Raw genomic sequence first — 57671 nt, forward strand, 5'->3', positions numbered from 1 at the left:
GGCTCTGGCTCTGGCTCTGGCTCTGGCTCTGGCTCTGCAAGAATATTGTCGACAACAATGTCATCGATTACAAGGCTTTCACCTTGAATTTCTTCAACATTCTCTGCGATTTTTTCTTCAGAAACATCAGATGTTTCTACTGATGTTTCAACGACATCTGTAACTTCTTCAACAGCTTCTTCTTGCTGACGTCCCAAACCTAACCAGGAAAATAGACCTTTTTTCTTTGACATAACAATAAATTCTTCTCTGCACCATCATTTTGATGGCAATAGTTCACTAAACAAGGATAAAATCCTCGCTATAGTAGCACCTAAAAACAATACAAAAAACAAAAGCTGAGTAAGATATGAACAAACAACGTAAACAATCAGCAAAACCTAACAATAAAGGCAGTATTCGTATTATTGGCGGATCACACCGTGGCCGAAAGCTGCCTGTTTTAATGGCAGAAGGTTTAAGACCCACCACAGATAGGGTAAAAGAAACCGTCTTTAATTGGTTAATGCCTTTTATTCAAGACAGTCTCTGTTTAGATTGCTTTGCTGGCTCTGGTGGTTTGGGTTTTGAGGCATTATCACGAGGGGCAAGCCATGTTAGTTTCGTAGAATTAAACAAAGCGGCAGCTCAGCAATTACTTGAAAACCAACGTTTACTGAAATCAGCTAATATCTCGATAGTAAATAGTGATGCGCTGAGTTTCATTGAAAAAAATATCAGCAAATTTGATATTGTCTTTATTGATCCGCCTTTTCGCAAAAATTTAGTGGAGCAAACGGCCAAACGATTAGACCAACATAGTTTGGCTGACAACGCATTGATTTATATAGAAATGGAAAGTGAACAGAATAACCAACAGCTGCCCATGAACTGGACACTATTAAAAGAAAAAATAGCCGGACAAGTCGCTTATCGTTTATATCAAAAAATGTAACCTTCGTTTATCGCTGGGAGTTAACCTTAAACGCCCCCAGCTTAACATTATCAATAAAACGCTTACTGCTTAGGTTTAAGCTTTAAGTCATGAAAATCAAAGCTAAAATCGGTTGCGCGCGACACAGCTTGCATTGTTACCTCGTTAATTGAACCATCCGGATTCAGATTAAAATTAACAAAAGCATCGGCTTCCAAGGTTCTATCATCCCAGCGCACAATAAAAGTATTATGTTGATAATGCTCTAATACACCGCGCAATGCGGGTGTATGACCAAACTGCATGCTTAAAGCATTATTTGCATAGTTAATCGCAATATCACCGTACCAATTATCTTGATAGGTTTGTGCATAAGCTTTTAAAGGTAAAGAATGACGTGAATTTTTATCAACATTACTGGCGGCTTCTGCTAAACGATTTTTTTCTGCACTTTTTCGTTGCTCACTCATCGTCACATAGAAATCCACCCAGTCTTTTTCAGGCAAGTCTAAATATTCATTTAATATTTGATGATAAATCGCATTAAAAGCATATCCCGATTGCTGATTGGTTAAAATAACCATCGCTAAGTTTTCTTCTGGAACTAAAACAACTTTAGAGACCATACCTAGAATGCCACCACTGTGATGAACTAACTTTACACCGTGATAATCATTTAAAAACCAACCTAGACCATAACCAGAAAAATGGGTTTTATCATTTTTTGTCGCGGTAGCTGATACCGGTAATATTGTTCGCATTTGCCACATGTTGTGGCTTTGACGTTCACTAAAAAGTTTTTTGTTATCACCGTAAACGCCTTCGTTTAACTGCGCTTTGAGCCATAAAGACATATCATTAACACTTGAGGCAACAGATCCCGCTGAAGAAAACTGCTCTAAGAAGTTACCACCAACCACATTTAGCTTGCCATCTAACGGAACATGAGCACGAGCAACATTTTTGTTGTCTGTTGAAATCAGTGAAAACTTTGCTTTAGTATTCTTCATCCCTAACGGCTTAAAAATAGTTTCTTTAATATTTTCTTGCCAAGTTTTACCGGTAACTTTTGCGATGATCTCACCGGCAATAACATACATTAAATTGTCGTAAGCGAACACACTGCGAAAACTTGAAACCTCGGGTAAATGCTTTAAGCCTTTAATAATATCTTTATTGGTTAACGTTGTACCTGGCCAAATCATCAGGTCGCCTGCACCTAGGCCTAAACCACTGTTGTGTGATAATAAATCGAGTAGGGTAAACTCGCGAGTCACGTAAGCGTTTGGCATTTGAAATTCAGGGAGTATATCAATAACCTTTGTTTGCCATGTCAATTTCCCTTGATCCACCAAATTGGCTAATAACGCTGTGGTCATCGCCTTAGTGTTAGAGGCAATACCAAAAAGAGTATCGCCATTAACCTTATTATTTTTACCATATTCAGTTAAACCGAAACCTTTACTCATCACCACTTTATTATCTTTAATAATAGCAACAGCAACACCAGGCACTTGAAAAGTATTCATTGCCTTATTAATCGATTTTTCGATATTTTGATTTTTTTGTTCAAGCGTATTTGCAGGATTACCAAAAGCTAAAGAGGCAAATAGATAGGCTACCGTCATCAAAATAGTGTGGAATAATTTCATCTTTTATCCTAATTGTTTAGTTATTCTAATTGTTTAGTTATTCTAATAAGTAGATTGTGCATCCTAAGTAATTTCAATGCCTAAATTGGATAATCCTTCTTCAAGAACCATCGCTTTAATTTTAATACAGGTTTCTTTATTTTCAGGAGAATCTTTTAGTGCGTAATAGAGCTCATTTTGCGTATCAAACTCCCACTCCATTAATGGGTGTTGTTCTATTTCTTTAGTCGTAATGTCACTGTCGTCATTAGCGTCTCTTTGATCAGCGATCATCAGTTCAACATAATAAGTTACGCTATTCTCTGATAATCGTGAGACAATTTCAGCGCCTTCTACCTCTTTATCTTGCATCGCCTGTAAAAGTGACATTGTTGCCATAGTTGCATCAATGGCTGGAAATACCCCAAAAAAATCAAAACCTTCTGGATCGGGTATTTGTGGCTCCAGTTTATTTATTTGTGCTTCATAATTTATTTTACAACGATTATTTTTATCAAGCCACTGCCAGATAAGCTCTAATTGATTACGTAATACTGAAAATTCACCAAAATCTGCATGTTCAGAAAAAACTTTATAATTGGGGATCATTCGCTCTAATAATGCAGCAGAAAAAGCGATCTGTTGCCATTGACTTAAATGGGAAAAAGGAAGTTGAATAGCCACTGTACTCTCCATGGAAAAGTTTAAAAAATGAGTATATCCCAAAATATAACATTACGTTTATTTAGATATAAAAAAAGAGCCATAAGGCTCTTCTCTTTAAAACCGTTAAGCGATTACGCTTCAGCAGTTTCTTTAGCAAATTGTATTTGAATAGCCGTTACTTTTTGCTCACTATCAGATAGATTGCGTAATTGAGCTAAACGATTAATCTGACCAATCGATCCTAACATCGCATGAATAGGAATAAATAGACCTCGTTTATGGAAATCTAAAACTTTAGCTTCGCTAAGTTCCTGAAGTTTTTTCTCATTAATGCCAAATAAACCAACCAGTTTTTTATTTTCGCCGGTACTGAAATTAATATGCAATTCTAATTCTCGCAATAAATCATTTTCAGCTAATTCAACCATGAATCGTTCAGTCATCGTTTCATTTTCATATAAACGGCCTAATGATTCTTGAACGTTTTTATAAAAATCGGTAACCAAACCTTCAGCGTCAAACAAGGCATTATCTTTATCATCGCCTACATAAGCACTGTCTAAATCGATATAAGTCGTTAACGTTTTTTCTTTATCTGGGTCTATACCTAAACCAAACGGCATCATAGATGCACCGTGTGGTAAGTAAGTACCAGTCCAACGTTCATCTTTATAGTATAAGTTTTCGCCAGCTTCTAGTCCTAGCATAACGATACTGCGGAAGCTTGAGCCCTCAGGCTGTTTAACTAAGAAGATAGGAAAGCTGTTAGCGGCTTTGGTATATTCTGCTGCGGTAATTGGAGCAATGTGTTGCTTCTCAATATGTTCTAAGCCACGTTTAGTAGTAACTTTTAAATTCTGGTGTTGATCTTTTCTTACTGGAACGACGTTAGCCATAATAATATTCTTCTCTTTAATGCATGCGCTTTTCATTTAAAAATTTTAGCGCTTATATAATGTTATAAATAGTTATGGTGCCAATAGGGAGAGCTTTCAATGGTATATAAAAAAAAATGTTCTTTTTATTTAAATATTAAATCACTTTTCACTCTACACAATAAGTCAGCTATACTTTTGTAAAGAATATCAAATAGCTAATACTTCCTTATTATCTAAAGAAAATAATGTAAATTTAATGAAAAACTTACTCATCACCCTATTTTTTGCTGTATTAATATTGTTATTAACAAATATCGTCCATGCGAAGCCAAAAACAAAAACTATTTATGGCCGTAATTTAGACGGATTTGCACAGGTTAAAATAAAAAACAACACGACTGAAAACCTTGCCTGTTATGTTGCAATCGACGGGTACAAAATTAAATTTCGATTACAGGCACTTCGTGAATCGAAATGGTACACCGCCACAGATAAACGTTTTCAATACCGTAGCTTTAGTTCTTGGTGCGACTACTTAACTTTATATCCCGAATATTTAAAATATCAAACTTTTTAATTTTTGATAGATGCAGATAATAAAATATATAGATCCCACTTAAATATAGCAAAAATTAGCGCTAAAAAACTAGCGCTAATAGTCAACTATTGGCTAAGCTTGAGCATTTAACGAGCTCTGTAAAGCTTAATAAGGGCATTCGTTGAGCCATCCATATCTAGCGTTTCACTGGGGTCAGTTATTTTTGTTAGTACTTTATTACCCAGCGACTTGCCTAATTCAACCCCCCATTGATCAAAAGAGTTCACTTTCCAAATAACCCCCTGCACAAACACTTTATGCTCATACATAGCAATTAAACTGCCAAGCACCTTAGGTGTTAACTTTTCAAATAAAAGCGTGTTACTGGGTTTATTACCCTCCATAACTTTATGTGTAGACAGCTTTTGAATCTCTGATACATCACAGTTCGCTTTTTTCATTGCCGCTTTCACTTCTTCGAGACTTTGCCCCGCCATTAAGGCCTGACTTTGACCAAAACAGTTAGACGCCAGCATGTCATGATGATTCCCCATCTCGTGAAAGGGGAATAACGGCATCAAAAAATCAACAGGAATAGGGGTTTTGCTTTGATGAATAAGTTGATGAAACGAGTGCTGACCGTTGGTCCCTTCGCTTCCCCAAATGATCGGCCCAGTATCATAAGACATCGATTTATTATCAAGTGAAATAGATTTTCCGTTACTCTCCATATCCAACTGTTGGATATAAGCCGGTAAACCCCGTAAATAATGGTAATAAGGTAATAAAACCTGTGATTGCGCGCCATGAAAATTTCGGTACCAAATACCTAATAACGCCAAAATAACCGGGAGGTTTTTTTCAAGTGGCGCCTGGGTGAAATGTTCATCCATTTCAAACGCACCTTGTAAAAAGTCACGGTAATGCTCAAAACCTATCGCTAAAGCTAAGGGTAAACCAATCGCAGACCAGACCGAATAACGTCCTCCCACCCAATCCCACATCGGAAAAATATTATCTTTATCTATACCTAATTCTTGCGCGGCCTCAACATTAGACGACACACAGGCAAAGTGATGTTTAACGTTTTCGGTGGTGGCAGTAGCAACAAACCAATCACGTGCTGTTAGGGTATTACGCAGTGTTTCTTGGGTAGTTAATGTTTTAGATGACGTAATAAAGAGCGTCGTTTCAGGATTGACTTTAGCAAGCACATCATGAATGTGACAACCGTCAACGTTCGCAATAAAATGGACGTTTAACTGGCTTTGTTGATAAGGTTTTAGTGCCTCTGACATTATTTTAGGTCCAAGAAAAGACCCGCCAATGCCAATACTAATCACATCCGTAAATGCTTTGCCGGTATAGCCTACTTTTTTACCTGATGAAATATCATTAACAAAAATTTCGAGCTTAGCCAGCGTTGTCTGTATTTGTGGCATCACATCGACACCATCAACATAGACAGCGTTCCCTGAAAAGTTACGTAACGCGGTATGTAATACCGGACGATTTTCAGTGGTATTAATCGCTGAGCCATTAAACATCTGAGCACGCTTATCGACTAAACCGGATGATTGTGCCAGATTCATGAGTAAGTGCATGGTTTCATCAGTAACGCGGTTTTTCGAATAATCGAGCATTATTCCCGCGCCAGAAAGTGAAAAATTATTAAAACGTTCCGTATCTTGCGTAAATAAATCGCGCATTTGTACCGGTACGTTTTTATTATAATGATTAACGAGTGACTTCCACTCTGGGGTGCTTGGTAACATACCCGTTATATCCTAATTTAAAAGAGGAGACTGACTACAAAGTCACATGATAGCGTAACCTTTAGCTATCGGTCATATTTATACGAAAAAATCATTATAACTGATTAGGGCGTTGGCTTTAAATACCCTAAACATGCATCAACTTCTTCCGTTGAGCCCATAATCACCGCAACACGTTGATGAATATGCGATGGTATGATTGTTAAGATACGCTCGTGTTCAGTAAAAGCTTTACCCTGAGCATTTTCAACAAGCATGGCTAAGGGATTGGCTTCATACAACAAACGTAATTTAGCCGGTTGCTGAGCATTTTTAGTATCGCTGGGGTAGCAAAAAATACCACCACGAGACAAAACACGATGAACATCACCCACCATAGCGCCATTCCAACGCATGTTATATTTTTTAGCGCGCGGGCCTTCATTGCCTAACAGTAAAGCATTAATGTAATCGGTAAAGCCCGATGACCACTGAGTAAAGTTTGACATATTGACCGCAAACTCTGCTGTCTGTGTCGGTATTTCCAGTTGTGTGGTGGTCAGTAAGTAGCAGCCTTGTGTTCTATCTAAGGTATATAAACGCGACGGACCGCCCGTGGTCAACGCCAGCATGGTCGAGGGACCATATAACACATAGCCCGCACATACTTGCTCGGTTCCTTGTTGAGCAAATTGTAATTCGCTGGTTGCCGGAACGTCGTCTTTGGCGCGATAGATGGTAAATATTGTGCCTATTTGACCATTAATATCAATATTAGAAGAGCCATCAAGTGGGTCAAAGGCGACAATGTAAGGGGCACCTTCGGTTGCCGCAACCACCGAGTCTTCCTCTTCAGACGCAATGGTTCTAACGCGACCACTCTCTAACAACATATCTTTAAGTAACTGATTACTGATGATGTCTAATTTTTTTTGCGTTTCACCCTGAATATTCTCATCTAAGGTAGAGCCCAGCACATTTGACAATGCGCCTTGTCCCACTCTAAAAGAAATTTCTTTGCAGGCTGTTACAATGGTATCAATTAACAGAATAAGTTCAATATCAACCTTATCGTTTTCTAAACAGTGAACTAAGCGTTTCATAAGTCTCCCTTATACCGATTAAGGCAATTAAGTTCTTTAAATGAAAGGATTAAACGCTCAGCCATCGACAATTCGACTTTACGTAACCAGACACGTGGGTCGTAATATTTTTTGTTAGGACTATCGTCACCCGTAGGGTTACCTATTTGGCTTTGCAGATAAGCTTTATTGTCTTGATAATAGTCAGCAACCCCTTTCCAGCTTGCCCACTGTGTGTCGGTATCTATATTCATTTTGATGACACCATAACCAATAGCTTCAGTGATTTCTGCTGGTGCAGACCCTGATCCACCGTGAAAAACAAAGTTCAGCGCGTTATGTCCCAAACCATATTTTTCGGCGACAAAGGCTTGAGAGTTTTTCAATATCTTAGGCGTTAATTGCACGTTACCAGGCTTATAAACACCATGCACATTACCAAAAGAAGCCGCAATGGTGAATGAATCACTGACACGACTTAAGTGCTCATAAGCATAAGCAACATCTTCGGGTTGGGTATAAAGTAATGAAGCATCAAGGCCAGTATTATCGACACCGTCTTCTTCGCCGCCTGTACAGCCGAGCTCAATTTCTAAGGTCATACCGATTGCTGTCATGCGTTTAAGATAACGAGCACAAATATCAATATTTTCGACTAATGTTTGCTCAGATAAATCAATCATATGCGAGCTAAATAATGGTTCACCCATTGTTTTAAAATGTGCCTCGCTGTGCGCTAATAAGCCATCAATCCAAGGTAAGAGCTTTTTAGAAGCATGGTCGGTGTTAATGATGACAGGAATATCATAAAACTTAGCCACGGCTTTAATATATTTTGCCGCGATAACACCGCCTTCAATGGCGGCATCCATAGGTGAAAGTTTATGCCCTTTACCAATAAAAAAAGCCGCACCCGAATATGATAATTGAATAATAATAGGTGAGTTTATTTCACTGGCCGCTTCGAGTGCTGCATTAATAGAGTTAGTACCAATGACATTAACCGCAGGGTAAGCAAACTTATTTTTTTTAGCATAATCAAAAAGCACGCTAACATCTTCACCGAAGACAAAACCACTCTTGACGAGATCTGATAAACTCTTCATATTAATTAATTCCTTGGGCAGTTAAACAAGCAGCTGTGATCTTAGACCATTGCCCCGATTCTACCCAGTTAGCATCAGCAATCCAAGTGCCACCGACAGCAAATACATTGGTTAATGCTAAATATTCATCTTGATTACTCTGCTTAATTCCGCCAGTTGGGCAAAAAGATATATCTTTAAAAACTGACCCCATAGCTTTTAAAAACGGAGCACCTCCAGATAATGAAGCAGGAAATAATTTGAGCTCGTTATAGCCAAATTCCTTTGCTAAAAGTATATCTGCCGTATTAGATACTCCAGGAAGTACAGGAACCGTACATTTAGCTAAAACAGTCAGTAATTGACTTGATACTGCTGGCGTAATAATAAAATCACTACCCGCATCGAGTGCTTGCTTTAAAACATTAGCGTCAAGCACCGTACCAGCACCTACTTTTAATTCGGGTAGTTCTTGCTTAATGGCTTTTATAATATCAAGTGATGCTGGCGTTCTCAGTACCACTTCAACTAAACCAATACCTGCGGCGGCCATAGCTTTAGCAATATTAAGTCCTTGTTCAACATTGTCTGCTTGAATTATAGGTAGCAGAGTCTGCTTTCCCATCAGTGTGGAAAATGATTTCATGAATGATCCTTATTAAATTTTTAGACTAATTCGAGTTGAGTTTTAATAAACCGATTAAACTCATCTGCTGGTGCAATAGCACCTCTATGTTGTATTACAAAGCCAGCGGCTTTTGATGCTAAGGAAATTGAGTCATTTACTGAGTACCCCTCAATACGAGCACCAAGGTAAACGCCATTAAATGAATCGCCCGCAGACGTTGTATCAACCACATTTTCTACTGGGGTGATGGCAAATTGAGACGTTTCGCCGTCAACGACAACTAAAATGCCTTGCTCGCCATTTTTTATGATTAATTCAGTTAAGCCAAATTGCTGACAGTATTGATTAACTTCTTCAACGGTAGTCATACCAAATAATTGCTGAAAATCATCAACACCAGGCAAAGATAAATCTGATTTTTGTAAGGCTAATTCAAACTGATCTTGAGCTTCTTTGGCGCCACTCCACATACGAGGACGGTAATTAGGGTCAAATACAATTTGTACTCCTGCGGCTTTTAATTGATCAATTAAAAGCCAGAATGCTGCTCTAGCACTTGGCTCAATAACAGCCAAAGAAATACCGGAGAAAAAAAACATATCTCCTTTTGCTAATTGACTTATCACTTCATCATCAATGTGTTGCATTACTTGGCGAGCAGCAGAGTTTTCACGCCAATAGGTGAAACTACGTTCACCTTGCTCATCAAGTTGAATAGAGTATAAACCTGGGATTTTTGTTGTCGATTTAAACACAAAATCACAGCCAATATTTTCATTCTCAAAGTATTGGAGCATATCAAGGCTAAATGGGTCTTGACCAACAGCGGTAACTAAATGCACGTTCATGTCAGTAAAAGTGCGTTTTAGGTAAACAGCTGTGTTAAAAACATCTCCGGCAAACGATTGTTTCATTAGAGTAGATGACTGATCTTGTGCAGCAGGCATCAATTCAATCATACATTCGCCGAATAAATAAATGTTCTTCATTTACATAGCCTTATTAATTTAATTAAAATTTATCCGGTAACTAATTACCGGATGATTACATGCTTAAGCTTTAGGTTTTAATGGTTCTATTTTGGGAATAAGAATCCAAACAGCGGCCATTGCAATAATAGCTAAAGACGCACCGATAACAAAAGCAGGGGTGTAGTTACCATCAGCAGTTAAAATAGGCACTAACGCTGTTAAGCCTAATGCGCCAAATTTTGCCGCCATGCCTGAAAATCCAGCGAGTGTACCTACAGATTTTTTACCAAAAAGGTCACTAGGTAATGTTTGAAGATTACTGATAACGGTTTGGAAGCCAAATAAGATAACAGCCATAATCATTACCGCTGTAGTGGGTCCACCAGGGCTTGCCATCGCTAATAGTGCTGGCAACATAATCAAACAACCCAAAGTAATGGTTAACTTACGAGTTCTATCAATATTCCAGCCTGCCTTTATACGATTCTGTGCAAGAAGACCACCAAACCAAGCACCAAACATAGCACCCACATAAGGTACCCATCCGTAGATACCAATAGCTTTAACATCCATGCCATACACTTCGTTAAGGTAAATAGGGATCCAAAAAACAAATAGCCACCAAATAGGGTCAATAGCCGCTGAAGCAATAATTACGCCCCAACTTTCTTTACGTGACAGTAATTCACCCGTACTTGGGTTATATTCGTCTTCCGTTGAAGAATCATCAACATTAGTATTTCGTTGACCCGTTAAAATATATGCGCGTTCTTCATCGGTGATCCAAGGATGTGATTTAGGTGGCGCCTTTACCAATATAATCCAAGGAATAAGCCACAATAAACCAACCAAACCAATAACAACAAAGACCATTTGCCAACTGAAATAAACGGTCAAATAGGCCACTAACGGAATAGCAATGATACCGCCAATAGCAGCACCAGAGTTGAAGATACCTTGTGCTAAGGCACGTTCTTTTGTCGGGAACCAATCGGCATTACTCTTAGCTGCACCGGGCCAGTTTCCAGCTTCCGCAACACCTAATATAGCGCGAAAAATACTGAAACTCAGTACACCCTGTGCAAATGCGTGAGCGGCAGTGGCAAGAGACCAAACACCAATAGATAACACAAAGCCTAAACGAGTACCGATCCAATCAAATATCTTGCCAAAAATTGCTTGACCAAAAGCATAAGATAAAATGAAAACCATGGAAATATTTGCATAGATTTGTTTTCGTTCAAAAGCTGATTCATCAGGAAATAAATCTTCAACGATGTCTGGCCACAATACAGCAAGTGCAGATCGATCAATGTAGTTAATTACGGTTGCGATTGCGATTAACGTAATAACCCACCAACGGAGATTTTTAAGTTTCATTAGCTGCTTTCCTTATTGTGAATATGATCAAAAGCACCTTCTTCGACAAAATCTTCCCGAGCAGGGCTAAAAGTATCAATTAAAATTCCACCGGTATGGCAAGTCGCACCATGGTCAGCATGGGGTGGTATCATACAGCTATCACCTGGCTTTAATATTTTAGTTACACCATTAATGTTAAAGTGAAATTCTCCTTCAACAACATAGGTTACTTGAGAGTGCCGGTGAGCATGATTGTAACCAATGGCACCTTTTTCAAACCAGATCTTAACTGCCATCAACTCATGGTTGTAACCCAACATTTGACGCTTTAAACCGCCGCCTATATCTTCTATTTCTGTTTCATTACCAAATGAAAAATTTTCACTTTGACTCATGGTTGACCTCTATTTTTTAATTTCGAACAATTTAAAACGGCCATCAAATTTATATTTTGAGCCATTAAATGAAAATGCATTGCGTTGATTTTTTTCAGTTGCATTAAACGCTAATAGATAATGTTTATCGCCACTAAGCATGATTTCTACCACATCAATATCATCAATCTTTTGATGTGATAATGTTTCAACACTGCTTACGGCTGCGATGGTAAATTCTTTTGATGGGTTATATTCGCCATGCGGCTCTAATACGCTAACAAAGGTATGATTCTTAGATTTTGTTTTACGGTTGATAAAGGCATTTTCGTTACGTAAGTTAAAGAGCGGATCGTTGGCTCCAATCTGAGTAAAGATTAAGGAAGCATCACCGTCCATAACGATCGAGTTTGTGTAAAACCGACCATTATCATTTAACCAAGTAATTTGAGATAAGCCAGCCTTGGGTTGAGCTTGTGCTTTTAACCATAAGTGTTGATAGCCATTTTCTTTGCCAAAGACTGGCAAGCTAGTTAAATGGGTGTTTAAGTCAAAGCTTGTGCTAATTAAATGACCTTTGTAATGGACAGGTAAATCATACTGATGTGCTTGCTTTGACATAACATCAAAAACATCAACAACCAATGATTGTTCCTGCTCTGGCAGTTTTATTAACGCTATGGTGCGAGTTAATGAAACACCGTCATAAGCACTATTGATACGTGCAGAACTGATCGTCACATTAGTATCTTTTTCAAAAAACACCAGTTTAGGGTAATTGGCATTACCCACGGCAACATTGGCATTAAAATGTGATTTTTCGTCAACAACAACGGTGTTATGCGCAACAGTTTGTTTAGCCCATGTTTGGTTTTCTGGCAAATATCGCCCACCAAATTTAGCTTCAACATTTAAAAATCGAGCAGCGCCGTAATCTGAGACTATCTCTTCACCTTTATCATAAAATTGCCAAGTCAGTTTATCAAAATGTCCATGACCTAAACCTTGCGCGGCGGGTTTAAACAGTACCGCTTGTTCTCCACCAACATTTTGGCGCATGATCACTAAGGCACCTTGCTCGCCATCGTTACCATCACCAAAGGCAACCGACTTAAATTTATAAGGCGTAGCTAGATGATTATCTAAAGCATTTGCCACTTTTAAACCGTCGCCAGTTAATAAAATCTGTTTCTGCAGGTTAGCAATATCAAGTAAACCTGTGTCTTTTGTAAAACCATAGGCTATGGCAACACCATTAACTAACTCAATAGTATCGATACCCTTACTTTTAATCGCATCATTAATTGGAAAGAATAAATTGTTGTAGCTTAATTGTATCGTCGTATCAATCGCTTTTAATACGATTCCATCACGGTATTCAAAAATTTTACGTTCAGGTTGATTGGTTTGAATAGCCTTAGCAAAGGTAATAAACGGCAGTAACGCAAAACGTTGGTAATAAGGACCTTCATTGTAATAACCTGCGGGAGAGAAAAGCTCATCTAACTGTCTTAAAAATCCGCCCTTGCCAGATTTATCTAAACCATAAAGCGCTTGTTCTACCCAGTCCAACTCACCTAATACATAACCTGTCATACCAACAGCAGCCGTTGTCCAGGTACCATGGTTATGAACTTTATTGAATGTTTCAGGAGAATCGACAGATAAAAATTTTACAATAGGATGAAATAGCCCTTTTTCAATGGTCGATTTTTCAGCAGATGTTAAAGAAGGTATAATTAAATCGTAAGCTTGACTGGTATATACCAACCACATCGCTTCGTTTAAGCTTTGCCAAAAGAGTTTACCTGGGTTTTGTTTACCCATTTTTCTTTTTGGATGCAAAGGTAAAGTAGGGTAGAGCTTTGCATACTCAAGCAACATGTCACGTACGTAATTTGCATATTTTTCATCTTGCGTTAATTGATAAATAATCCCTGCATCGTACATCAATTTATAATTTTTCTTATGGCGCTCATGGGTATAACCGCCGCCGCCATCTTTTGGTAGAGGTACAGTTATCACTTGTATTATTTGCTTATTAACTAATAATTTATTAGCAACAAAAGCTTCGGTAAACTGTCCATTTTGTTCAATAGCACCACGCATATCAGCGACATCCGCAGTGGTAATAACAAGATTAGGGCTCGTATATGCCATCACCTTATTACTTGCCAGTACCGCGGTAATCAGCATGGAAATAAGAAATAGCCCCTTTTTTGCTGAACACCATATTGGTGAATAAAATGACATTGGATTAGAAATTTTCATAGAGAAGCTCTTAGTTAGATTGCTTGTTGTTTAATAGCACAGCGGTATGCGGGCCTGCGGCATGTAGCTCTTTCACATTAGGCGCTGCTGTACCCTTAAAGTTATTATCATTTATAGCTGTTTTGGGTTCGCCTACGGTATGTTCAATAATGATCTCAGCAGTATCAGTAAAAGTATTATTGTCGATATTGGTAACCTGTACACCGTGCAAGTAAAGACTCGATCCAGTTTTATTACGCTTACCATTACCACTATTGTTAATAGCGTTTTTATACATCGCTAAATGAGGACCAAAAGTACTTTCGTCAGTGCCACCTCGATATAAGTTAACTAAAGCACCTTGTACATTATCAAAAGTGTTATTTTTTAAAATGACATATTCCGCGTTATAAATACCTAAGTCTTCAATTTCTTTGTTTAAGCGAAGAAAATCACCGGTGATATCGGTAAATTGGTTATTAGTTAACTCAATATAATCAGCAAACGAACCATTACCCGCGTCAAAAAAATGAAACGAATGATTAATATCAAGTCCACTCACCTTGCTATTACGCATAACAAAACGGTAGTTATAAACCATTCCCCATTTCTGTGAACGAACTAAGGTATTACCTGAAGCATCGGGACTGTTGCTACCATTTATATTCAAGCCATCAAGAGTTAAGCTACCTCCATCAGAAATTTGAAATAAGGTAGAACGCTGAAAAGTTACCTTAACCATGCCTTGATTTTGCGCTTTAATCGATACCGTTTTATTAATATCAATCATCTTTCTAACATCGTAATTTCCATCAGCCAATATAAGGACATCGCCATTACTTGCTGAAACCACAGCATTAAATAAAGCATCGTCTTCTGCTTTAACATTAATAGTATGACCCGATTCAAAGGCAACTAAGCCATCAGTTTTCTTGTACCAACTTGGACCTGTTGCTGATTTTAAAACGGGTGATAAACTCTTTTTAGCTCCCTTAGCCAAAAGTTTTTTGTCGGTAGGGTAAAGCAAGCCATTAGCTGCACGCTTAAGCTCAATATTCTGTTGGCTAATACCTGATGCTAGCTTTTCTAGCGCGACAGTATTTGCAATATTGCCTTTAAATTTAATGCCACTTACATCGTCAAATAGCGTAAAAGGTTGTTGACCATTATCATTAAAAATTAAGTTGTTTTGTACTTTAGAGTTAATTGGTACCGCACTTCTTTCTTGGTCGCTTCCTGCTGCTAGCTGAATATGATCAACATTAATTAAAGAATTATTTTCAATTAAAGCGTTATCAACTTGGTGATATCGATTAATAGATGAATTAGGAACGCCATTCATGACAGTAAAGCCACTGCCAAAACGATAACCGGTTAGTCCTTCAAGATAATTGTTACGAATAATTTGTTCTTTATTTATTACTCGAATACCACCGGTATGGTCAACGCCATTACCAAAGAAGACATTTTCTTCTATGATATTGCCATTACCGTGGCGTAAGGTCAGCGTACCTCTCGACTCAAAAAAGACATTATTACGAATTTTATTTTGTCCTGATTTAACTGATATTATTTCTACTTCACCATCACAGCGATCAAAATAATTATTTTCAACTAAGGTGTATGAATTTGATAATGAATAATGGCTGGTGCCAATACGAAGAGTTTCGCCACCATTAGAGCCAAGAATAGGGCGAGGGCCAAAATAGTTATGATCTATTTTATGATGATTCTCTTGACTATCTACTGTATCTAAACGAACAGCAAGAGTTACCCCTTTATTACGTTTACCGGTGAGGTAATTATGATCAAAACGATTATATTGACCATAAATAGCCACCCAATAGTCAGACTCACGCTTATCAGGATTACTGAAGTTATCAATAACAACTTCTGTTACCCGTGAATGATAAGCTAAATTTTCTTTATTACTTCTAAAAGCGACAACAGCACTACTAGGCGTATAACCATTTTTAAAAACTAATCCTGAAACGACTAAATGCTTACCAGACAACCTCAAATTTGATTGCCCAGTCAGGAAAACCTTACCTTTTGTTTGTGCCTTTAGTGTTATTGGCTTTTGTATTGTACCTTCGCCTTTAAACAAAATTTCAAAGTTATTCCATATGCCGTCAGACAAGATAATATTGTCACCCGGCTTTACTTTTTCCAATGCATTTTTATACGCCGTTTGATCGCCAACTAACCATTCTTTTGCCGCTAATTGGTTTGTTGTTAACATTAAGCAAAATGTTATGGTGAGACAACACAGTAGATAGGGTGATAGTTTAGTTTGCTGCATAAAATAACCTATGAAATTAAAGTGTAAAATTTAACGTTTTTACTAATAACTATTAAATAACGTCAACATATTGGTATTAATTGGATTTAGCTAAAATAAAAGTATCACTTCCCTTTACATTTCGGGCTTATCCAACGCCATTACTAATGTAATAAAACAGCTCACATCGTACTTCTAACTAACAATCGATTTAATTTAACTGATATCAACAGCCATTGTCAACCAAATCACATTACCAAATACCGTCCAATTGGTAATAATTAAAGTTGAATTTAGCGCTAGACCTTTATACAGAAGTTATCTTTACACCTAGACCAAAACATTAATAAACAGAAAATTCCTCACCTAATAGTTTTGCCATAAGCGCCAGAAGGCTATATGATTAGTTATATAGGGCATCACTTTATTATATTTAGCTAAGGAAAATAATATGAGCAGCAACCGCAGGCTATTTTGGGGTATTGTAGATAAAATAGAGGCTTTAATTGATTCTGAAATTTACACCGCAGGCAGTCGCTTACCACCAGAAAGAGAATTAGCTGAAACATTTAAAGTGAGCAGACCAACGATTCGAGAGGCAATAATTGCCCTAGAAGTTCGTGAGAAAATTGAAGTTAAAACAGGTTCCGGCGTTTATGTTTTAAAACCGGTTAACCAATTATCGGGCTTACACAAGCAAATTAATGCTTTTGAGGTTACTCAAGCTAGAGCATTAATTGAAGGTGAAGTAGCAGCGATTGCGGCAACAACCATCACCGAAGATGAATTGGTTCGCTTACATCAAACCTTAGTTGATATGGAAAACAGTCAGTTTATTGCTGCCGCTGATAAAGAATTCCATCAAATTATAGCCAATGCTACCCGTAATAGTGCGATGATTTTAACCGTACAAAATCTTTGGAAGCTTCGCTCATCAACACCAGAAATTATTAAAGATTATGACAGTGTTTGCAGTAAAGATAATTCAAAAACACTTGCAGAGCATAAAGCGATCTATCAGGCATTAAAATTAAGAGACGCTCCTCAAGCAAGGCTTGCTATGCACAGTCATTTTAACCGACTAATAAACGCCTTATTTGATGCCGTCGAGTCGAGAGCGTTAGAAGAAATAAAACAAAAAAACAGTGAAAAGCGTGGACTTTATTCAATTCCTCACTCTAACGATATTTAATTAATTATAACTTTATATCAGGTAAAACATAAAAGGCCTCTTTAATAGAGGCCTTTTATTTAACTATATCGTCAATCAACTCATCACTTAAAATCTAACAACAGTGCGGTCGCCTTACTAATAGCGTCATTATGCTAAAACAATATTCGTCACTTTAGCATGATATACATTGAAATTACTTCGCCAATTTAAGGAAGTAGTCAAATATTTCTGGCACGTTACCATTACCCATGTCGGCAGCAACTGCTGCATTTAGATTGGCAGAAGTACCTTCAGCAATTTGTGACACAGTACCAAGGTCTTTGACCATTTCTAAAAAGTAACCTAAATCTTTATTCGCATTAGCGATAGAGAAACCTAAATCACTTACACCATCTACGGCGTAGTTTTTACAAAAGCCCATAAACGGTGAGTTAGATGGACCTGTCGACATAATATCAAAAAGCTGTTGGCGGTCAACGCCAGCTTTATCAGCAACAGCAAAAGCTTGTGACATCGCTGTAACCGTAGTCATACCGATGAAGTTATTTATGAGCTTAGTCGTGTGACCTGCACCAAGAGCGCCAAGATGGAATACATTTTCACCTTGCTGTTCTAAAATAGGCTTCACTTTATTAAAAGTATCTAAGTCACCAGCAGCCATAATATTAAGTAAGCCATCTTTAGCATGAGCGGGTGTTCGACCTAATGGGGCATCAATCATCCCTGCGCCTTTCTTGGCAAGATCTGCACCAATCTTACGAGTAGATGCTGGTATAGAAGTACCAAAATCAATCAGAACAGCACCTTCTTTAATACCCGCTAAAATACCGTCTTCAGCATAAACTAGCTTTTCAACAACAACAGAAGTTGTTAACGCAAGCATTACTATATCACTACGTTCTGCGAGTTCTTTCGCTGAGGTGACTTCAGTAGCATTACCGCGAGCAATTACCTTAGCAACCGCCTCTTTATTTAAATCCATTACATTTACTTGAAAGCCACGCGTTTGTAAGTTTTCGACCATGTTGCCGCCCATAAGGCCAAGGCCGATGAAACCTATAATAGGTTTTGTCATATCTAACTCCTAAAAATATTATTGTTTGTTTATCTGAGTGCAACATTGCTCACTTTATCGATGGGCATGTTATTTTATTTGAGTATATTTAGCTAAATTATCTAAGCCCTAGGGTAATACTCGGTATATAAACCGAACACCGAACCTTATATTCAAGCGGTTAATAATTTCGGTATAAACACGGTATGCTTGTCTTGTGTCTATACAAACTTATTGCTTAGAAACACTCGAAACAATAAGGAACCATTAAATACTAACCAAAACAACAATAGGTGTCAACCAATCAATGATTATTGGTAATAGAGTTGGTTTAACTTATTAAAAATAATGAAGCTTATAGGTGTTACCCGTATTCATCTAAGCTATTTTATAGTTTAACCATTTCATTTATAACAGTCAGATAAAAACCAAGTATATGATTTAAATGCCCTTTAACTAAAATTTATTGTTAAATATATACTTATCATTATATGATAATTTATTATATTTTTAGCTCATACAAAGCGCTGAAGTTTTACAATAACGTTTATATTGTTACTAATAAACATCACTTTAATGGCTATTATCTAATAGATTAGTGTTGAATCAATTGTGCGCCGCCACCCGGTCAACCAATAAAAAATATATGGTTGATCAGCAAAAATTCAACCATAACCTATCTAGACCATTACAATATATAAACTACACTCCTTTATATTTTATTAGAATATAAAAGATACATATAAAAATAAAAACATTCGTTATTACTAATGCACAATAATCGACCAAAAACTGTTTATTCAATAACTTACAAGACAAAACAACAATAAACAAACAACCCGGTAACCAACGAAGCGAATATTGGTATACCAATTTACACATTTTTACACTTGTTTTGTATAACCAAAAGATTGACCTTTCCAATTTTTATTGTAACTATCTGTAGTAATTCCTTATCAGTACTAAGTAATTTACTTGTAAGGTGTTGGGGGTTTAGGGGACGACTTTTATAAATTAAAGATGTGGCTTTTGAGATGTTTACAAATCAAATTTCAAAAAAACTACACAGGGGAAATATATGAGACAAAAATTATCAAAATTAACATTAGCGATTCTTTCAGCTACCTCGCTGAATTTTGCAGCATCGGTAAGTGCACAAGAAGCTGAAATAGAACCACAAGTAAACAATGAAACTGAAATTGAAGTAATTCAGGTTACGGGTATGCGAAGCTCTCTAACGACTGCCCTTGCAGAAAAACGTGAAACAGCTAACCTGGTCGAAGTCATTATGGCTACAGATATTGGTAAGCTACCTGACCAAAACCTTGCAGAGGTTCTTGAAAACGTAACAGGCGTTCAAATCACAAGAACAGCTGGTATAGGTACTGGTGTTCAAATTCGTGGTAGTAACGCTAACCGTGTTGAAATTAATGGTGCTTCGACAGTCGGCTCAGGGTCTGGACGAAGTGGAATGAATTTTGAAGATCTTTCAGCGGCCATTATCGCGGGTGTTGAAATAACAAAATCACCAGAAGCTAAAACGACCGAAGGCTCTATTGGTGGCACGGTAAATTTACGTACTATTCGTCCTCTTGAGTTGACTGAGACATTAGGATCACTTCGCTTACAAGGTGAAGACAGTAGTTTAACCACTGATGGTGTTCAGCCAAGATTCTCAGGAGCATACGGAGATAACTGGGAACTTGACTCAGGTAAATTTGGATTTGTTATAAGTGGTAGCTACGCTAAACAAGAAGCTACGTCATTTCGTCCACGCGTTGACCGTGATGGTAGCCTTGTTGAAAATGTTAACGCTGACGTCTATAGAAGTGGCACATTAGAAGATCAAGCAACTAAAAGACCTGCAGCTCAAGATTTCGATTTTCTCGGCATTCAATTCCTTAATCAGGAATTAGAAAATTTTGAATATGAAACAACCAATATTGCCACTACTCTTGAGTTTGCCCCTAACGACAACACGAAATTTTTCTTTGATGCTATTATTACCAGCCAAGAGCGTCGTCAAGAAAGTACACGAGTACAAGGTTCAGGTGTTAGTAGTGTACTTAACTACACTTTACCTTCTCAGTTTGAAACAATAAACTTTGGCTCTCTTGATGGTGTAAATCTAGGCAGTATTCAAGCGGCTACCAGAGGCACAATTCAACCAATCAATTCAGTTGATGACGACGATCCAAACTTACGCTTTAACAGTGATACTGGTGCTCGTGTCACAGACACCGAAGTTTTTAGATTTGGTGGTGAATGGCAAGGTAATAACTTATTTGTAAGTGCTGAGTTGTCTACAGCAAATTCTGATACCGTTACCCCTTCATTAAACACTCAATTAAACTTTATTAACCCTAACCCACTGACGCCTCTTGATGGTTCGAGTAACGATAACAGTGTGCCATTTATTTATGATTTAACTGGTGACTCATTGGCATTTGGTATTGATTTTGCTTCTCCATTCGCACCAACTGTTGATGATTTACTTAATCCAAATAACGTTGTGCTAGATCAGGTAGACATAAGTAGAAGCTCTACAGATAATTCTGAAAATGCATTCCGCACTGATTTCACTTATTTTATCGATGAAAGTATGATCACTTCTGTTGATTTCGGTTATCGCTACAATGAAACAAAACATAGTGCAGTATCAATATCTGATCGTATTGGTGGCTTCAGCAAAATGGTTGATAGTCCAAACGGCGCTTTGTTTTCAGAACTTCTTGTTGCTGGTCCTAGCCACTTTGGTGATGCCGATGGTAGAGAACTAGCCCTTAGAAATTTTCTTATTGTTAATCCAGACTTAGCATTCAATGATCCAGACGGTGTGTTAGCGACCTTAGAAGCGGCTATTGTTGCTCATGGCGGTAAACAAGACTTTTCAAACCTGACACCTTCAGATACCGCAGCTTTTAAAATAAAAGAAGAAACGCATGCGCTATACGCACAAGCAAACTTTGAATATAAAATGTTCCGTGGTAATTTTGGTGTTCGTCATATATCAACAGATATTGCATCAACAGGTAATACAGTAGTCAATGGTGTTGCAACGCCAGCAACAAACAAAGGTGATTATAGTTATACATTACCTCGTTTGAATTTAGTTGCCGATGTAACTGACGATGTGGTTTTACGTTTAGGTTGGGGTAAAGACATTCTTCGTCCTAACTTTGGCGATTTAAATACCTCGGTATCATTTGGTACAAACGAAAATCAATCTGTCGAAATTGGTAATGCTGGTTTGGAACCTGAAGAAGTCACTTCGTTTGATCTTTCTGCTGAATGGTATTTTGCTGAGGCAGCAGTAGTTAGTATCGGCTATTTCAAAAAAGAACGTACTAACTTATTTGTTACTCAATTAGAAAGTGCAGCAATTGACGCAAACGGTTGGCGTGAACCTGGACCTACATGTGCAGGAGGCGGTATCTATAACCCTGCCGTTCAGCCTAATGCAATCGGAGATCCAAATACCACAGGTTTGTGTGTTGATGTTGAAACACTCTTTAATGATACTGCAACAACGACTCAATCAGGTATAGAAATGGCTGTCCAGTATGACCTTTCCAGCTTCGAAGAAGACTTAGGTTGGGCATCAGGTTTCGGCATTGTCGCCAACTACACCATACAAGAGTATAAAGGCGGTTCAGCTTTTTACACTTCAGCGTCACGCGGAACAGATATCCTTAATGCAATACAAGGTGTTTATGACGATGCAAACTTTGTCACGTATTCATCAGAACGAGGTTTACTTGATTTTTCAGAAAACGCTTACAATGTAGCTGTTTACTATGAAAAATTTGGTCTTTCAGCAAGATTACGTTATACGTGGCGTGATGCGTTTCGCACTGAAGATACTGCAGCGGGCGCTAGCCTTAACTCTACATTAGGCTTCCCTGTTGTAACCCATGACAGAGGACAACTTAATGCTAGTGTAAGTTATGACGTCGATGAAAATTTAAACCTTGGTGTTGAAGCTGTCAACTTAACAGAGTCAGACATTACACAGTCATGTGTTAATGAAGGGGCTATGTTATGTGCTCAAGGTATAACAGACCGTCGTATTACCTTTGGTATTAGCTACAAGTTCTAAGAAATAAAAAGCGCTTATTCCGTCCTATAGTCATATTTATTTGGATGTCAGCGCTGTAGGTAAAGCATCAATTAAGTCATTAATGAGAAAAATCTCGTTAATGACTTTTTTTTAAATAAAAATAGTGCTGTGATAACAACCAAGGTTATTGTAGAAAATAAAAAGTGCTTTTTCTAAAATTATAAAAGTGTAATGGGGGCTAAGCGGACTGTTTATTAAGACAAATTAGTGTCTACATTAGATGAAAGACCCTAACAATGAATCTATGACCAATAAAAAAGCGACCACTCAAAAGAGTAAGTCGCTTTATAATTAAGATCTCATATCTATTAACTAGATCTCAAACCTATTTATCGATAACAACAGTTTTCTTTAATATAAGACCTATTACTCAACGGTAACTGATTTTGCTAAGTTACGAGGTTGATCAACATCTGTGCCTTTAATTATTGCGACATAATATGAAAGCAATTGCAGTGGTAACGTATAAACAATGGGTGCGATTAAATCGTCACATACCGGCACATTAATAACTTTCATCGTATCATCACTGGCAAAATTTGCTTCACTGTCAGCGAACACATACATTAAGCCACCGCGCGCGCGGACTTCTTCAACATTTGATTTAAGCTTTTCAATTAAATCATTTTTAGGCGCAACAACGATTACAGGCATATCAGCATCAATTAACGCTAATGGTCCATGTTTTAATTCACCAGCGGCGTATGCTTCAGCATGGATATAAGAGATTTCTTTTAACTTTAAAGCCCCTTCCATAGCGATAGGATATTGGTCGCCACGACCTAAAAACAAAGCGTTGTGTTTGTCAGCAAAGTCTTCTGCTAAATCTTCGATAGAACTTGCTAATGCTAAGACTTCTTCTAGTTTACTGGGTAAAGCCATTAATGAACTGGCGATTTCATTTTGAACCGCTTCACTCATACCGTGATGTTTACCTATAGCCCAAGTCATCATTAACAAGCCGACTAACTGTGTGGTAAATGCTTTGGTAGAAGCAACGCCAATTTCTGCGCCCGCTTTGGTCATGAAAGCGAGATCAGATTCACGTACTAAAGATGAACCGGCTACGTTACAAATAACTAAGCTGGCTTTATAGCCAAGCTCTTTTGCTAAGCGAAGTGCCGCTAAAGTATCAGCTGTTTCACCCGACTGAGAGATAGTTACAATTAAGGCATTTTTAGGAACATGAGACTTTCGGTATCTAAACTCACTAGCAATCTCTATATTACAAGAAACACCCGCTAGCGACTCTAACCAATACCGAGCAACCATACCTGAATGGTAGCTAGTACCACAGGCAATAATCTGTACGTGTTCGATACCCTTAAATATTTCATCAGCGCCTTCACCAAAAGTATTCATATCGAGCACATTACCAGACAAGCGCCCCTCTAAAGTATTGCGGATAGCCGTAGGTTGTTCATAAGTTTCTTTTAGCATGTAGTGACGGTATTCACCTTTATCACCACTGTCTTGACTGATATCTTGTTCTTTTGCTTCACGCTTTACGGGTACGCCGTTAGTATCAAATACGTTAACTTCAAAACGAGTGACTTCAGCAACGTCACCTTCTTCAAGAAAAGCAAACTTTCGCGTGACCGGTAATAGCGCCATCATATCAGAGGCTATAAAATTTTCACCTACGCCATAACCTATCACTAAAGGGCTGCCAGAGCGTGCAACAACTACACGACTCTTATCGGTAGTATCAAGTACAACTGTGCCATAGGCGCCATCAAGCTGCTTAACTGTTTTTTGTACTGCTTCAAGTAAGGTCGCTGATGTTTTCAATTCAAGATGAACTAAATGAGCAATAACTTCAGTATCTGTTTCTGAAACAAATTCGTAGCCCATGCCCTGCAAACGTATTCTTAAACTTTGGTGATTTTCGATGATACCATTATGAACAACAGCGATATTTTCACTAGATACATGTGGGTGAGCATTCACTTCACTTGGCGCACCATGAGTAGCCCAGCGCGTATGAGCAATACCTGTTCCACCTGATAAAGGGGTTGTTATTAAAGCGTCTGCTAACTCTTGTACTTTGCCTAAGCGGCGTACTCTGTTTAATTGGTTGTTATTATCGATAATAGCAACACCGGCTGAGTCATATCCACGGTATTCTAGGCGTTTTAACCCTTCAACTAATATATCTGCTACATCACGTTGTGCTACAGCACCTACGATCCCACACATAGTTTTTCCTTTTATTTTGCAATGAGTAATTTAACGTCTTGTTCTAAGAGTTTGGCTTTGAGTTCATCAGACAGATCTGCATCAGTGATCAGTATGTCTATATTTTGCCAAGGAATTTCAACGTTAGGTATTTTACGATTAATTTTTTCAGATTCAACAAGTACAATAACTTCACGAGAGACGTCGGCCATCACGCGGCTAAGCCCTAAAAGCTCATTAAAAGTAGTCGTGCCACGCTCTATATCGATACCATCGGCACCAATAAAAAGTTGGTCAAAATCATAAGATCTCAAGACACTTTCCGCTACTTGACCTTGAAAAGACTCAGAATGTGTATCCCAAGTGCCCCCGGTCATCAATAATGTCGGTTCATTTTCAAGCGCATGTAAGTCAGAAGCTATAGCTAAAGAGTTGGTCATTACGATTAAACCTTGTTTGCTATTAAGCTCTTTCACTAAGGCCGAAGTCGTACTACCGCTGTCGATAATGATGCGGTTATGATCACGAATAAGTGTTGCCGCTTTACTGGCAATTGAAACCTTTCGTTTCGAAACTTTATCAGACTTATGCTCGATAATATCTCTAGGTAAAGGCACAGCTCCACCGTAGCGTCTGAGCAATAATCCGCTATTTTCTAGCGCAGCTAAATCTTTTCTGATGGTTACTTCTGAAGTAACGAATTTTTTTGCAAGACTATCGACACTTACTTCTCCGTGCTCATTAAGCTCAGAGATAATACTGTGGCGACGCTGCTGGGTGTTTCTTTTTGACATGCGATTAAGTTTATCTTTTGTTTCGTCACTTATCTTACAGAATAAGTTTCGTTTAGTAACTTAAGCTATTAGAACAAAAGTATGCTTTTATGGCAATAAATATTTATTTCACTGATATTAATCCTAATTAATATCAGTGAACATAAAAAAGAGGCACATATTGCGCCCCTTTCATTTTAAATATCAATTAACCTAGCTTTTTTTGGTCGGTCTTTGCCAGCCGGCTATATTTCTTTGTTTACCTCTAGCAACAGCTAATTCACTGGCTGCTACATCTTTGGCAATAACAGAGCCTGCACCTATGGTGGCATTAGCACCGATAGTAACCGGGGCCACTAACGAACTATTTGAACCGACGAAAGCACCGTCATCTATAATAGTTTTAAACTTATTAACGCCATCATAGTTACAAGTGATGGTTCCAGCGCCAATATTTACATTCTGACCAATAATCGTATCGCCCAGATACGTTAAGTGTCCCGCTTTACTACCAGCTCCTAAAGTTGTTTTTTTCATTTCAACAAAATTACCAACATGAGAGTCTTTATTCATTACAGAGCCGGGGCGTAGTCGAGCAAATGGGCCGACAGAACAGTCTTTACCAACAACGGCGTCTTCGATAATACTATTTGCTTTAACTATGCTATTTTCGCCGATTGTACAATTTTTTAAAATACAATTGGCTCCTATTTGCACACCACTCGCTAAGGAAACATCACCTTCGAAAATACAATTGATGTCGATATGCACTTCTTCTCCAATGACTACGTTTCCACGAATATCGATGCGGTTAGGATCACGTAGGCTTGCCCCTGCTATCATTAACGCTTCGGCTTCACGTAGTTGGAAAGCTCGTTCTAATGAAGCAAGTTGCACTCGATTATTGGCACCTTCAACTTCAATCTCGGTATCGGGATGCGCAGTAGCAATAGTTTTACCTTCATGATGACATGCGGCAATAATATCAGTTAAGTAATATTCACCTTGGGCATTGTCACTTGACAAATTTGCTAACCAACGTTTTAAATCTCCACCATTTGCTAATAAAATGCCGGTATTAGCTTCAGTAATTAATAACTGTTCGGCCGAAGCATCTTTTTGCTCTATGATGCCAACCACTGCATTATCTTTACGCATTATACGACCGTAGCCAGTAGGATCAGCTAAATTTACCGTTAGTAATCCCATACCATGGTCTGGTTTAACCGCTAATAATTTTTCTAATGTACTAACTTTGGTCAGTGGTACATCACCATAAAGCACTAAAACATTTTCATTATCTTTAATGAAAGGTGATGCCATATCTACGGCATGTCCGGTACCTAGTTGTTCTTTTTGTTCAATAAAGGTTAAATCATCATTTGCACTACTCTTCGCTATTGTCGCTTTTAATACTTCACCACCAAAGCCATAGACAATATAGATATTATCGGCGTTTAATTGGCGTGCAGCATTAATGACATGGCTAACCATAGGTTTGTCAGCAATTGCGTGAAGTACTTTAGGGAGTGATGAACGCATGCGAGTACCTTTACCCGCGGCAAGAATGACAACTGAAAGAGACATAGTATATCCGTTATTTATGTTTTTGATGGTAATAACAAATATTGTAACCTTGTTTTAACAGATAAACTATAGCCATGTAGCGCTATAAGTATCTGATATATTTTTACATCATCAAGATTAATCGCTTAACAAAGTTCAGTAAATTTAACCGAGTGACTTTGTGGTAAGACTTAATTAGCCAGTATATTAAAGACAAAAAAAAGCGATATATACCTTAAGTAAATATCGCTTTTCTGTCACTAAAACTTAGTGTTTTGTCTGTAAAGTTAGACTTTTTTATTAGACGCTTGTATTACGCGTAATTGCGCAGTTACTCGCGCTAATTCAGCCGCAACTTCAGCAAAACCAACATCTCCGCCATGGGCGTTCATGTGTTTTTCTGCACGTTGCTTAGCTTCTAATACTTCTTTTTCATCCAAATCGTCTGCACGTATCGCTATATCAGCTAATACGGTTACGTTATTTGGTTGAACTTCTAACATGCCGCCAGAAAGATATATAACATCTACTGAGCCACCATATTTAACAATACGAGCCATACCAGGTTTTAGCGAGGTCAATAAAGGTGCGTGACCAGGCATAATACCTAGTTCACCTTCTGAACCTGTGATCTGTAATGATTCAATACGTCCAGAGAATAGATTCTCTTCTGCACTTACTACATTTAGATTTACCGTCATTGCTGACATTTTGACCTCCTAAAGTAGGCGGTTAGATAGTCAATAAGTCGATGACTTACGTTAACCTAACACGCCCAAGCAAATTACATGTTTTTAGCTTTTTCAACTGCTTCTTCGATAGAACCAACCATATAAAAAGCTTGCTCAGGTAAATCATCGTATTCACCTGCAAGTAGGCCTTTAAAACCACTGATAGTGTTTTTAAGTGACACATACTTACCAGGAGAACCGGTGAATACTTCAGCAACAAAGAACGGTTGAGATAAAAAGCGTTGAATCTTACGTGCACGATTCACAGCTAATTTGTCTTCTTCAGATAATTCATCCATACCTAAGATGGCGATAATATCTTTAAGTTCTTTGTAACGTTGTAATGTTGATTGAACACCACGGGCAGTTTCATAATGCTCAGCGCCAACAACTAATGGATCAAGTTGACGAGAAGTAGAATCTAGTGGGTCAATTGCAGGGTAAATACCTTGCGAAGCGATATCACGACTCAATACAACCGTTGCATCTAAGTGAGCAAAAGTAGTAGCTGGAGAGGGATCAGTCAAATCATCTGCTGGTACGTATACCGCTTGGATTGAAGTGATTGAACCTTTCTTAGTTGAAGTAATACGCTCTTGAAGTACACCCATTTCTTCAGCAAGTGTTGGTTGATAACCAACCGCTGATGGCATACGACCAAGAAGTGCAGATACTTCAGTACCGGCTAATGTATAACGGTAAATGTTATCAACAAAGAATAATACGTCACGACCTTCGTCACGGAATTTCTCTGCCATTGTTAAACCTGTAAAGGCAACACGTAAACGGTTTCCTGGAGGCTCGTTCATTTGACCGTAAACAAGTGATACTTTATCAAGTACATTTGAATCGTTCATTTCATGATAGAAATCGTTACCTTCACGAGTACGCTCACCTACACCAGCAAATACTGAGTAGCCGCTATGCTCAATCGCGATGTTACGAATAAGTTCCATCATGTTAACGGTTTTACCAACACCAGCACCACCGAACAAACCAACTTTACCACCCTTAGCGAATGGACAAACTAAATCGATTACTTTGATACCAGTTTCAAGTAGCTCATTTGACATCGCTTGGTCAGCATATGCTGGCGCTTGGCGGTGAATTGACCACTTTTCTTCTTCGCCGATTGGGCCAGCTTCATCGATAGGCTCACCCAATACGTTCATGATGCGACCCAAAGTTGCAGTACCTACTGGAACTTGGATATTATCACCTGTGTTTTCTACATTCAGACCACGACGTAAACCGTCAGATGAACCCATGGCGATAGTACGAACTACGCCACCACCAAGTTGCTGTTGTACTTCAAGTACTAAGCCACTAAGGTTACCTTCAGTTATTTTTAACGCGTCATATACCTGAGGTACAGCATTTTGTGGAAATTCTACATCCACAACTGCGCCAATGATTTGGACGACTTTACCTGTACTCATGTTTAATCCTCTAATCTTGTGCTCTTATTTACTAATAAAATAAACAAAGAACTTTTGTTTATACCGCTGCTGCACCAGCACAGATTTCACCCAATTCTTGAGTAATACTTGCTTGACGCGCTTTGTTATATACCAATTGTAAATCATCAATTAAGTCACCCGCATTATCTGTTGCAGCTTTCATTGCAACCATACGAGCAGCTTGTTCACAGGCGAGATTTTCAACCACACCTTGATATACTTGCGATTCCGTATAACGAACGAGCAGTTTTTCAAGTAAAACTTGAGCATCAGGTTCGTATAAATAATCCCAGCTATGCTTAAATGCGTCATCATCTGACTTAGGCAGAGGTAAAAGTTGATCGATTGTTGGTTTTTGCGTCATGGTATTAACAAATTTGTTATATACAATGAACAATCTATCTATTTCACCACTATCATAGGCATTCAACATCACCTTAACACTACCAATTAAATCAGTTAGTGAAGGATTGTCACCTAATCCAGACTTCTGCGACACTATTTTAGCACCGATATTGTTAAAAAATGACGTAGCTTTAGAACCCACTATGGCAAATTCAACATCGGCGCCCGCTGTTTGGTGTGTACCCGCATCAACAAGTACCTTTTTAAATAAATTAATATTTAAACCACCACACAAACCACGGTCTGTTGAGACAACGATATAACCTACACGCTTGACTTCACGTTCAACCATATATGGATGACGAAATTCTAAATTACCAAGTGCGACGCGACCGATCACATCTCGCATATTCTCAGCGTATGGACGAGATGCAGCCATGTTATCTTGCGCTTTGCGCATTTTACTAGCTGCAACCATTTCCATTGCGCTGGTGATCTTCTGTGTATTTTTTACACTTCCAATCTTTGATTTAATCTCTTTACCACCAGCCATGACTATTCTCCAAAAAGGTGAACTAAATTACCAAGTTTGAGTAGCTTTAAAAGCTTCAATTGCTTTCGCTAAACCAGACTCGATATCTTTGTTATAGTCGCCTTTTTCATTGATAGTAGCCATCAACTCAGCGTGATCATTGTTTACGTAAGTGCGTAATGCATCTTCAAAATCAACCACTTTAGCGATTTCAACATCGTTTAAGTAACCTTTTTCTGCAGCAAATAACGATACAGCTGTTTCAGCAATTGACAATGGACTGTATTGCTTTTGCTTCATCAGTTCAGTAACACGTTGTCCATGCTCTAATTGAGCACGAGTCGCGTCATCTAAATCTGAAGCAAATTGAGCAAATGCAGCTAATTCAGCATATTGTGCTAAGGCTAAACGTATACCACCACCTAACTTCTTGATGATTTTAGTTTGCGCAGCACCACCAACACGAGAAACAGAAATACCAGCGTTAACAGCAGGACGAATACCTGAGTTAAATAGGTTAGACTCTAAGAAAATCTGACCATCAGTAATTGATATTACGTTAGTTGGTACGAAAGCAGATACATCACCCGCTTGCGTTTCAATGATAGGTAAAGCCGTTAATGAACCCGTTTTACCTTTAACTGCACCGTTGGTAAACTTTTCTACGTATGCTTCGTTTACACGAGCAGCACGTTCAAGTAAACGACTATGAAGATAGAAAACGTCACCTGGGTAAGCTTCACGACCTGGTGGACGACGTAAAAGTAATGAAATTTGACGGTAAGCAACTGCTTGCTTAGACAAATCATCATATACGATTAATGCATCTTCACCACGATCTCGGAAGTATTCACCCATAGTACAGCCAGAATATGCTGACAAGTACTGTAGTGCGGCAGCTTCAGAAGCACCAGCAACAACAACGATAGTATTGTCTAACGCGCCGTGCTCTTCTAAAGAACGTACTAAGTTAGCAACTGTAGAAGCCTTTTGGCCTATTGCTACATATACACACTTAATACCAGTATCTTTTTGGTTAATAATGGCATCTAAAGCGATGGCAGACTTACCAATTTGACGGTCACCAATGATAAGTTCACGTTGGCCACGGCCAATTGGAATCATTGAATCAATTGATTTAATACCTGTTTGTACAGGTTGATCAACAGATTTACGTTCGATAACACCTGGTGCTAAAACTTCAACAGGAGAAAAACCATCATTTTCAATAGGTCCTTTACCGTCAATAGGTTCACCCAAAGTGTTAACCACTCGACCTAATAAACCACGACCTACTGGTACTTCTAAAATACGACCAGTACTTTTAACTTTTACGCCTTCAGCTAAGTCAGCGTATGGACCCATAACTACCGCACCGACCGAATCACGGTCAAGGTTTAACGCGATAGCAAAACGGCTACCAGGAAGTTCGATCATTTCACCTTGCATTACATCAGCAAGGCCATGTATACGAATAATACCGTCAGTTACAGAAACGATAGTACCTTCGTTGCGAGCTTCGCTGACAACGTCAAACTGTTCAATACGATTTTTGATCAGTTCGGCGATTTCAGTGGAATTCAGTTGCATGCTCTTTTCCCTTATTCTAGGATTGTAAAATTGTTGCTAAACGGCTCAATTTACCTTGTATAGAGCCATCAATTACCATGTCATCAGCTTTAATAATTAAACCTGAAATAATAGTCGCATCGACAATACAATTAAGCTTTACTTTTCGAGCCAGACGCTTTACAAGCGCGGCGCTAAGTGTTGTTTTTTGCTCTGCTGTAATTTCTACAGCTGAGGTTACATCCACAGTAACTTCTTGCTCAAATTCAGCTTTAAGTGCTAAAAATTGCGTCAAAACATGTGGTAGCACCAACAAGCGTTCGTTTTCTGCCATTATTTTCAAGAAATTTTGGCCTTGACTGTCTATTTGCTCGCCACAAACACTTAAAAAAAGTGCTTGTGCCTGCTCGACTGAAGCACCACCAGAAAGAACCCCTTTAATGGTTTCATCTTTGGCAACTTCAGCAGCAAAGGTCAGCTGTGATAACCAGCTATCAATAGCCTTTGCTTCAACAGCAAAATCGAACGCTGCTTTAGCGTAAGGACGAGCGACAGTTGTCAATTCAGACATAGCTCTATTCCCTCTTAAAGTTCAGCGACGAATTTATCTAAGATGTCACTATGTGTGGCGGCATCAATAGAACGTTCAAGAATCTTCTCGGCACCGGCGACAGCAAGAATAGCAAATTGTTTGCGCAATTCTTCTTTAACACGGTTACGTTCAGTTTCGATTTCTGTGTGACCTGTAGCTAAGATTTTTTCTTTCTCAGCTTGAGCTTTTACTGCAGCTTCTTCAACTATTTGCGTTTCACGTTTTTTCGCTGCTTCGATAATTTCGGCAGCTTGTGACTTAGCTTCTCTAAGTTGAGCAGTAGCTTTTTCTTGAGCAAGCTCAAGATCATTTGCAGCACGGTCTGAAGCAGCAAGTCCATCAGCGATCTTTTTCTGGCGAGCTTCAATAGCATCGTTCAATGGTGGCCATACATATTTCATGCAGAACCAAACAAAAACAACGAATGCTATTAATTCACCAATTAGAGTGGCGTTTAAATTCACAACCGCTCCTCCTTAATAGTAAGCTGTTCAAATAATGAAATTAAAGTACAAACAATAATACCATCGCGATACCAACACCGATCATAGCAACGGCATCGATTAAACCAGCTAAAATAAACATTTTCACTTGTAGTGAAGGAGCTAGTTCTGGTTGACGTGCACACGCTTCCAAGAATTTACCACCCATGTTACCAAAGCCAATTGCAGTACCAATAGCACCAAAACCGATTAGTAAAGCAACTGCGATAAACTTAATCGCTTCAGGCATTGTTAATATTTGTTCCATTTTTTTCTCCAAAGTTTTAATTGTAAAGTTAAAGTTAAAGTTAAAGTTAAGGTTAAAGGTTAAAAATTAATGATTATCAGAACTCGCCATACTTAAGTAAACGATTGTTAGCATCATAAAGACGAATGCTTGCAATACGATAACTAATATATGGAATACAGCCCAGACAAAGTGCAATGGAAGCTGCATCAAACCAACAGCGCCAATTAAGATGAATATTAATTCACCTGCATATAAGTTACCAAACAAACGTAGTGCTAACGAAAATGGCTTAGCAACAAGAGCAATGGTTTCAAGTAATAAATTACAAGGGATCAAAAATACCATCGCTAACTTGTTTTTGGTGTTGAACGGGTGCAAGGTTAATTCTTTAACAAAACCGCCAAGACCTTTTATTTTTATTGAATAAAAAATCATCAATAAAAACACGCCAAGTGCTAGAGCAGCTGTTAAATTAATATCTGTTGTTGGTACAACTTTCATGTAGACATCGTGACTGTCCATGCCGAAAGCAGTTTCACCGACAAAACCAGCAAATGCAGGTAAGAAATCAACTGGAATTAAGTCCATTAAGTTCATTAAAAAGACCCAAACAAATATCGTTAAGGCTAATGGTGCAATTAATGTACTTTTTCCTTGGAACGTTTTATTAACGTTGTCACCGACAAACTCGACAACCATTTCAATAAAACATTGAAATTTATCAGGAACACCTACAGTAGCTCCTTTAGCAGCTTTGCGAAAAGTCCACAAAAACAGCATACCTAGGCCAATTGACCATGCTAGTGTATCTATATGCCATGTCCAAAACCCACTGTCACTACATGCTTTATTAAATGCTAAACCAGTATCGGTTGTACACATTTTTGCATTAGTTAAATGGTGTTGGATATGGCTTGATAAGGTGACTTCTTCTGCCATTTTATTATCCCAAAAGTTAAAGTTTATAAATCTTTATCGCCAGTGAATTAACGTTCAGTTAAAAAAACTGGCAGTAGTAATGTTAAAAACACCACCACACAATATGTGCTTAAAAATATTAAGGGTGAAATCACTAAAAATTTAAATACTAGCGCGAATAATAACGCTGTATATAGCATTTTTAATTTTACGCCGGTATAAAAAGATTCCATAACCTTTCTTGAGGCATTTGCACCTGCATACTTAAATGCTTTATAAGCGAAAATAATATTAGGAACTATCACCACTACTCCACCTACAAGTAAAGAGTAAGCGTATAAGAGTCCCCAATTGAAATATGTTATTACCGCGCATATAACGACCAACATTGTCATTATACCGATTTGTCTCGACGCTAATTTTCGACCAGGCGTAGTTAATAAATTTTGATAACCTTTCGCCACTGCGGTCTCCAACGTAATGCTTCGTAGTCATAGTATTTTTTAAAGTTAATACTTTAACTTTAAAAAAGTCGTCGCAAGTATACTTAATTACAGCACTAATGCAACAAAATAGGGCGCTGATTGCCCCAATATGTACAAAATTTAACACTAAATTTAGAAAGCTTTAATCGAAAATGAAAACGTTACCTTTGAATGACATAACTAAAGATAAAATAGTTAAATAAAACTTATTTTTTATCCTGGTTAATGGGTAATAAACAATATTTTTTATTATTACCTGTTAACTACCTTAAATATAATATGCGCGCAATCTAATAAGAGTTGAAGCGAGAAATAATACTATCAAGCTCAGATAGGTCGCTGTAGGAGATAACCAATTTTCCTTTACCTTTTTTGTTATGAGCAATTGTCACCTGTGAACCAAATCTTTCTGATAAATTTTGCTCTAAACTTTTAGTATCTGGGTCTTTTTCTTTTTCTTCAATCACCTTCTCTGGTGCTTGTATTTTTTTAATTAACGCTTCTGTTTCACGAACGGTTAAGTCTTTAGCAACAACAGTTCTGGCCGCATTACTTTGTATGTCTTTTTCTAATGCTAGTAACGCGCGTGCATGTCCCATTTCGATATCACCGTGTTCTAGCAATGTCTTAACGTCTTCGTTGAGATTATTTAAACGCAGTAGATTAGAAACAGTCGTTCTAGATTTCCCCACCGCATTGGCTACTTCTTGGTGCGTTAACTCAAATTCTGTTAATAAACGCTCTAATGCAATAGCTTCTTCCATGGCATTAAGATCTTCACGCTGAATGTTTTCAATTAAGGCAATAGCGATTGCAGCTTCATCGGGTACATTTTTAATTAAACAAGGAACCTTGTCCATTTTAGCTAATTGCGCGGCTCGCCATCGACGCTCGCCAGCGATTATTTCATAATTGTTTTCACTAATATTTCGAACAACAATTGGCTGTATAATTCCTTGAGAAAGAATAGAATTTGATAAATCTTCTAAAGCCTCAGCCGACATATCTTTGCGGGGTTGGTATTTACCCTGTTGTAATTGCTCTATGGGTAAATATTGTAATTCACTGTCTTGATTAGAAGATAAATTACGTTGAGTCGCATCATCAGTTTCTTTATTTGATGTTAATAATGCATCAAGGCCACGACCTAGGCCTCTACGTTTTGCTGGACTCATAATTTTCCTTCGGGTTTATCTAAATAGTTAATCAATTGTTTTTTCAGGTTTTTGTTTTTTTTGTTCTGCTTTACGTAATATTTCACCGGCAAGTGCTAAATACGCTTTTGCACCAGTTGATGACTTATCGTAATACATTACTGGTGAGCCAAAACTGGGTGCTTCAGCTAAACGGACATTACGTGGAATTACGGTTCGGTAAACTTTATCACCAAAATGACGTTTCAATTGTTCTGAGACATCATTAGCTAATCGGTTACGGGGGTCGTACATCGTTCGCAAAATGCCTTCTATGTGTAAGTCAGCATTCACTACCGATGTTAACTGCGAAACTGTGTCCATAAGTGCTGTTAAGCCTTCTAATGCATAGTATTCACATTGCATGGGCACCAACACCGAATCAGCAGCAGTCATGGCGTTCACTGTTAGCATATTCAATGAAGGAGGGCAGTCAATTATAATATAATCGTATTGATCGCGAATAGGGGCTAAGGCATTCTTTAGACGATGTTCTCGAGAATACACTTGCATTAATTTGATTTCAGCAGCAGTAACATCAGTGTTGGCGGCAATTAAATCATATAAACCTGACGTTTCTCGACATACCACTTCTTCGAAAGACTTTTGTTCGACAAGTAATTCATAGCATGTTGCGTGTACTTCATACTTATCGATTCCACTGCCCATAGTGGCATTGCCTTGAGGGTCTAAATCAATTAATAATATTTTTCGTTTGGTTGCTGCTAGTGAGGCAGCTAAATTAACAGATGTTGTTGTTTTACCAACCCCACCTTTTTGGTTAGCAACCGCAATGATTTTTCCCACAATGACCTCGAAAGTATTTTATTATATTATTATTTTTTTTAGTTTAATAACATGGCGTTCGCCTTGTAAATTAGGCACGATTATTTCGCTACTGTCTACAAACTTTATATGTTCTGGTAATTGTTCTATTTCTTCGCGGGGAAATTGACCTTTTAGTGCATAAAATCGCCCCGTTTCATCCGCAATCAGATGTTGACACCAATTGACCATATCTTCAAGTGATGCAAATGCTCGACTTAACACTCCATCAAAGAGTTCATCAGGTTGATATTTTTCAACCCTGGATAACACTGGTGTGACATTCTTGAGCTTTAGTTGAAAAACCACTTGTCGTAAGAAAGTGATTCTTTTACCTAAACTGTCCAATAAAACAAAATTTCTTTCAGGGTATAAAATAGCTAACGGAATACCTGGTAAACCTGGTCCTGTACCTACATCAATAAATGATTGACCTTTTAACTCTTTGCCTACCATTAGGCTATCCATTATATGTTTAACCAGCATATCACTGGTATTACGGACAGATGTTAGGTTATAAGCCTTATTCCATTTATTTAACAATTCAACATATTGAATTAATAAATCTATTTGTGCTTCATCGAGTGTTAATTCGCTTTTATCAATGAGTAATGTTAGTTCAGTTTTAAGTGTCATTTTTTTTTCGCGTTTTAATAATTTTAATTAGGCAATCTTACGTAACAAACCATGCTTTTTAAGATAAACCAATAATAACGATATCGCTGCTGGTGTAATACCGGATATACGTGATGCTTTGCCAATTGTTTCAGGTCGTGAATCACTTAATTTTGCCACAACTTCATTTGATAAACCCGATATCTGGGTAAAATCAAAATCTAGTGGGATCAGCGTATTTTCGTGTCGTTTCTTTTTTGATATTTCATCAAGTTGTCTATCAATATAACCTGCATATTTAATTTGAATTTCAACTTGCTCTGCAGCTTGTTTATTAGTAATTGCCGGTCCTAAACCTTCTATTTTCATTAAATCATCGTAACGAACTTCAGGGCGTCTGATCAGATCTTCTAAACTATTTTCTCGACTGATATCGGCTTTAAGTAGCTCATTGATTTGATCTACGCCAGAGTGATCTTTTTGGATCCAGGTTGTTTTTAATCGTTGACGCTCTAGTTCAACCATCTCTATTTTTTCGTTAAAGGCTTTCCAGCGAGCTTCATCAACTAAGCCCAGTTTATAACCTTTTTCTGTTAATCTGATATCAGCGTTATCTTCGCGTAACAATAATCGGTATTCAGCACGTGAAGTAAACATACGGTAAGGTTCTTTAGTGCCTAGCGTCGCTAAGTCGTCAACCAATACGCCCATGTAAGCTTCATCGCGACCTAAAATAAGTTCTTCTTTTCCTTGTACTCGAGCTGCAGCATTCGTCGCCGCTAATAGCCCTTGAGCTCCAGCTTCTTCATAACCTGTCGTACCGTTAATTTGTCCAGCAAAATATAAATTTTCAACAAATTTACTTTCAAGGGTTTGTTTCAAATCGCGAGGATCAAAGTAATCATATTCAATAGCGTAGCCCGGTCGAGTGATATGAGCGTCTTCAAAACCTTTGATTGAACGTACTAATGCCATTTGAACATCGAAAGGCAAACTTGTTGATATACCGTTAGGATATATTTCATGGGTTGTTAACCCTTCAGGTTCAACAAATATTTGATGAGAATCTTTATCTGCAAAGCGAGTTATTTTATCTTCTATTGAAGGACAATATCTTGGTCCAACGCCTTCAATAACGCCAGTGTACATTGGCGATCTATCGAGACCATTTCTAATAATATCATGGGTATTACTGTTGGTATGGGTAATGTAACAAGGTACTTGAGCTGGATGATCATCTCTTGATCCCATAAATGAAAATACCGGTCGAGGATCATCGCCTGGTTGTTGCTCCATTTTAGTAAAATCTAAGCTGCGTGCATCTAAACGAGGTGGGGTACCTGTTTTTAAACGATCCATTCGAAATGGCATATCACGTAGATTTTTTGCTAAATTTACACTTGCAGGATCTCCTGCTCGGCCACCTTGGTAATTATTCAAACCGATATGAATTTGTCCTGCTAAAAATGTGCCAACGGTTAAAACAACGGACTTCGCTTTAAATTTCAATCCCATTTGTGTAGATACACCGACAATTCTATTATTTTCTAGAATAAGATCGTCACAAGGTTGTTGAAAAATAGTAAGATTTTCTTGATTCTCTAAATGACTTCTAACATACGAGCGATATAAAATTCGATCAGCCTGTGCTCGTGTAGCACGAACGGCAGGGCCTTTACTGGCATTTAATGTTCTAAATTGAATTGCAGCATGGTCTGTAGCCGTTGCCATTAATCCGCCTAAGGCATCAATTTCTTTAACAAGATGTCCTTTGCCAATTCCGCCAATGGCTGGATTACATGACATTTGACCTAAAGTGTCGATGTTATGCGTTAACAATAATGTTTTACAACCCATACGTGCTGCTGCAAGACATGCTTCAGTTCCGGCATGACCACCACCCACTACGATTACGTCATAAGATTCTTGGTACCACATAAATTTCAGGCCTTGATTAAACGTTAAAAATATTTTTATGAATAATTTGTTATTCAAAAATTAGGGAACGTATTTTAGCGCTTTTTTGCGATGAGGGGAATGATCAAATGACTAAAAAGATCTGAGTGTGATCCTTCTTATAATATATAAGATCTTTAAAGAGATCTTATTACTATTACTTATTAGTAAAGCCATTTTCTGTTGATAAGTCCTTTTTCCTTATAGATAACAGTTCATTAGTACGATCATAACACTGTGATCAAACTTTGATCAAAGGGTTTTAAACCTATGATCAAAATGGCTAGTTATCCACAAGCTAAATAAATTAGAATTCTATACACTGAATAATAATAAGAAATTAATAGCTTTTACCCAGACTTATCCACAGATGGTTATTGTAGGGGACAGTTTTGTTGATAACTTATGAGTAAGATCTTTATAAAAGATCTTTATTAGTTTCTAACCAACGTTGAGCAAGATCCTCTGGATCTATTTCTTCACTCATATCTAAGGTTTTGATCACGACTATTTCATTGCAACCCCTTGATAGTAATAACTTTTGAAAATCTTTAGCGGCTTTACAAAAGGTATCATAATTTGAATCACCCAAACCTATGATCATAAATTTAACTGGGGATAGATCTATAGTGCTATTTTTAAGATCTTCAACAAATTTTTGAATGTTGTCAGGAAAGTCTCCAGCACCATGAGTTGATGTACAAATTAGCCAAGTTTGATTATCGGCTATTATTTGTTCAAATTCGGGCTGCAAGTGAAGAGTTGTTTGGTGATTTAGTGCCAATAATGTCTCTTCACAGGCTTCAGCAACATACTCAGATCCACCTAACATACTGCCAACAATGATTTGAAATGAGCTCATTTTGTCCCTTTTTTCTTAAATTTAAAGTGGTATTTAGCGTTATTTTCCGATACAAAAAGACGAAAATATCTCTGTTAATAAGTCGTCATTGGTAAATTCACCGGTTATTTTATTGAGTTCTATCTGACATAAACGTAACTCTTCAGCAAGAATTTCTCCTGCGACATAAGATTCAAGCTGTTCTAAACCAATAATTAAATGATGGTGAGCTTGTTCTAATGCGGCCAAATGTCGTCTCCTTGCCATAAATCCTCCTTCAGTACTGCCCTGATAGCCCATAATACTTTTTAAATGGTCTTTGAGCTCTGCTATGCCATCACCATTTTTTGCCGATAAGGTTACCGTAGGAATATCATTAGTCGCCGATAAACCGGTCGCTATGCCCTTAATATCTGCTTTGTTTTTAATAATGCTTAAACCAATATTTTTGGGAAGTTTGGCAAAAAATTCTGGCCATAATTTCTGTGGATCATCATTATTATCATCACAAGCATCGACCATAAGAAGCACTCTATCTGCTTGATTTATTTCCTGCCAAGCGCGTTCAATACCAATTTGCTCTACTTGATCGTTACTTTCACGTAGGCCGGCCGTATCAATAATATGCAGTGGCATACCATCGATGTGTATCTGCTCTGTAAGGACATCTCGTGTTGTTCCTGCTATATCTGTGACAATAGCTGCTTCACGTCCACTTAATGCATTTAACAAGCTTGATTTACCGGCATTAGGTCGTCCAGCGATAACTACGCGCATTCCTTCACGAATAATACTGCCCTGATGGGCTTGGCTTTGAACCTTTTCTACCTGACTTATGATTTTTTTCAGATCGCCAACAACCTTTTCATCAGCAAGAAAGTCTATTTCTTCTTCAGGAAAATCAATTGCGGCTTCAACATACATTCTTAAATGAATAGTACTTTCGACAAGTTGATTAACAAGCTTAGAAAAATCACCCTGTAGTGAATGTAATGCACAACGAGCCGCTTGCTCTGAACTCGAGTTGATTAAATCAGCGATGGCCTCAGCTTGTGTTAAATCTAATTTGTCATTAATAAATGCCTGCTCACTAAATTCACCGGGTTTTGCCATACGTACTTTAGGTAGTGCTAAAATTTCTTTTAACAGCATATCTAAAATCACGGGTCCACCATGTCCTTGCAATTCAAGGACATCTTCACCAGTAAACGAGTGGGGCGCTTTAAAATATAAAGCAATGCCTTGATCGAGCGTTTGCTGGTTAGCATCGTTAAAGGGTAAATACTCAGCTTTTCTAATTTCAGGTATCTTGCCCAAAATAGCCTGAGCAACACTCTTAACTTCAGGTCCAGATATTCTGATAATACCAACGCCACCTCTACCAGGTGCAGTAGCTTGTGCGGCAATGGTTTCTTTTTGATATAAAATTTCGGTCATAATCATTTCCTAGATAATAGCTTAGCTATTATAAACATTTTTCACTGGAAATAAAAAAGGCGACCTAATAGGCCGCCTTTAATAATTTTACGCTGTAGAAATTAATCTTTAGCTTTGGCTAGTTTAGCTTTTTCAATACCACTGAAAATAATTTTCATTTGAGCAATTGAAATCATGTTACTGACAAACCAGTAAAGTACTAAACCTGATGGGAACCAAGCCATAAATACAGAGAATGCGACTGGCATGTATTGCATTATTTTCTGTTGCATCGGATCTTGTATCGTCATCGGTTGCATTTTTTGCATAACGAACATACTTACACCCATAAATACCGGTAATATAAAGTAAGGGTCCATAGTAGAAAGATCTTCTATCCAGAAAAAGAACGGTGCATGTCGTAGTTCAACACTTTCTAAAAATACCCAATACAATGCTAAGAATATTGGCATTTGAATGATCATTGGTAAACAACCACCGGCTGGGTTCACTTTTTCTTTTTTGTACATTTCCATGGTAGCTTGTGACATTTTCTGACGGTCATCACCAAAGCGTTCTTTTAACTGTGCCATTTTAGGCGCAAGTTCACGCATCTTAGCCATTGAGGTGTATTGTGCTTTTGTTAATGGATACATAGCACCCTTAACGACTAAGGTAATTACAATAATCGCAATACCCCAGTTAGTAACTAAAGACTGAATTTGAAGTAATAACCAAAATAGTGGCTTACTGATCATGAATAAAAAGCCGTAATCTATAGTTAACCCTAAGTTTGGCGCTATCTCATCAAGCTTATATTGATCCTTAGGACCAACATAAAAAATAGCTGAGGTTGTCGCTTGGCTATTTGGTTGAATAGTCACTGATGGTGACTTAAACCCAATAACTGCTTCATTGTTAGCAGAATAACTTGAATAAATATTGTTATCGGCAGTTAGACTCGGTACCCATGCGGAAACAAAATAATGTTCAAGCATTGCAACCCATCCACCAGCAGTAGCTACATTTAATCTTTTTTCTTCAATGTCACCAAAATCGTATTTTTCATAGCGATCTTCAGTTGTCGAATAGGCTGCACCACGATACGTAGGCATTAATGAACTGCCACTTTCTACTAAAGTAGACTGTTTTAGTTGTCCGTACATTTGAACGGTAGCAGCGGTAGTTGCTGTGTTGTTTATAATATATTCAACATTTACGCTGTAGTCTGATTTTGTAAATGTAAAACGCTTTGTTACGTTTAAGCCATTTTCAGCAGTATATTGTAAATCAACGATTAATGGATCATCGCCTTCTAATTGGTAGTTTTTGCTACTCGTTTGGTAAATAGGACGTCCGGACACTTTATCTATGCCTTGCGCGCCTATTAAACCACTTTGTGCGATGTATTTTCGGTTACCGTTTTGCAAAACGGTAAAAGGAATATCGTTTCCTTGTTCGGTATTAAATTTGACTAATTTCGCATCAATGATATCACCACCGCTAGTCGCAATTTTTACTATTAACACGTCAGTATTAATTGTAATGACTTGTTCTTTTGCTTTAGTAGGCCCTGACATTGGCATTGCTGAGCTTGATGATTCAGGAACAAAATCTCCATTGCCGGTAGCAATTTGATCAGATGTTTGAGTCATTGTTGTTTGAGCTACTACGGGTGCATTATCTTTTTGGTATTCAGTGAATAGCAAATAAGTAACAACCATAAGCGCAATAAAAAGAAAACTGCGTTGAGATTCCATAATTTATTATTTCTCTTCTTTTGATGGTGGCACGGGATCTAATCCACCCGCGTTTAATGGGTGGCATTTTAGTATACGTTTGGCTGCTAACCAACAACCTTTTATCACACCGAAGCGATTTATCGCTTCAACAGCATAAAAAGAGCAAGTTGGATGGAATCGGCAGTTATTACCCAGTAGTGGACTAAGCCAGCGCTGGTAAGCTTTTACAAGAGCTATGGCTAGCTGTTGTGCCGCTGAATTATCTTTCGCCATATTTTTTCTAATTGTTTTCTTATTTCGGCATTTTCTAACTGATCAGTACCAGACTTTACCATTACAACCATATCGATGTTAGGTAAGTCGTGCTGATTGAGTCGAAAGCTTTCTCTGATTTGACGTTTAATACGATTTCGCTGAACAGCTAATTTAACGCGTTTTTTAGCAATAGCTAAGCCTAAACGATTACGTTCATCAATATTTGGACTAACAAGAATGGTTATGTGGCTAGAGCCGAAACGAAGAGGTTTAGAAAATACAGATTGAAAGTGACCGGGAGTCAACAAGCGTGACTCCCGATTAAATTCATAATTAACCATGATGGTTAAAATATCTCTTAATTAAAGATTAAAGAAGAGATTATGCGCTAAGGCTTTTACGGCCTTTCGCACGACGACGTGAAATTACTGCACGACCGTTTTTTGTAGCCATACGTGCACGGAAACCGTGGTTGCGTTTACGCTTTAATACACTAGGTTGAAATGTTCTTTTCATTACGCTCATCCGTCTGTTGTTGTTGCCCTGGCAAACAGCCGTATTGAGCACACTGGTTCTAAAAAAAGAGGCCGAATTTTATAGTTTGTAGCAGGTGTTGTCAATGCTTATAGTAATCTATTTTAAAAAGATCCTAATAGATCTTTAGGTTAATTATTTATATCCACAGTTTTATAACATTTGATCAAATAATTTCCATAATAATATAAGCAATTGCCACTAATAGCTAAATAATATGTAAACGATATTTTAGCAGTAAATTAGTCTAAGAAGACCGTTTTAATTGCTTATGTGTGGTTTTTTTTATTTATTTTCTCTAAAAGGGCAACTATTTAAAAGTCAATATTGATGTTGTGGATAACTATGGTGATAATAGACACATTACAAAATACCATATTTACCGACTTTTGTTTTATTTGTCATATTAGTTAAAAGATGATTTAACAAAAGATAGCGTAATTTCAGGAGCATTTGGTTGGATCATTCACTTTGGCAGCGATGCCTTTCAGTTCTACAAGAAGAATTGCCTGCACAGCAATTTAGTATGTGGATACGTCCATTACAGTGTGTTGTTGCCGATAATATCATGACTTTATATGCGCCTAATCGTTTTGTGCTTGATTGGGTTCGAGATAAGTATGTAAGTCGTATAAATGAATTGGTCACTTTGCAAGAAAGTACAAATCCTCCTTTACTCAGGTTTGATGTTGGCAGTATTCCAAACCAAAGTAGCTCTCAGAATATTATTAATACTATTCCTCAACTTGTTACCTCGAATAAAAAACGAGAAGAGCCACAAAGTAATTTACCTAAAACGACTAATGTTAGAGTTAAATATACCTTTGACAATTTCGTTGAAGGTAAGTCTAACCAATTAGCACGTGCTGCCGCTTCTCAAGTTGCTGATAATCCTGGTTCTGCTTATAACCCTTTATTTATTTATGGCGGTACAGGGTTAGGTAAAACCCATTTATTACACGCTGTTGGTAATGGTATTTTACTGAATAAACCTAATGCAAAGATCGCCTATATGCACTCTGAACGTTTTGTTCAAGATATGGTGCGTGCGTTACAAAATAATGCGATGGAAAAATTTAAGCATTACTACCGTAGTGTCGATGCATTACTGATAGATGATATTCAATTCTTTGCCGGTAAAGATCGTACCCAAGAAGAATTTTTTCACACTTTTAATGCCTTACTTGAAGGCAATCAACAAATTATTTTAACTAGTGACCGTTATCCTAAAGAAGTCGATGTTGAAGACAGACTTAAATCTCGCTTCGGTTGGGGATTAACGATAGCAATAGAACCACCCGAACTAGAAACACGTGTCGCCATTCTTAAGCGTAAAGCACAAGAAAGTCATATTAATTTGGCTGATGAAGTTGCGTTTTTTATAGCTAAGCGTTTACGTTCTAATGTTCGTGAATTAGAAGGCGCATTGAATCGCGTTATTGCTAATGCTAATTTTACCGGCCGGCCAATTACTATTGATTTTGTCCGCGAAGCATTACGAGATTTGCTTGCCTTACAAGACAAGTTAGTTACTATCGATAATATCCAACGAACTGTTGCAGAATATTATAAAATTAAAGTGGCCGATCTACTTTCAAAACGTAGAAATAGATCTGTTGCTAGACCTAGACAAATTGCAATGGCATTATCTAAAGAGTTAACTAATCATAGTTTACCTGAGATAGGTGATGCCTACGGTGGGCGAGATCATACGACTGTTCTCCATGCATGTCGAAAAGTTAAAGCGTTACGCGAAGAGTCGCATGACATTAAGGAAGATTATTCTAATTTAACTAGAACACTTTCGTCATAGCTTTCGTTATAATAATAAGTACATAAAAAGATAGGTAGATAAATGAAGTTTTCATTAAATAGGGAATTATTACTGAAACCACTTTTATTGGTTTCTGGTGCCGTAGAACGTAAAAGTACATTACCTATCCTTGGTAATATTCTTTTAGATATAAGTGGGCAGTCACTTACGTTAACAGCCACTGATTTAGAACTTGAAATGGTATCTAGTACGCAAATAGATAACCAAGGTGAGGATGGAAAAATTACTATTCCCGCCCGCAAGCTTCTCGATATCTGTAAAAGTTTACCCGAAGATTCAATGTTATCTTTTGAATCGAATAATGAAGCAATCATTATCAGTACCGGTAGAAGTAAATATTCTTTAGCAACGCTACCTGCTGCTGACTTTCCTAATATAGAAGAGTGGAAAGGTGATGTTGAATTTCAAATATTTAAATCTGACTTGCTTCGATTAATAGAAAGTACTCATTTTTCTATGGCAAATCAAGATGTTAGGTACTACCTTAACGGTATGTCTATAGAGACAGAAGGTAACGAAATTCGCTCTGTAGCTACTGACGGTCACCGTTTAGCGATATGTAAAATTTCGTCTAATGAATTAACACTGCCGTCTAGACAAGTTATTGTGCCTCGTAAAGGTATCTTAGAAATTATTCGTTTACTTGACCCAGTCGAAGAAAACGTTCAAGTCTTTTTAGGCTCAAATCATATTCGTATTATTGATAGTGGCTTTTCATTTACCAGTAAATTAGTTGATGGTCGTTTTCCTGACTATCGTCGTGTTTTACCACGCAATGGTGATAAAGTACTCAACACCAGTAAAGAAAATTTACGACAACTATTATCCCGCGCTTCGATATTATCTAATGATAAGTTTAAAGGTGTCCGTCTTAATTTTTCTAAACACGAATTAAAAATTACCGCTAATAATCCTGAACAAGAACAAGCAGAAGAAATATTAGAAATTGATTTTCCTTACGAGGAAGTTGAAATAGGTTTCAACGTAAATTATGTTCTAGATGTTCTAAACGCAATAAAAGAGCCTGAGGTTAAATTTACTTTAGCCGATGCAAATAGTAGTGTAGTTATCGAAGGTGCTGAAAGTAACGAAGCTATTTATGTTGTTATGCCAATGCGACTTTAATGAGTATAGAAAAACTTACCGCTTATGATTTTAGAAATTTAGCAGCAGATACCATTGAATTAAACGATAATATAAATTTTATTATCGGTGATAACGGCAGTGGTAAAAGCAGTTTACTTGAAGCTATTTTTTACTTGGGTCATGGTAAGTCTTTTAGAACGTCGCAAGTTGAAAATTTAGTCACTCACAATAAAAGTAAATTCATTGTTAGTGCTAAAGACGATAAAGGATTACAGTTAGGTGTTGCCAAAGATTTTGCTACCGGCTTAACAGAAATTAAAATTGCTGGTGAAAAGCATAGACAGCTTTCTCAATTAGCAATAAATATTGCGGTACAAGTTATTACACCAGAAAGTTTTAAATTATTTTTTGGTGGACCGAAACAAAGAAGACGTTTCATTGATTTAGGATTGTTTCACGTGAAACATTCATTTTCAGATTGTTGGAAAGAATTTTCAAGAATACTAAAACAAAGAAATGCTTGTTTACGTAATAGGTCTGATGTTGATACCTTAGATTATTGGAGCCAAGTATTCTGCGAGGCATCGGTAAGGGTTGCAAAATTACGTGACGAATATATTAAGGAGCTTTCTTTAGAGCTTCAACCTTGGTTAGAGTTGATGTTGCCTAGTTTAGCTGAAGGTATATCGATATCTTATAGCCAAGGTTGGAATAGCAAAAAAACATTGAGTGATGTGTTATTACAAAATAGAGAGAGAGAAAAAAAAGCAGGCTTTAGTTTATACGGTGCACAAAAGTTTGATGTGAAATTTTTAACGGGTAATGTGGTGATCGACAATCAGTTATCACGTGGCCAACAAAAGTTGTTTTTACTGGCGTTAACTTTTGCGCAAGCTAAGTTAATAGAAAAAGTTAAGCGAGTAAAACCAATTTTATTAATTGACGATGTTGGTGCGGAACTAGATTTAAATTCTAGAACCTTATTAAACAACGCGATAAATAAATTAGACTGCCAAGTTATCATCACGGCAATTGATAAAATCGCAGTAGAACCCTTGGTTCCTACTGATAATAATTATAAGATGTTTCACGTGAAACATGGACAAATCTCAGCAATAGGTAAATAGGCTATACGCTATGACAGTAGAAAATGAATACGGCTCAGACAGTATCAAAGTTCTAAAAGGACTTGATGCTGTACGTAAAAGACCAGGAATGTACATTGGTGACACGGATGATGGCAGTGGCTTGCATCATATGGTATTTGAAGTTTTAGATAATTCTATCGATGAAGCCTTAGCAGGTCATTGTACTGAAATTGTTGTTAAAATACACATAGACGGCTCTGTATCGGTTAGAGATGATGGTCGTGGTATTCCAACTGACATTCACCCTGAAGAAGGTATTTCTGCTGCTGAAGTTATCATGACAGTACTTCATGCTGGTGGTAAATTCGGTGGTGAAGACTCTGGCTATAAAGTTTCAGGTGGTCTTCATGGTGTTGGTATTTCTGTAGTAAATGCTTTAAGTAGTAAGCTAAAACTGAATATTCGCCGAGCAGGTAAATTATTTGAGCAGATATATCACGAAGGTGTTGCTGAAGCTCCTTTAGCTGAAGTTGGTGTTAGTGATAAAACAGGTACTGAAGTACGTTTTTGGCCAAGTGAAAATACCTTCACAGATATTTTATTTCACTATGACTTATTAGTTAAACGTATCCGTGAGTTATCTTTCTTAAACTCTGGTATTTCAATTCGTTTAATTGATGAACGTGAAAAAGGCAAAGAAGACCATTTTAAATTTGATGGTGGTATTCAAGCTTTCGTCGATTACCTTAATACCAATAAAACACCCGTCAATGAAGAAATATTCTATTTTGATTTAGCGCGTGAAGACGGCATTATTGTTGAAGTTGCTATGCAATGGAATGATGGTTTCCAAGAAAGTATTCATTGTTTTACTAACAATATTCCTCAACGTGATGGTGGTACTCACTTAAGCGGTTTCCGTACTGCTTTAACACGTACACTAAATAGTTACATGGTTAAAGAAGGCCTTAATAAAACGAAGAAAGGTGGTAGCACAGAAACAAGTGCTTCGGGTGATGACGCTCGTGAAGGATTAACCGCGGTAATATCGGTTAAAGTTCCTGATCCTAAGTTCTCATCGCAGACCAAAGATAAATTGGTATCTTCAGAAGTAAAAACAGCTGTTGAACAAGCGATGGGCGAAAAACTTGGTGAATACCTTTTAGAAAAACCTTCTGTTGCTCGTACTATTATCATGAAGATTGTTGATGCAGCTAGAGCGCGAGAAGCTGCTCGTAAAGCCCGTGAAATGACGCGCCGTAAAGGTGCATTAGATATTGCTGGCTTACCGGGTAAATTAGCTGATTGTCAGGAAAAAGATCCTGCTCTTTCTGAACTATATATTGTCGAAGGAGACTCTGCTGGCGGCTCTGCCAAGCAGGGGCGAAATCGTAGAAACCAAGCAATATTACCGTTGAAAGGTAAAATTCTTAACGTTGAGAAAGCACGTTTTGATAAAATGATTTCATCACAAGAAGTTGGAACATTAATCACCGCCTTAGGTTGTGGTATTGGTCGTGATGAATATAATCCAGAAAAACTTCGTTATCACAGTATCATCATTATGACCGATGCCGATGTCGATGGTTCTCACATACGTACATTATTACTGACGTTTTTCTATCGTCAAATGCCAGAAATAATGGAACGTGGTCATATCTTTATTGCTCAACCACCACTTTATAAAGTGAAAAAAGGTAAGCAAGAGCGTTACATTAAAGATGATGACGGTTTAACAGAGTACTTAACAACGTTAGCTCTAGATAGTGCCGAGATTTATGTTAATGAATCAGCACCAGCTATTTCAGGCTTAGCTTTAGAACAGTTAGTGAAACAGTATCGTAAAACGCATGACATTATTAAGCGTGTTTCACGTCAAATACCTGCTGATATATTAGAAAAAATGATCTACAGCAGAGAAATTGTTAAAACTGATTTTCATGATAAAGCGTTAGTAGAAGCATGGGTTGGTGACTTAGTCGCACAATTAGACGAACAAGATGGTAATGGTTCTATCTATTCTGCAGATATTAAGCATGACCAAGAAAGAAATATCTACTATCCAAGTTTTAACGTTCGCCAACATGGTATTGATCATATTTATGATTGTGGTTATGAATTCATTCATTCAAAAGAATTTGAAACTATTTTTGGTTTAAATACTGCTATCAATGGTCTCATTGAAGAAGGTGGTTATGTTAAACGTGGTGAAAAAATTAAAACGGTTACTACCTTTGAAGACGCACTAACATGGTTAATGGCTGAATCAAAACGTGGTCAGTATATACAACGTTATAAAGGATTGGGTGAAATGAACCCAAGCCAGTTATGGGAAACCACCATGGATCCTGAAACTCGTCGTATGTTACAAGTTACCATTGAAGATGCTATTGCCGCGGATTTATTGTTCACTACATTAATGGGTGATCATGTTGAACCACGTAGAAACTTCATTGAAGCGAATGCGTTAAATGTAGCTAACTTAGATATATAGTTAAGCGCGTTATTTTAAAATTATAAATGCCCGGACATCAAATCTGGGCATTTTAACATTCTGCAATACGGTAATAGCTAAAGTAAATTGATTACTGAGTAAAAACTCAAAGTTTGTTAACTTGTTACTAGGTTAATAATAATGCAATCGGTATACTTAATATCATTAGCCGTTATCGGTAAAACTCACACGAATAATGAATCGGAAAATTATGAGTACGTTCAATATAAAAACATTTCAAGGATTAATCTTTCAGTTGCAAGACTACTGGTCACGCCAAGGTTGTGTCATCGTACAACCGCTTGATCTTGAAGTAGGCGCTGGTACTTTTCACCCAATGACATTTTTACGTTCTATTGGTCCTGAGCCAATGAGCAGTGCTTATGTTCAACCTTGTCGCCGTCCAACTGATGGCCGTTATGGTGAAAACCCTAATCGTTTACAACATTACTATCAATTCCAAGTCATGTTAAAACCTTCGCCGAAAAATATTCAAGAATTATACTTAAATTCTTTAAAAGAACTGGGCATTGATCCTTTAGTTCATGATATCCGCTTTGTTGAAGACAACTGGGAATCACCAACGCTAGGCGCGTGGGGATTAGGATGGGAGATTTGGTTAAACGGTATGGAAGTATCACAATTTACTTACTTCCAACAAGTAGGTGGCTTAGAGTGTACGCCAGTCACAGGTGAGATAACCTATGGCTTAGAACGCTTAGCCATGTATATCCAAAATGTTGATAGTATCTATGACCTAGTATGGGCTGATGGTCCTATGGGTACTGTACTTTATGGTGATGTTTTTCATCAAAATGAGGTTGAGCAGTCAACGTATAATTTTGAACATGCAGATGTCGATGCTTTGTTTAATACTTTTGATCAATGTGAAAAAGATAGCCAGAAGTTAATTGCAGCAGGTTTAGCATTACCCGCTTACGAGCAAGTTATGAAAGCCTCACACGCCTTTAACCTATTAGACGCTCGTCACGCTATTTCAGTGACCGAACGCCAACGTTATATACTAAGAGTCAGAACATTATCAAAAGCTTGTGCACAGGCTTATTACGATAAGCGTGAAGAATTAGGTTTTCCTCTTTGTAAAAATAATAATACTGCTGGTGGGAAATCATAATGAACACAGAAACACTACTAATAGAGCTAGGTACTGAAGAATTACCACCGAAGTCATTAAAAAATCTTGCCGTTACATTTTATCAGCAAATAAAAGATCAACTAGATAGCGCAGGTTTAACTTACGAAGATATTCAATGGTTTGCTACACCACGTCGTTTAGCGGTAAAGGTCAGTCAGTTAGTTGAAAAACAGGCCGATAAAGAAATTGAAAAACGGGGTCCAGCCATTGATGTAGCATTTGATGCTGAAGGAAATCCTAGCAAAGCCGCGCAAGGTTGGGCACGTTCCAATGGTATTAGTGTTGAAGAAGCTCAGCGCTTAAAGACTGACAAAGGTGAATGGTTATTACATCGTGCGACACAAACAGGAAAAACCATAGCAGAGTTAATTCCTGCTATGGTCAATATTGCGGTAAGTAAACTACCTGTTCCTAAACCTATGCGTTGGGGCAGTACTCGTACTCAATTTATTCGCCCAGTCCATACCTTGACCATAATGTTTGGCGCAGAAATCATTGCCGGTGAAACTTTAGAAGTAAGTTCAAGTAATGTTGTCACGGGACATCGTTTTCATCATGAAGGTTTCGTTACTTTAGCGCATGCAAATGAATACGAAGACAAATTAACGTCGGCATTCGTTCAAGTTAATTACCAAGAGCGCCAAGCATTAATTTTGTCAGAAATTAATAAAGCCGCTCAGCAATTAGATGGTGTTGCATTAATTGACGATGAGTTATTGGAAGAAGTTACTGGTTTAGTTGAATGGCCGGTAATATTAATTGGTAGTTTTGACAAAGCCTTTTTAGATGTTCCCGCTGAACCACTTATTTATTCAATGAAAGATCACCAAAAATACTTTCCGGTAAATGATAAAAATGGTCAGTTATTAAATAAGTTTATTTTTGTAACCAACATTGAAAGTAAAGACCCTATTCAAGTGATTAAGGGCAATGAAAAAGTCATTCGTCCACGCTTGGCAGATGCGGAGTTTTTCTTTAAAACGGATAAGAGCAAAACGTTAGCGTCACGTTTAGAAAGTTTATCATCGGTATTATTTCAGAAACAGTTAGGAACATTAAAAGAGAAATCTGAACGTATTGCTTCATTAAGCGCAGTTATTGCCGGACAAATAGGCGAGAACACGGAACAAGCAAAACGAGCAGGTTTACTCAGTAAAACTGATTTGATGTCTGATATGGTTTTAGAGTTTCCTCAAGTACAAGGTACTATGGGTAAATATTACGCTGAGAATGATGGCGAAGCACCTGAAGTTGCTCAAGCCTTAGAAGATCAATATAGACCTCGCTATGCTGGTGATGCCTTACCTGAAGGTAATATTGGTTGTGCAGTCGCTATTGCAGATAAAATTGACAGCTTAGTGGGTATTTTTGGTATTAACCAAGCTCCTAAAGGTGATAAAGACCCTTTTGCGTTACGTCGTGCGGCAATTGGTTTGATTCGAATTATCATCGAGAAAAAATTACCATTAGATATCAATACCTTAATTGAAGAGAGTGTTAGTTTATACGGTGAAAAACTTTCAAATGAAAACGTTAATGTCCAAGTTGTTGATTTTGTTTTGGGTAGATTTAGAGCCTATTACCAAGAGCAAGGTATATCAGTTGACGTTATTCAAGCAGTATTAGCCAATGCGCCAACTGAACCTTTAGACTTTGAAAAACGTATTAAAGCGGTAAGTCACTTTAAATCATTGGAACAAGCCGCAACACTAGCTGCCGCTAATAAACGTGTTGGTAATATTTTAGCTAAATTTAGCGGTGAACTTTACCCAACGTTTAAAGCTGATTTAGCCACTGAAACACAAGAAAAAGCGTTAGCTGAAGCATTTAATGAAGTGAAAGCTACGATTGCACCGATGATGTTGGCAAAAGATTACCAGGCGGCATTAACAGAGCTTGCTTGTTTAAAAGCACCGATAGACAACTTTTTTGATAATGTTATGGTGATGGCTGACGATGAAGCGATAAAAACTAATCGTTTAACGCTATTAAATGAAATTAGGAATAGTTTCTTTGCCATTGCTGATGTTGCACTTTTACAATAGGTAAGCGTTAGTCGTATCGACACTTACTTATTAGTGCTGAATATTTAAAAAGGGAAAGTGTTAAGCTTTCCCTTTTTTGATCAAATAAAGGAAAGGTTTTTCATGAGTTTGTTCGGCGATAAGTTCATGATCCATAAAACGACAAAAACTGGGTATATCTCTAGTTGTGGAAGGGTCGTCTGCCGTTATTAATAAAGTTTCTTGAGCGGAAATTTTTCGAATCGATTTCCTTACCATCATGACGGGCTCTGGGCAACGTAACCCAACAGCATCTAATAAATGGTCGGGATTTTTGAAAACATCTTCAGGGTTATTATTCATGGTGATATACAAAGGAGATAATTAATAAGGCAATGTTAGCAAAAAAAATGAAAGCAGGGTATCAAGACTAAATTTTATTTATAAAAACTAAATTATCATTACCTTGTAACGACTTTAAAAGCTAATTTATTGATGATAAGTATCAAGCATTACAGAATGCTAATTTCACTTGCTTTGTTGGGCTATGCATGAAAAATTAAGGGTAACTGCTAACTAGTCTGTTAAGGGTAGAGTTACAGATGTAAACAGAAATATATTTAGGTAGAACGGGTCAATTAACGGCCAAGGGAAGTAAATTTTCTTATAATTAAGGTAACGCTATGTTTCGTTTAACATCGTCAGTGTTAATAATATTCTCACTTTTCCTCTCAAGTACAATTAGTGCAACAACATCAATAAGTCAAACCAGTATTCGTGATGCATTTCAAGAAGCAGAAAAGTACGTCTGGCAACCCAATTCATTGCATTATCAAACCTTGTATCAGCAGTTACACTATTACCCATTGCAGCCTTACTTAGATCAGCAACGATTAATGCATGGTATGAATATGTCATATACAGGTGAAATTAGTCAGTTCCTTGAAACATATCGCGGATCACCACTCGACTGGCCACTGCGTAAAAAATGGCTGAACTATTTAGCTAAACAAGACAACGCATTATTATTTCAGGACTTCTTTAAGCCGACCTCTGATGTGGAATTAACCTGTCAGTATTATCGTTATCAATTACAATCAGGCGTGGCGGAGTCAAAAATTTTACCTGAAGTCACTAAACTATGGGTGGTAGGAAAGTCTCAGCCGAAAGTGTGTGATCCACTTTTTACGCTTTGGCAAAAAGCAGGTTATAGAACCGATGAACGTATATGGCAACGTATAGCTCTGGCTGCAGATGGAGGTAAACACACCTTAATCCCTTATTTGACTCAACTACTACCAAAAAAAGATCAGTATTTAGGCAGCTTATGGCATAAAGTGCGACGTGATCCTGCCTACATTAGCAATATGAAACGCTTTCCACAGAAATCTGTTAAAGAAGCCTCTATTGCCGCTTATGGTTTAAAACGTTTAATTTGGCGTGACTCTGAAAAAGCGTTAAAGACATATAGTAAGGCTATCGAAGTATTACCTTTTTCAGAAGCACAACAACAGCAAATTGTTTTAAAATTCGCTATTGCGTTAGCCAGTAAAAACCATAAAAGCTCAGCGACATGGCTAGCTAAAGTGGATGAGAAACTGCAGTCGACAAACATTGTGCAATGGAGAATGGCTGATCTACTTAGAGCTCAAGATTGGCCAGCGATTAAAGCTGATTTAAGGGCACTACCTGAAACATTACACCAGAAAAATCAATGGCGCTACTGGTATGGACGTAGCCTACTTGAAACTGGAGAAACAGCACTAGGGCATGAAGTATTAAGTGAACTAGCGAATAAACGTCATTACTATGGGTTCCTTGCCGCAAGTGCTATAAAGCAAAGTGTTAACCTACAAAATTATCCATTAGCGATTACTGATGCTGAAAAAGTCGACTTATTGAAAAACCCAGCAGCAAAGCGGGCTTTTGAATTCTTCCATATTGGACGTTTTCATCAAGCTCGGCTTGAATGGAATTATTGGTTATCGCAGTTAAGTGATCGAGAAAAATTGGCCGCATCAAGAATAGCTTATGAAGCACAGTGGTTTGATCGCGCCATTTTTACCTTATCTAAAGTGGGTTATTTGAATGATGTTGATTTACGTTTTCCATTAGCATTTGCTGATGAAATAACGCATTCATCCGGAATTTACAAAATAAACCCTGCCTGGGCATTTGCAATAGCGCGCAGAGAGAGCTCATTTATGGCCGATGCTAACTCACCCGCAGGCGCAAAGGGGTTAATGCAAGTTATGCCCGCAACAGCTAAACATTTACAGAAGCGTCAAGTGACTAACAAGCGTTTAATGAATGCGAAAGACAATATAAAGCTAGGTACAAAGTATTTAAAGCGTTTACTTGACCGACATGATGGTAATCAAGTGCTTGCTACAGCAGCTTATAATGCCGGTCCGTATCGTGTTCGGAGTTGGTTAAAAGGCTTGGAGCCTATGCCAGCCGATATTTGGATAGAGACGATTCCTTATAAAGAAACACGTGAGTATGTGAAAAGTGTTATGGCATATCAAGAAATATATCAAATAAAAGTAGGGCAGGATGTATCACTCTTTGATCAGATATTTACGATGAGTATTGCTCAGTAAATTCAAACGTTAGAAGAGTATGATATGATATTGGAAAATTTTCAGAGGCGCGATCAATGATCAAATTAGCAACACTTTACCCAGCCCATATTAGCGAACTTCAGCAACGGTCGAAGTCTGTTTTAAAACGTGAGAATCTACAAGGTTTAGTGATTCATTCTGGTCAAGAAATTAAAGTATTTCTCGATGATTATGGTTACCCCTTTAAAGTGAATCCTCATTTTAAAGCTTGGTTACCATTAGTGAATATTCCCAATTGCTGGTTGATTATTAATGGTGAAGATAAACCAACACTTATCTATTACCAACCTGTTGATTTTTGGCATAAAATTACACCTTTAGCTAATGACTATTGGAATGATTTTTTTGATGTTAAAGTGCTGACCAAAGCGACTGATGTTGAGAAATTGCTACCCTATGATAAAACCGATTTTGCCTACATAGGCGAACATATCGAAGTAGCAAAAGCGCTAGGATTTAAAAATATAAACCCTGAGCCTTTACTCAATTACATACATTATCATCGCGCTTATAAAACGCAATATGAACAAGAGTGTTTACGTAAGTCGAACGCGATTGCTGTTACTGGTCATAAAGCGGCAAAAAGCGCTTTCTTGCAAGGCTCGTCAGAGTTTGATATTCAGCAAGCCTATTTAAAAGCAACCAATCATACCGGTGACGAAACACCTTATGGCAATATTGTTGCACTGAACACGAATACCTCAATTTTACATTACACCGCTTTAGACCGTGGTGTACCGCAAGCACATCGTTCATTTTTAATTGATGCAGGCGCAAGCTTTAATGGTTATGCCTCTGATATAACACGTACTTATTCATTTAAACGAGATAAGTTTGCTGAATTGATTGCCCGCATGAACAAATTGATGCTCAATGCTGTTGATGGCTTAAAACCCGGGAAAAGCTATGTCGATTTACATATTGAAACCTATCGTGATATTGGTAATGTCTTACATGAATTCGGCTTTATTAATGTTGATGTTGATACAGCAGTTGAAACGGGTATTATTTCAACCTTCTTTCCGCATGGTTTAGGTCATCATTTAGGCTTACAAACTCATGATGTTGGCGGCTTTATGGCCGATGAACGCGGTACTCATGCTAATACACCAGAACAACATCCTTTTTTACGTACTTCACGTATTATTGAAAGTAATCAAGTATTTACCATTGAACCAGGCTTATATTTTATTGAATCATTATTGGCCGATCTTAAAGCTTCAAAAAATGGCAAAATGATAAATTGGGAAAAAATAGAGGCTATGCGTCCATTTGGTGGCATTCGTATTGAAGATAATATTATTGTTCATCAATTGCATAACGAAAATATGACCCGTGAATTAGAGTTGAAATAACCCTTAAGACTA

The 57671-nt window shown here is 37.6% G+C and carries 48 protein-coding genes and 1 pseudogene; 12 read left to right on the plus strand and 37 right to left on the minus strand.

Features of this window, described 5'->3' with window-relative positions; genetic code table 11:
* Positions 1 to 233 (minus strand): annotated as a pseudogene (locus tag H4J62_RS13260) (hypothetical protein); the annotation flags it as partial.
* Between the two features lie 116 nt (positions 234 to 349).
* On the opposite strand from H4J62_RS13260, the gene rsmD reads away from it, so the two are divergent.
* The gene (gene rsmD, locus H4J62_RS13265) at positions 350 to 934 is read left to right on the plus strand and encodes a 16S rRNA (guanine(966)-N(2))-methyltransferase RsmD (protein ID WP_070375326.1); all 585 of its coding nucleotides are present in this window, start codon (positions 350 to 352) and stop codon (positions 932 to 934) included.
* Positions 935 to 996: 62 nt separating this feature from the next.
* On the opposite strand, the gene H4J62_RS13270 is transcribed toward rsmD, so the two are convergent.
* From H4J62_RS13270 to H4J62_RS13280, 3 genes are all read right to left on the minus strand, one after another.
* Positions 997 to 2565 (minus strand): serine hydrolase, encoded by a 1569-nt coding sequence (locus tag H4J62_RS13270; RefSeq protein ID WP_182217819.1) that lies wholly within the window; start codon positions 2563 to 2565, stop codon positions 997 to 999.
* 63 nt (positions 2566 to 2628) lie between these two features.
* A complete protein-coding gene (locus H4J62_RS13275; protein ID WP_182217821.1) occupies positions 2629 to 3228 on the minus strand; it encodes a YjaG family protein in 600 nt (199 codons plus the stop codon).
* 113 nt (positions 3229 to 3341) lie between these two features.
* Positions 3342 to 4106, minus strand: a complete 765-nt coding sequence (locus H4J62_RS13280) for a SapC family protein (protein WP_182217822.1) — start codon at positions 4104 to 4106, stop codon at positions 3342 to 3344.
* Between the two features lie 238 nt (positions 4107 to 4344).
* Between H4J62_RS13280 and H4J62_RS13285 the strand changes: the two genes are divergently transcribed.
* Entirely contained in the window at positions 4345 to 4665 is a 321-nt protein-coding gene (locus H4J62_RS13285; RefSeq protein WP_182217824.1) for a hypothetical protein, read from the plus strand.
* Between the two features lie 107 nt (positions 4666 to 4772).
* On the opposite strand, the gene pgi is transcribed toward H4J62_RS13285, so the two are convergent.
* The 9 genes from pgi to H4J62_RS13330 all read right to left on the minus strand — a co-directional run bounded on the left by pgi (position 4773) and on the right by H4J62_RS13330 (position 16434).
* Entirely contained in the window at positions 4773 to 6401 is a 1629-nt protein-coding gene (gene pgi, locus H4J62_RS13290; RefSeq protein ID WP_182217826.1) for a glucose-6-phosphate isomerase, read from the minus strand.
* 104 nt (positions 6402 to 6505) lie between these two features.
* Positions 6506 to 7483 (minus strand): class 1 fructose-bisphosphatase, encoded by a 978-nt coding sequence (locus H4J62_RS13295; RefSeq protein WP_182217827.1) that lies wholly within the window; start codon positions 7481 to 7483, stop codon positions 6506 to 6508.
* On the minus strand, positions 7480 to 8568 hold the full coding sequence (fbaA, locus tag H4J62_RS13300) for a class II fructose-bisphosphate aldolase (protein ID WP_182217829.1): 1089 nt from the start codon (positions 8566 to 8568) through the stop codon (positions 7480 to 7482). The genes H4J62_RS13295 and fbaA overlap by 4 nt, the downstream gene beginning before the upstream one ends.
* Position 8569: 1 nt before the next feature.
* A complete protein-coding gene (gene eda / locus H4J62_RS13305) occupies positions 8570 to 9193 on the minus strand; it encodes a bifunctional 4-hydroxy-2-oxoglutarate aldolase/2-dehydro-3-deoxy-phosphogluconate aldolase (RefSeq protein WP_182217831.1) in 624 nt (207 codons plus the stop codon).
* 20 nt (positions 9194 to 9213) lie between these two features.
* The gene (locus H4J62_RS13310; protein ID WP_182217833.1) at positions 9214 to 10164 is read right to left on the minus strand and encodes a sugar kinase; all 951 of its coding nucleotides are present in this window, start codon (positions 10162 to 10164) and stop codon (positions 9214 to 9216) included.
* 63 nt (positions 10165 to 10227) lie between these two features.
* On the minus strand, positions 10228 to 11526 hold the full coding sequence (locus H4J62_RS13315; RefSeq protein ID WP_182217835.1) for an MFS transporter: 1299 nt from the start codon (positions 11524 to 11526) through the stop codon (positions 10228 to 10230).
* Entirely contained in the window at positions 11526 to 11903 is a 378-nt protein-coding gene (locus tag H4J62_RS13320; RefSeq protein WP_182217836.1) for a cupin domain-containing protein, read from the minus strand. Before H4J62_RS13320 ends, H4J62_RS13315 begins: the two co-directional genes overlap by 1 nt.
* Before the next feature lie 9 nt (positions 11904 to 11912).
* Complete coding sequence (locus H4J62_RS13325; RefSeq protein WP_259366499.1) at positions 11913 to 14078, minus strand: heparinase II/III family protein; 2166 nt, start codon at positions 14076 to 14078, stop codon at positions 11913 to 11915.
* 85 nt (positions 14079 to 14163) lie between these two features.
* Positions 14164 to 16434 (minus strand): polysaccharide lyase 6 family protein, encoded by a 2271-nt coding sequence (locus tag H4J62_RS13330; RefSeq protein ID WP_404842432.1) that lies wholly within the window; start codon positions 16432 to 16434, stop codon positions 14164 to 14166.
* Positions 16435 to 16864: 430 nt separating this feature from the next.
* Between H4J62_RS13330 and H4J62_RS13335 the strand changes: the two genes are divergently transcribed.
* Positions 16865 to 17605, plus strand: coding sequence for a FadR/GntR family transcriptional regulator (locus H4J62_RS13335; protein ID WP_182217838.1), 741 nt, complete (start codon positions 16865 to 16867; stop codon positions 17603 to 17605).
* A gap of 175 nt (positions 17606 to 17780) precedes the next feature.
* On the opposite strand, the gene H4J62_RS13340 is transcribed toward H4J62_RS13335, so the two are convergent.
* Positions 17781 to 18662: an NAD(P)-dependent oxidoreductase gene (locus H4J62_RS13340; protein WP_182217840.1), complete on the minus strand. Its 882-nt coding sequence runs from the start codon at positions 18660 to 18662 to the stop codon at positions 17781 to 17783.
* Between the two features lie 1057 nt (positions 18663 to 19719).
* Between H4J62_RS13340 and H4J62_RS13345 the strand changes: the two genes are divergently transcribed.
* On the plus strand, positions 19720 to 22740 hold the full coding sequence (locus H4J62_RS13345) for a TonB-dependent receptor (RefSeq protein ID WP_182217841.1): 3021 nt from the start codon (positions 19720 to 19722) through the stop codon (positions 22738 to 22740).
* 387 nt (positions 22741 to 23127) lie between these two features.
* On the opposite strand, the gene glmS is transcribed toward H4J62_RS13345, so the two are convergent.
* The 22 genes from glmS to rpmH form a co-directional block, all read right to left on the minus strand.
* A complete protein-coding gene (gene glmS / locus H4J62_RS13350; protein WP_182217843.1) occupies positions 23128 to 24960 on the minus strand; it encodes a glutamine--fructose-6-phosphate transaminase (isomerizing) in 1833 nt (610 codons plus the stop codon).
* 11 nt (positions 24961 to 24971) lie between these two features.
* Positions 24972 to 25733, minus strand: coding sequence for a DeoR/GlpR family DNA-binding transcription regulator (locus H4J62_RS13355; protein WP_182217845.1), 762 nt, complete (start codon positions 25731 to 25733; stop codon positions 24972 to 24974).
* 192 nt (positions 25734 to 25925) lie between these two features.
* The gene (gene glmU / locus H4J62_RS13360) at positions 25926 to 27299 is read right to left on the minus strand and encodes a bifunctional UDP-N-acetylglucosamine diphosphorylase/glucosamine-1-phosphate N-acetyltransferase GlmU (RefSeq protein ID WP_182217846.1); all 1374 of its coding nucleotides are present in this window, start codon (positions 27297 to 27299) and stop codon (positions 25926 to 25928) included.
* A gap of 266 nt (positions 27300 to 27565) precedes the next feature.
* A complete protein-coding gene (locus H4J62_RS13365) occupies positions 27566 to 27988 on the minus strand; it encodes a F0F1 ATP synthase subunit epsilon (RefSeq protein ID WP_070375313.1) in 423 nt (140 codons plus the stop codon).
* Positions 27989 to 28062: 74 nt separating this feature from the next.
* Entirely contained in the window at positions 28063 to 29448 is a 1386-nt protein-coding gene (gene atpD / locus H4J62_RS13370) for a F0F1 ATP synthase subunit beta (RefSeq protein WP_182217848.1), read from the minus strand.
* A gap of 58 nt (positions 29449 to 29506) precedes the next feature.
* Positions 29507 to 30367, minus strand: a complete 861-nt coding sequence (atpG, locus tag H4J62_RS13375; RefSeq protein ID WP_070375311.1) for a F0F1 ATP synthase subunit gamma — start codon at positions 30365 to 30367, stop codon at positions 29507 to 29509.
* 27 nt (positions 30368 to 30394) lie between these two features.
* Complete coding sequence (gene atpA, locus H4J62_RS13380; protein ID WP_070375310.1) at positions 30395 to 31936, minus strand: F0F1 ATP synthase subunit alpha; 1542 nt, start codon at positions 31934 to 31936, stop codon at positions 30395 to 30397.
* Positions 31937 to 31952: 16 nt separating this feature from the next.
* The gene (gene atpH, locus H4J62_RS13385; protein ID WP_070375309.1) at positions 31953 to 32486 is read right to left on the minus strand and encodes a F0F1 ATP synthase subunit delta; all 534 of its coding nucleotides are present in this window, start codon (positions 32484 to 32486) and stop codon (positions 31953 to 31955) included.
* 14 nt (positions 32487 to 32500) lie between these two features.
* Positions 32501 to 32971, minus strand: coding sequence for a F0F1 ATP synthase subunit B (gene atpF / locus H4J62_RS13390; protein ID WP_070375308.1), 471 nt, complete (start codon positions 32969 to 32971; stop codon positions 32501 to 32503).
* A gap of 40 nt (positions 32972 to 33011) precedes the next feature.
* Positions 33012 to 33239 (minus strand): F0F1 ATP synthase subunit C, encoded by a 228-nt coding sequence (atpE, locus tag H4J62_RS13395; protein WP_086745850.1) that lies wholly within the window; start codon positions 33237 to 33239, stop codon positions 33012 to 33014.
* Positions 33240 to 33323: 84 nt separating this feature from the next.
* Positions 33324 to 34178, minus strand: coding sequence for a F0F1 ATP synthase subunit A (atpB, locus tag H4J62_RS13400; RefSeq protein WP_182175911.1), 855 nt, complete (start codon positions 34176 to 34178; stop codon positions 33324 to 33326).
* A 47-nt stretch (positions 34179 to 34225) separates the two neighbouring features.
* The gene (locus H4J62_RS13405) at positions 34226 to 34621 is read right to left on the minus strand and encodes an ATP synthase subunit I (protein WP_182217504.1); all 396 of its coding nucleotides are present in this window, start codon (positions 34619 to 34621) and stop codon (positions 34226 to 34228) included.
* Positions 34622 to 34932: 311 nt separating this feature from the next.
* On the minus strand, positions 34933 to 35817 hold the full coding sequence (locus tag H4J62_RS13410; RefSeq protein WP_182217502.1) for a ParB/RepB/Spo0J family partition protein: 885 nt from the start codon (positions 35815 to 35817) through the stop codon (positions 34933 to 34935).
* 27 nt (positions 35818 to 35844) lie between these two features.
* Positions 35845 to 36642 carry a ParA family protein gene (locus tag H4J62_RS13415; RefSeq protein WP_070375304.1) on the minus strand — a complete coding sequence of 266 codons (798 nt, stop codon included), beginning with the start codon at positions 36640 to 36642 and terminating at the stop codon, positions 35845 to 35847.
* 21 nt (positions 36643 to 36663) lie between these two features.
* Positions 36664 to 37296, minus strand: coding sequence for a 16S rRNA (guanine(527)-N(7))-methyltransferase RsmG (rsmG, locus tag H4J62_RS13420; RefSeq protein ID WP_182175909.1), 633 nt, complete (start codon positions 37294 to 37296; stop codon positions 36664 to 36666).
* A gap of 27 nt (positions 37297 to 37323) precedes the next feature.
* Complete coding sequence (mnmG, locus tag H4J62_RS13425) at positions 37324 to 39213, minus strand: tRNA uridine-5-carboxymethylaminomethyl(34) synthesis enzyme MnmG (RefSeq protein ID WP_182217500.1); 1890 nt, start codon at positions 39211 to 39213, stop codon at positions 37324 to 37326.
* 436 nt (positions 39214 to 39649) lie between these two features.
* Positions 39650 to 40093, minus strand: a complete 444-nt coding sequence (locus H4J62_RS13430; RefSeq protein ID WP_182217499.1) for a flavodoxin domain-containing protein — start codon at positions 40091 to 40093, stop codon at positions 39650 to 39652.
* Positions 40094 to 40132: 39 nt separating this feature from the next.
* The gene (gene mnmE, locus H4J62_RS13435; RefSeq protein ID WP_070375300.1) at positions 40133 to 41509 is read right to left on the minus strand and encodes a tRNA uridine-5-carboxymethylaminomethyl(34) synthesis GTPase MnmE; all 1377 of its coding nucleotides are present in this window, start codon (positions 41507 to 41509) and stop codon (positions 40133 to 40135) included.
* 101 nt (positions 41510 to 41610) lie between these two features.
* Complete coding sequence (yidC, locus tag H4J62_RS13440) at positions 41611 to 43248, minus strand: membrane protein insertase YidC (RefSeq protein ID WP_182217497.1); 1638 nt, start codon at positions 43246 to 43248, stop codon at positions 41611 to 41613.
* Positions 43249 to 43254: 6 nt separating this feature from the next.
* Entirely contained in the window at positions 43255 to 43503 is a 249-nt protein-coding gene (yidD, locus tag H4J62_RS13445) for a membrane protein insertion efficiency factor YidD (RefSeq protein ID WP_070375298.1), read from the minus strand.
* Entirely contained in the window at positions 43470 to 43826 is a 357-nt protein-coding gene (rnpA, locus tag H4J62_RS13450) for a ribonuclease P protein component (protein ID WP_070375297.1), read from the minus strand. Before rnpA ends, yidD begins: the two co-directional genes overlap by 34 nt.
* Positions 43827 to 43866: 40 nt before the next feature.
* The gene (gene rpmH / locus H4J62_RS13455; protein WP_070375296.1) at positions 43867 to 44001 is read right to left on the minus strand and encodes a 50S ribosomal protein L34; all 135 of its coding nucleotides are present in this window, start codon (positions 43999 to 44001) and stop codon (positions 43867 to 43869) included.
* 475 nt (positions 44002 to 44476) lie between these two features.
* Here rpmH and dnaA point away from each other — a divergent pair, with 475 nt between their 5' ends.
* From dnaA to glyS, 6 genes are all read left to right on the plus strand, one after another.
* Positions 44477 to 45832: a chromosomal replication initiator protein DnaA gene (gene dnaA, locus H4J62_RS13460; RefSeq protein WP_070375295.1), complete on the plus strand. Its 1356-nt coding sequence runs from the start codon at positions 44477 to 44479 to the stop codon at positions 45830 to 45832.
* Between the two features lie 42 nt (positions 45833 to 45874).
* On the plus strand, positions 45875 to 46978 hold the full coding sequence (gene dnaN / locus H4J62_RS13465) for a DNA polymerase III subunit beta (RefSeq protein ID WP_070375294.1): 1104 nt from the start codon (positions 45875 to 45877) through the stop codon (positions 46976 to 46978).
* Positions 46978 to 48066 (plus strand): DNA replication/repair protein RecF, encoded by a 1089-nt coding sequence (gene recF, locus H4J62_RS13470; RefSeq protein WP_070375293.1) that lies wholly within the window; start codon positions 46978 to 46980, stop codon positions 48064 to 48066. The genes dnaN and recF overlap by 1 nt, the downstream gene beginning before the upstream one ends.
* A 10-nt stretch (positions 48067 to 48076) precedes the next feature.
* Positions 48077 to 50521 (plus strand): DNA topoisomerase (ATP-hydrolyzing) subunit B, encoded by a 2445-nt coding sequence (gyrB, locus tag H4J62_RS13475; protein WP_070375292.1) that lies wholly within the window; start codon positions 48077 to 48079, stop codon positions 50519 to 50521.
* A gap of 211 nt (positions 50522 to 50732) precedes the next feature.
* On the plus strand, positions 50733 to 51656 hold the full coding sequence (gene glyQ, locus H4J62_RS13480; RefSeq protein ID WP_070375291.1) for a glycine--tRNA ligase subunit alpha: 924 nt from the start codon (positions 50733 to 50735) through the stop codon (positions 51654 to 51656).
* Positions 51656 to 53722 (plus strand): glycine--tRNA ligase subunit beta, encoded by a 2067-nt coding sequence (gene glyS, locus H4J62_RS13485; protein ID WP_182217494.1) that lies wholly within the window; start codon positions 51656 to 51658, stop codon positions 53720 to 53722. Before glyQ ends, glyS begins: the two co-directional genes overlap by 1 nt.
* 60 nt (positions 53723 to 53782) lie before the next feature.
* On the opposite strand, the gene tusA is transcribed toward glyS, so the two are convergent.
* Positions 53783 to 54043: a sulfurtransferase TusA gene (gene tusA / locus H4J62_RS13490; RefSeq protein WP_182217492.1), complete on the minus strand. Its 261-nt coding sequence runs from the start codon at positions 54041 to 54043 to the stop codon at positions 53783 to 53785.
* A gap of 320 nt (positions 54044 to 54363) precedes the next feature.
* On the opposite strand from tusA, the gene H4J62_RS13495 reads away from it, so the two are divergent.
* Positions 54364 to 56283, plus strand: a complete 1920-nt coding sequence (locus H4J62_RS13495) for a transglycosylase SLT domain-containing protein (protein ID WP_182217491.1) — start codon at positions 54364 to 54366, stop codon at positions 56281 to 56283.
* Between the two features lie 56 nt (positions 56284 to 56339).
* Positions 56340 to 57659 carry a Xaa-Pro dipeptidase gene (pepQ, locus tag H4J62_RS13500; protein ID WP_070375279.1) on the plus strand — a complete coding sequence of 440 codons (1320 nt, stop codon included), beginning with the start codon at positions 56340 to 56342 and terminating at the stop codon, positions 57657 to 57659.
* Positions 57660 to 57671 lie beyond the last annotated feature (12 nt).

Source organism: Colwellia sp. BRX8-5 (genome assembly GCF_014077325.1).
Taxonomy (GTDB): Bacteria; Pseudomonadota; Gammaproteobacteria; order Enterobacterales; family Alteromonadaceae; genus Colwellia_A.

What these genes read in the sequence shown, in the direction of transcription:
- H4J62_RS13495 (WP_182217491.1), top strand. Translation starts at nt 54,364, where the DNA reads ATGTTTCGTTTAACATCGTCAGTGTTAATAATATTCTCACTTTTCCTC.
- dnaN (WP_070375294.1), top strand. Translation starts at nt 45,875, where the DNA reads ATGAAGTTTTCATTAAATAGGGAATTATTACTGAAACCACTTTTATTG.
- H4J62_RS13430 (WP_182217499.1), bottom strand. Translation starts at nt 40,093, where the DNA reads ATGAGCTCATTTCAAATCATTGTTGGCAGTATGTTAGGTGGATCTGAG.
- fbaA (WP_182217829.1), bottom strand. Translation starts at nt 8,568, where the DNA reads ATGAAGAGTTTATCAGATCTCGTCAAGAGTGGTTTTGTCTTCGGTGAA.
- gyrB (WP_070375292.1), top strand. Translation starts at nt 48,077, where the DNA reads ATGACAGTAGAAAATGAATACGGCTCAGACAGTATCAAAGTTCTAAAA.
- glmU (WP_182217846.1), bottom strand. Translation starts at nt 27,299, where the DNA reads ATGTCTCTTTCAGTTGTCATTCTTGCCGCGGGTAAAGGTACTCGCATG.
- recF (WP_070375293.1), top strand. Translation starts at nt 46,978, where the DNA reads ATGAGTATAGAAAAACTTACCGCTTATGATTTTAGAAATTTAGCAGCA.
- yidD (WP_070375298.1), bottom strand. Translation starts at nt 43,503, where the DNA reads ATGGCGAAAGATAATTCAGCGGCACAACAGCTAGCCATAGCTCTTGTA.
- H4J62_RS13280 (WP_182217822.1), bottom strand. Translation starts at nt 4,106, where the DNA reads ATGGCTAACGTCGTTCCAGTAAGAAAAGATCAACACCAGAATTTAAAA.
- H4J62_RS13315 (WP_182217835.1), bottom strand. Translation starts at nt 11,526, where the DNA reads ATGAAACTTAAAAATCTCCGTTGGTGGGTTATTACGTTAATCGCAATC.
- mnmE (WP_070375300.1), bottom strand. Translation starts at nt 41,509, where the DNA reads ATGACCGAAATTTTATATCAAAAAGAAACCATTGCCGCACAAGCTACT.
- H4J62_RS13320 (WP_182217836.1), bottom strand. Translation starts at nt 11,903, where the DNA reads ATGAGTCAAAGTGAAAATTTTTCATTTGGTAATGAAACAGAAATAGAA.
- tusA (WP_182217492.1), bottom strand. Translation starts at nt 54,043, where the DNA reads ATGAATAATAACCCTGAAGATGTTTTCAAAAATCCCGACCATTTATTA.
- H4J62_RS13270 (WP_182217819.1), bottom strand. Translation starts at nt 2,565, where the DNA reads ATGAAATTATTCCACACTATTTTGATGACGGTAGCCTATCTATTTGCC.
- mnmG (WP_182217500.1), bottom strand. Translation starts at nt 39,213, where the DNA reads ATGTGGTACCAAGAATCTTATGACGTAATCGTAGTGGGTGGTGGTCAT.
- rpmH (WP_070375296.1), bottom strand. Translation starts at nt 44,001, where the DNA reads ATGAAAAGAACATTTCAACCTAGTGTATTAAAGCGTAAACGCAACCAC.
- yidC (WP_182217497.1), bottom strand. Translation starts at nt 43,248, where the DNA reads ATGGAATCTCAACGCAGTTTTCTTTTTATTGCGCTTATGGTTGTTACT.
- atpE (WP_086745850.1), bottom strand. Translation starts at nt 33,239, where the DNA reads ATGCCTGAAGCGATTAAGTTTATCGCAGTTGCTTTACTAATCGGTTTT.
- atpH (WP_070375309.1), bottom strand. Translation starts at nt 32,486, where the DNA reads ATGTCTGAATTGACAACTGTCGCTCGTCCTTACGCTAAAGCAGCGTTC.
- atpA (WP_070375310.1), bottom strand. Translation starts at nt 31,936, where the DNA reads ATGCAACTGAATTCCACTGAAATCGCCGAACTGATCAAAAATCGTATT.
- H4J62_RS13330 (WP_404842432.1), bottom strand. Translation starts at nt 16,434, where the DNA reads ATGCAGCAAACTAAACTATCACCCTATCTACTGTGTTGTCTCACCATA.
- rsmG (WP_182175909.1), bottom strand. Translation starts at nt 37,296, where the DNA reads ATGACACTTAAAACTGAACTAACATTACTCATTGATAAAAGCGAATTA.
- H4J62_RS13295 (WP_182217827.1), bottom strand. Translation starts at nt 7,483, where the DNA reads ATGAAACGCTTAGTTCACTGTTTAGAAAACGATAAGGTTGATATTGAA.
- atpD (WP_182217848.1), bottom strand. Translation starts at nt 29,448, where the DNA reads ATGAGTACAGGTAAAGTCGTCCAAATCATTGGCGCAGTTGTGGATGTA.
- glmS (WP_182217843.1), bottom strand. Translation starts at nt 24,960, where the DNA reads ATGTGTGGGATCGTAGGTGCTGTAGCACAACGTGATGTAGCAGATATA.
- H4J62_RS13325 (WP_259366499.1), bottom strand. Translation starts at nt 14,078, where the DNA reads ATGCTGATTACCGCGGTACTGGCAAGTAATAAGGTGATGGCATATACG.
- H4J62_RS13310 (WP_182217833.1), bottom strand. Translation starts at nt 10,164, where the DNA reads ATGAAGAACATTTATTTATTCGGCGAATGTATGATTGAATTGATGCCT.
- atpG (WP_070375311.1), bottom strand. Translation starts at nt 30,367, where the DNA reads ATGGCTGGTGGTAAAGAGATTAAATCAAAGATTGGAAGTGTAAAAAAT.
- H4J62_RS13345 (WP_182217841.1), top strand. Translation starts at nt 19,720, where the DNA reads ATGAGACAAAAATTATCAAAATTAACATTAGCGATTCTTTCAGCTACC.
- glyS (WP_182217494.1), top strand. Translation starts at nt 51,656, where the DNA reads ATGAACACAGAAACACTACTAATAGAGCTAGGTACTGAAGAATTACCA.
- pgi (WP_182217826.1), bottom strand. Translation starts at nt 6,401, where the DNA reads ATGTTACCAAGCACCCCAGAGTGGAAGTCACTCGTTAATCATTATAAT.
- atpB (WP_182175911.1), bottom strand. Translation starts at nt 34,178, where the DNA reads ATGGCAGAAGAAGTCACCTTATCAAGCCATATCCAACACCATTTAACT.
- H4J62_RS13410 (WP_182217502.1), bottom strand. Translation starts at nt 35,817, where the DNA reads ATGAGTCCAGCAAAACGTAGAGGCCTAGGTCGTGGCCTTGATGCATTA.
- rnpA (WP_070375297.1), bottom strand. Translation starts at nt 43,826, where the DNA reads ATGGTTAATTATGAATTTAATCGGGAGTCACGCTTGTTGACTCCCGGT.
- H4J62_RS13355 (WP_182217845.1), bottom strand. Translation starts at nt 25,733, where the DNA reads ATGTCAAAAAGAAACACCCAGCAGCGTCGCCACAGTATTATCTCTGAG.
- pepQ (WP_070375279.1), top strand. Translation starts at nt 56,340, where the DNA reads ATGATCAAATTAGCAACACTTTACCCAGCCCATATTAGCGAACTTCAG.
- H4J62_RS13340 (WP_182217840.1), bottom strand. Translation starts at nt 18,662, where the DNA reads ATGACAAAACCTATTATAGGTTTCATCGGCCTTGGCCTTATGGGCGGC.
- H4J62_RS13365 (WP_070375313.1), bottom strand. Translation starts at nt 27,988, where the DNA reads ATGTCAGCAATGACGGTAAATCTAAATGTAGTAAGTGCAGAAGAGAAT.
- eda (WP_182217831.1), bottom strand. Translation starts at nt 9,193, where the DNA reads ATGAAATCATTTTCCACACTGATGGGAAAGCAGACTCTGCTACCTATA.
- H4J62_RS13285 (WP_182217824.1), top strand. Translation starts at nt 4,345, where the DNA reads ATGAAAAACTTACTCATCACCCTATTTTTTGCTGTATTAATATTGTTA.
- glyQ (WP_070375291.1), top strand. Translation starts at nt 50,733, where the DNA reads ATGAGTACGTTCAATATAAAAACATTTCAAGGATTAATCTTTCAGTTG.
- rsmD (WP_070375326.1), top strand. Translation starts at nt 350, where the DNA reads ATGAACAAACAACGTAAACAATCAGCAAAACCTAACAATAAAGGCAGT.
- H4J62_RS13335 (WP_182217838.1), top strand. Translation starts at nt 16,865, where the DNA reads ATGAGCAGCAACCGCAGGCTATTTTGGGGTATTGTAGATAAAATAGAG.